The 57,671-nt window shown below is 34.6% G+C and carries 53 protein-coding genes (1 of these 53 running past the window's edge); 40 read left to right on the top strand and 13 right to left on the bottom strand.

Features of this window, described 5'->3' with window-relative positions; genetic code table 11:
* Positions 1 to 38: 38 nt before the first annotated feature.
* Together ACQWU4_RS06565 and ACQWU4_RS06560 are read right to left on the bottom strand one after the other, a co-directional pair.
* Positions 39 to 908 carry a polyphosphate kinase 2 family protein gene (locus ACQWU4_RS06565; protein WP_429934972.1) on the bottom strand — a complete coding sequence of 290 codons (870 nt, stop codon included), beginning with the start codon at positions 906 to 908 and terminating at the stop codon, positions 39 to 41.
* Between the two features lie 78 nt (positions 909 to 986).
* The gene (locus ACQWU4_RS06560; RefSeq protein WP_429934970.1) at positions 987 to 1,451 is read right to left on the bottom strand and encodes a DUF1573 domain-containing protein; all 465 of its coding nucleotides are present in this window, start codon (positions 1,449 to 1,451) and stop codon (positions 987 to 989) included.
* Positions 1,452 to 1,579: 128 nt separating this feature from the next.
* Between ACQWU4_RS06560 and ACQWU4_RS06555 the strand changes: the two genes are divergently transcribed.
* From ACQWU4_RS06555 to ACQWU4_RS06530, 6 genes are all read left to right on the top strand, one after another.
* On the top strand, positions 1,580 to 4,195 hold the full coding sequence (locus ACQWU4_RS06555; protein ID WP_429934969.1) for a valine--tRNA ligase: 2,616 nt from the start codon (positions 1,580 to 1,582) through the stop codon (positions 4,193 to 4,195).
* A 95-nt stretch (positions 4,196 to 4,290) separates the two neighbouring features.
* Complete coding sequence (locus ACQWU4_RS06550) at positions 4,291 to 4,926, top strand: DUF4241 domain-containing protein (RefSeq protein WP_429934968.1); 636 nt, start codon at positions 4,291 to 4,293, stop codon at positions 4,924 to 4,926.
* A gap of 65 nt (positions 4,927 to 4,991) precedes the next feature.
* Positions 4,992 to 5,882: a ribokinase gene (locus ACQWU4_RS06545; protein WP_429934967.1), complete on the top strand. Its 891-nt coding sequence runs from the start codon at positions 4,992 to 4,994 to the stop codon at positions 5,880 to 5,882.
* 90 nt (positions 5,883 to 5,972) lie between these two features.
* Positions 5,973 to 6,818 carry an alpha/beta hydrolase family protein gene (locus ACQWU4_RS06540; protein WP_429934966.1) on the top strand — a complete coding sequence of 282 codons (846 nt, stop codon included), beginning with the start codon at positions 5,973 to 5,975 and terminating at the stop codon, positions 6,816 to 6,818.
* Entirely contained in the window at positions 6,815 to 7,459 is a 645-nt protein-coding gene (locus tag ACQWU4_RS06535; protein ID WP_429934965.1) for an HD domain-containing protein, read from the top strand. Before ACQWU4_RS06540 ends, ACQWU4_RS06535 begins: the two co-directional genes overlap by 4 nt.
* A gap of 38 nt (positions 7,460 to 7,497) precedes the next feature.
* Positions 7,498 to 8,088: a hypothetical protein gene (locus ACQWU4_RS06530; protein WP_429934964.1), complete on the top strand. Its 591-nt coding sequence runs from the start codon at positions 7,498 to 7,500 to the stop codon at positions 8,086 to 8,088.
* Between the two features lie 58 nt (positions 8,089 to 8,146).
* Here the strand turns inward: ACQWU4_RS06530 and ACQWU4_RS06525 are convergent, their stop codons facing one another.
* The 8 genes from ACQWU4_RS06525 to ACQWU4_RS06490 form a co-directional block, all read right to left on the bottom strand.
* A complete protein-coding gene (locus tag ACQWU4_RS06525) occupies positions 8,147 to 8,377 on the bottom strand; it encodes a hypothetical protein (RefSeq protein WP_429934963.1) in 231 nt (76 codons plus the stop codon).
* A gap of 114 nt (positions 8,378 to 8,491) precedes the next feature.
* The gene (locus tag ACQWU4_RS06520) at positions 8,492 to 9,382 is read right to left on the bottom strand and encodes a DUF72 domain-containing protein (RefSeq protein ID WP_429934962.1); all 891 of its coding nucleotides are present in this window, start codon (positions 9,380 to 9,382) and stop codon (positions 8,492 to 8,494) included.
* A 90-nt stretch (positions 9,383 to 9,472) separates the two neighbouring features.
* A complete protein-coding gene (locus ACQWU4_RS06515; protein ID WP_429934961.1) occupies positions 9,473 to 11,437 on the bottom strand; it encodes a T9SS type A sorting domain-containing protein in 1,965 nt (654 codons plus the stop codon).
* 207 nt (positions 11,438 to 11,644) lie between these two features.
* Entirely contained in the window at positions 11,645 to 13,213 is a 1,569-nt protein-coding gene (locus ACQWU4_RS06510) for a hypothetical protein (protein ID WP_429934960.1), read from the bottom strand.
* Between the two features lie 6 nt (positions 13,214 to 13,219).
* A complete protein-coding gene (locus ACQWU4_RS06505; RefSeq protein WP_429934959.1) occupies positions 13,220 to 13,792 on the bottom strand; it encodes a hypothetical protein in 573 nt (190 codons plus the stop codon).
* 702 nt (positions 13,793 to 14,494) lie between these two features.
* Entirely contained in the window at positions 14,495 to 16,162 is a 1,668-nt protein-coding gene (locus ACQWU4_RS06500; protein ID WP_429935082.1) for a ribonucleoside-diphosphate reductase subunit alpha, read from the bottom strand.
* Between the two features lie 48 nt (positions 16,163 to 16,210).
* Positions 16,211 to 16,498, bottom strand: a complete 288-nt coding sequence (locus ACQWU4_RS06495; RefSeq protein WP_429934958.1) for a hypothetical protein — start codon at positions 16,496 to 16,498, stop codon at positions 16,211 to 16,213.
* Positions 16,499 to 16,701: 203 nt separating this feature from the next.
* Entirely contained in the window at positions 16,702 to 17,676 is a 975-nt protein-coding gene (locus tag ACQWU4_RS06490) for a ribonucleotide-diphosphate reductase subunit beta (protein ID WP_111956534.1), read from the bottom strand.
* Positions 17,677 to 18,101: 425 nt separating this feature from the next.
* On the opposite strand from ACQWU4_RS06490, the gene ACQWU4_RS06485 reads away from it, so the two are divergent.
* From ACQWU4_RS06485 to ACQWU4_RS06320, 34 genes are all read left to right on the top strand, one after another.
* Complete coding sequence (locus ACQWU4_RS06485) at positions 18,102 to 18,791, top strand: ABC transporter ATP-binding protein (RefSeq protein WP_048502390.1); 690 nt, start codon at positions 18,102 to 18,104, stop codon at positions 18,789 to 18,791.
* A gap of 91 nt (positions 18,792 to 18,882) precedes the next feature.
* Positions 18,883 to 20,112: an ABC transporter permease gene (locus ACQWU4_RS06480; protein WP_429934957.1), complete on the top strand. Its 1,230-nt coding sequence runs from the start codon at positions 18,883 to 18,885 to the stop codon at positions 20,110 to 20,112.
* 121 nt (positions 20,113 to 20,233) lie between these two features.
* Entirely contained in the window at positions 20,234 to 21,505 is a 1,272-nt protein-coding gene (locus ACQWU4_RS06475; RefSeq protein ID WP_429934956.1) for an ABC transporter permease, read from the top strand.
* A 90-nt stretch (positions 21,506 to 21,595) separates the two neighbouring features.
* Positions 21,596 to 22,789, top strand: coding sequence for an efflux RND transporter periplasmic adaptor subunit (locus ACQWU4_RS06470; RefSeq protein WP_429934955.1), 1,194 nt, complete (start codon positions 21,596 to 21,598; stop codon positions 22,787 to 22,789).
* 132 nt (positions 22,790 to 22,921) lie between these two features.
* Positions 22,922 to 24,445 carry a glycosyltransferase family 39 protein gene (locus ACQWU4_RS06465; protein WP_429934954.1) on the top strand — a complete coding sequence of 508 codons (1,524 nt, stop codon included), beginning with the start codon at positions 22,922 to 22,924 and terminating at the stop codon, positions 24,443 to 24,445.
* Between the two features lie 59 nt (positions 24,446 to 24,504).
* On the top strand, positions 24,505 to 25,257 hold the full coding sequence (gene bla, locus ACQWU4_RS06460; RefSeq protein ID WP_429934953.1) for a subclass B1 metallo-beta-lactamase: 753 nt from the start codon (positions 24,505 to 24,507) through the stop codon (positions 25,255 to 25,257).
* A 202-nt stretch (positions 25,258 to 25,459) separates the two neighbouring features.
* A complete protein-coding gene (locus ACQWU4_RS06455) occupies positions 25,460 to 26,356 on the top strand; it encodes an NAD(P)/FAD-dependent oxidoreductase (protein WP_429934952.1) in 897 nt (298 codons plus the stop codon).
* 112 nt (positions 26,357 to 26,468) lie between these two features.
* A complete protein-coding gene (locus tag ACQWU4_RS06450) occupies positions 26,469 to 26,795 on the top strand; it encodes an ArsR/SmtB family transcription factor (RefSeq protein ID WP_429934951.1) in 327 nt (108 codons plus the stop codon).
* 57 nt (positions 26,796 to 26,852) lie between these two features.
* A complete protein-coding gene (locus ACQWU4_RS06445; RefSeq protein ID WP_429934950.1) occupies positions 26,853 to 27,308 on the top strand; it encodes a DUF6428 family protein in 456 nt (151 codons plus the stop codon).
* A gap of 9 nt (positions 27,309 to 27,317) precedes the next feature.
* Positions 27,318 to 27,740 carry an arsenate reductase ArsC gene (locus ACQWU4_RS06440; RefSeq protein ID WP_429934949.1) on the top strand — a complete coding sequence of 141 codons (423 nt, stop codon included), beginning with the start codon at positions 27,318 to 27,320 and terminating at the stop codon, positions 27,738 to 27,740.
* Between the two features lie 119 nt (positions 27,741 to 27,859).
* Entirely contained in the window at positions 27,860 to 29,125 is a 1,266-nt protein-coding gene (gene glyA / locus ACQWU4_RS06435; RefSeq protein WP_429934948.1) for a serine hydroxymethyltransferase, read from the top strand.
* Positions 29,126 to 29,188: 63 nt separating this feature from the next.
* Positions 29,189 to 29,653 (top strand): regulatory protein RecX, encoded by a 465-nt coding sequence (locus ACQWU4_RS06430; RefSeq protein WP_429934947.1) that lies wholly within the window; start codon positions 29,189 to 29,191, stop codon positions 29,651 to 29,653.
* A 44-nt stretch (positions 29,654 to 29,697) separates the two neighbouring features.
* On the top strand, positions 29,698 to 30,789 hold the full coding sequence (locus ACQWU4_RS06425) for an aminotransferase class I/II-fold pyridoxal phosphate-dependent enzyme (protein WP_429935081.1): 1,092 nt from the start codon (positions 29,698 to 29,700) through the stop codon (positions 30,787 to 30,789).
* A gap of 111 nt (positions 30,790 to 30,900) precedes the next feature.
* Positions 30,901 to 32,829 (top strand): polysaccharide biosynthesis protein, encoded by a 1,929-nt coding sequence (locus ACQWU4_RS06420; protein ID WP_429934946.1) that lies wholly within the window; start codon positions 30,901 to 30,903, stop codon positions 32,827 to 32,829.
* Positions 32,830 to 32,865: 36 nt separating this feature from the next.
* Positions 32,866 to 33,684 carry a polysaccharide biosynthesis/export family protein gene (locus ACQWU4_RS06415; RefSeq protein WP_429934945.1) on the top strand — a complete coding sequence of 273 codons (819 nt, stop codon included), beginning with the start codon at positions 32,866 to 32,868 and terminating at the stop codon, positions 33,682 to 33,684.
* A gap of 71 nt (positions 33,685 to 33,755) precedes the next feature.
* The gene (locus ACQWU4_RS06410; RefSeq protein WP_429934944.1) at positions 33,756 to 35,057 is read left to right on the top strand and encodes a nucleotide sugar dehydrogenase; all 1,302 of its coding nucleotides are present in this window, start codon (positions 33,756 to 33,758) and stop codon (positions 35,055 to 35,057) included.
* 73 nt (positions 35,058 to 35,130) lie between these two features.
* Complete coding sequence (locus ACQWU4_RS06405) at positions 35,131 to 37,491, top strand: GumC family protein (RefSeq protein WP_429934943.1); 2,361 nt, start codon at positions 35,131 to 35,133, stop codon at positions 37,489 to 37,491.
* Positions 37,491 to 38,489: a mannose-1-phosphate guanylyltransferase gene (locus ACQWU4_RS06400; protein WP_429934942.1), complete on the top strand. Its 999-nt coding sequence runs from the start codon at positions 37,491 to 37,493 to the stop codon at positions 38,487 to 38,489. Before ACQWU4_RS06405 ends, ACQWU4_RS06400 begins: the two co-directional genes overlap by 1 nt.
* A gap of 15 nt (positions 38,490 to 38,504) precedes the next feature.
* A complete protein-coding gene (locus ACQWU4_RS06395; RefSeq protein WP_429934941.1) occupies positions 38,505 to 39,953 on the top strand; it encodes a flippase in 1,449 nt (482 codons plus the stop codon).
* Positions 39,940 to 40,992, top strand: coding sequence for a glycosyltransferase family 2 protein (locus ACQWU4_RS06390; protein WP_429934940.1), 1,053 nt, complete (start codon positions 39,940 to 39,942; stop codon positions 40,990 to 40,992). Before ACQWU4_RS06395 ends, ACQWU4_RS06390 begins: the two co-directional genes overlap by 14 nt.
* A complete protein-coding gene (locus ACQWU4_RS06385) occupies positions 40,971 to 41,843 on the top strand; it encodes a glycosyltransferase family 2 protein (protein WP_429934939.1) in 873 nt (290 codons plus the stop codon). Before ACQWU4_RS06390 ends, ACQWU4_RS06385 begins: the two co-directional genes overlap by 22 nt.
* The gene (locus ACQWU4_RS06380) at positions 41,840 to 43,168 is read left to right on the top strand and encodes an O-antigen polymerase (RefSeq protein ID WP_429934938.1); all 1,329 of its coding nucleotides are present in this window, start codon (positions 41,840 to 41,842) and stop codon (positions 43,166 to 43,168) included. The genes ACQWU4_RS06385 and ACQWU4_RS06380 overlap by 4 nt, the downstream gene beginning before the upstream one ends.
* Positions 43,165 to 44,256, top strand: coding sequence for a glycosyltransferase family 4 protein (locus tag ACQWU4_RS06375; RefSeq protein WP_429934937.1), 1,092 nt, complete (start codon positions 43,165 to 43,167; stop codon positions 44,254 to 44,256). The genes ACQWU4_RS06380 and ACQWU4_RS06375 overlap by 4 nt, the downstream gene beginning before the upstream one ends.
* Complete coding sequence (locus ACQWU4_RS06370; protein WP_429934936.1) at positions 44,243 to 44,848, top strand: acetyltransferase; 606 nt, start codon at positions 44,243 to 44,245, stop codon at positions 44,846 to 44,848. Before ACQWU4_RS06375 ends, ACQWU4_RS06370 begins: the two co-directional genes overlap by 14 nt.
* 12 nt (positions 44,849 to 44,860) lie before the next feature.
* A complete protein-coding gene (locus ACQWU4_RS06365) occupies positions 44,861 to 45,994 on the top strand; it encodes an NAD-dependent epimerase/dehydratase family protein (RefSeq protein WP_429934935.1) in 1,134 nt (377 codons plus the stop codon).
* A gap of 6 nt (positions 45,995 to 46,000) precedes the next feature.
* Entirely contained in the window at positions 46,001 to 47,287 is a 1,287-nt protein-coding gene (locus ACQWU4_RS06360; protein WP_429934934.1) for a glycosyl hydrolase family 28-related protein, read from the top strand.
* On the top strand, positions 47,288 to 48,316 hold the full coding sequence (locus tag ACQWU4_RS06355) for a hypothetical protein (protein WP_429934933.1): 1,029 nt from the start codon (positions 47,288 to 47,290) through the stop codon (positions 48,314 to 48,316).
* A gap of 2 nt (positions 48,317 to 48,318) precedes the next feature.
* Positions 48,319 to 49,218: an NAD-dependent epimerase/dehydratase family protein gene (locus tag ACQWU4_RS06350; RefSeq protein WP_429934932.1), complete on the top strand. Its 900-nt coding sequence runs from the start codon at positions 48,319 to 48,321 to the stop codon at positions 49,216 to 49,218.
* Positions 49,219 to 49,222: 4 nt separating this feature from the next.
* Positions 49,223 to 50,185 carry an MraY family glycosyltransferase gene (locus tag ACQWU4_RS06345; protein ID WP_429934931.1) on the top strand — a complete coding sequence of 321 codons (963 nt, stop codon included), beginning with the start codon at positions 49,223 to 49,225 and terminating at the stop codon, positions 50,183 to 50,185.
* A gap of 14 nt (positions 50,186 to 50,199) precedes the next feature.
* Entirely contained in the window at positions 50,200 to 50,745 is a 546-nt protein-coding gene (gene rfbC / locus ACQWU4_RS06340; RefSeq protein ID WP_429934930.1) for a dTDP-4-dehydrorhamnose 3,5-epimerase, read from the top strand.
* A 95-nt stretch (positions 50,746 to 50,840) separates the two neighbouring features.
* The gene (gene rimO / locus ACQWU4_RS06335; RefSeq protein WP_429934929.1) at positions 50,841 to 52,142 is read left to right on the top strand and encodes a 30S ribosomal protein S12 methylthiotransferase RimO; all 1,302 of its coding nucleotides are present in this window, start codon (positions 50,841 to 50,843) and stop codon (positions 52,140 to 52,142) included.
* 386 nt (positions 52,143 to 52,528) lie between these two features.
* Entirely contained in the window at positions 52,529 to 53,152 is a 624-nt protein-coding gene (locus ACQWU4_RS06330) for a hypothetical protein (RefSeq protein WP_429934928.1), read from the top strand.
* A gap of 42 nt (positions 53,153 to 53,194) precedes the next feature.
* Entirely contained in the window at positions 53,195 to 53,941 is a 747-nt protein-coding gene (locus ACQWU4_RS06325; protein ID WP_429934927.1) for a hypothetical protein, read from the top strand.
* A 593-nt stretch (positions 53,942 to 54,534) separates the two neighbouring features.
* Positions 54,535 to 54,906: a septal ring lytic transglycosylase RlpA family protein gene (locus tag ACQWU4_RS06320; RefSeq protein WP_429934926.1), complete on the top strand. Its 372-nt coding sequence runs from the start codon at positions 54,535 to 54,537 to the stop codon at positions 54,904 to 54,906.
* 51 nt (positions 54,907 to 54,957) lie between these two features.
* Here ACQWU4_RS06320 and ACQWU4_RS06315 read toward each other — a convergent pair whose 3' ends face one another.
* From ACQWU4_RS06315 to ACQWU4_RS06305, 3 genes are all read right to left on the bottom strand, one after another.
* Complete coding sequence (locus ACQWU4_RS06315; RefSeq protein ID WP_429934925.1) at positions 54,958 to 55,722, bottom strand: exodeoxyribonuclease III; 765 nt, start codon at positions 55,720 to 55,722, stop codon at positions 54,958 to 54,960.
* Positions 55,719 to 56,012, bottom strand: coding sequence for a YciI family protein (locus ACQWU4_RS06310; protein WP_429934924.1), 294 nt, complete (start codon positions 56,010 to 56,012; stop codon positions 55,719 to 55,721). Before ACQWU4_RS06310 ends, ACQWU4_RS06315 begins: the two co-directional genes overlap by 4 nt.
* Before the next feature lie 123 nt (positions 56,013 to 56,135).
* Positions 56,136 to 57,671 carry the 3' portion of a PglZ domain-containing protein gene (locus ACQWU4_RS06305; RefSeq protein ID WP_429934923.1) on the bottom strand. It continues 9 nt past the right edge of the window, so only the last 1,536 of its 1,545 coding nucleotides appear in the window; its start codon lies off the right edge, out of view; its stop codon occupies positions 56,136 to 56,138.

Raw genomic sequence — 57,671 nt, 5'->3', positions numbered from 1 at the left:
TTATTGTACTCCGCTTTTGTTATTTAAAAATTTCTTGATTATTCATTTTCAAGTGTTTTCTTTGCTTCAGCAAGTTCTGATCTTTCTTTATCCCCAAGTTGAGGATATTTCAGGTTCATCTTTTCCAGGGTATCGATAATGATCTGTATGGCAGCTACTCTTGCAAACCATTTGTCGTCTGCAGGAAGTATATACCACGGAGCATAGTCTTTTGACGTTTCGTTGATCGCCGTTTCATAAGCTTCCATGTATTTGGGGAAAAGGGCTCTTTCAGGAAGATCCCCTACAGAAAATTTCCAGTTCTTTTCCTGCTCATTGATTCTGTCCAGAAGTCTTTTTTTCTGCTCGTCCTTGGAAACATTTAAAAATATTTTAACAACCGTAGTTCCGTTTCGTGAAAGATGCTGCTCAAAATTTCGGATACTTTCATACCTGTTTTCCCAGAATTTATCATCAAAATCCTTTACAGAAGACCACGTTTTCTCACTGAGGTTATACTCAGGGTGAACTTTACAAACCAGAACACTTTCATAATGGGAGCGGTTGAAAATTCCGATCATTCCTTTCTGTGGAAGAGCCAGATAATGTCTCCACAGGAAATCATGGGAATATTCCTTCGAACTTGGAGCTTTAAAACTGGTAACACTGCAGCCCTGCGGATTTACACCTCCGAAAACATGCTCTATCAGACTGTCTTTTCCTGCTGCATCCATTGCCTGAAGTACAACAAGCAAAGATTGACTGCCATCGGCATAAAGTTTCTCCTGTAATTCACGAAGCTTCTCCTTTTCAGCTGTTAACAATTGCTCTCCTTCTTCTTTCGTAAGTTTTCCCTTATATTCCGTTGAAATTTTTTTTATCGAAACTTTTCCTTTGATCAGGAAATCATCTGAAAAATTGGTATCCATAGATTGATTGTATTTTAGCCTAAATGTAATAAAAAAACCGTCTTCACTGAAGACGGTTTTTTTATTTTTTAGTAGAGATTACTTTGCTGCTGCTTTTTTAGCAAGTTTAGCTGCTTTCTTTTCTGCTTTAGCTGCTGCTTTTTGTTCCGCAGCTGTTAAAGGCTTTGGCTCAGGAGCGTTAGCGTCTACGTTACCTTTAATGTAGATTACGCTTCTGCTGTTAGCAGGGTCGTTAGAGAAAACCTCGATCATTTTGTTGAAAGGTCCGTTAATAGCAGTATTGTAACCTACTTTAATCTTAGCAGATTTTCCTGGCATAATCGGGTCCTGGCTGAACTCAGGAGTAGTACATCCGCAAGAAGGCTTTACGTTAGAAAGGATCAAAGGCTTGTCACCGGTATTCGTTACTGTAAAGAATCTTGTACCATCAGCACTTGGTTTAATAGTACCATAGTCAAAAGTCGTTTTGTCAAACGTAATTGTCTGTGCAGATGCCAGTGCAAATGTTCCAAATAATGCAATTCCTGCAATTAATTTTTTCATATTCTTGAATGTTAATATGTTTGTTAGATAAATTTTGAGAAACAAAGTTAAAAATTATTTTAATTCATACTTAAAATTTTTTTTCTTTAGACTATTTTTGCAAATTGTAAGCAAAAGAAATAGAATTTATGCAGATTTCAGAAAAGTACAATCCACAGGAAACTGAACAGAAATGGTACAACTTCTGGATGGAAAACAAATATTTCCATTCAGAACCTAATGAGAAACCACCATATACTGTGGTAATTCCTCCGCCAAACGTAACGGGGATATTACACATGGGACATATGCTGAACAATACCATTCAAGATGTTCTCGTCCGCCGTGCAAGAATGCAGGGCTTTAATGCCTGCTGGATTCCGGGCACAGATCACGCTTCAATTGCCACTGAAGCCAAAGTTGTTGCTAAACTGAAGTCTGAAGGGGTCAGTAAATCAGATATTACCCGTGAAGAATTCTTAAAACATGCTTGGGAATGGACTGATAAATATGGCGGAACAATCCTTGAGCAGCTGAAAAAGCTGGGTTGCTCATGCGACTGGGACAGAACCCGTTTTACGATGGAAGAAAAGCTTTCCCAGCAAGTAATCAAAAGCTTTGTAGATCTATATAATAAAGGATTGATCTATAGAGGTTACAGAATGGTTAACTGGGATCCGGAAGCAAAGACCAATATTTCTGATGAAGAGGTAATATTTAAAGAACAGAGCGGAAAATTATATTTCCTTAAATATAAAATTGAGGGCACAGAAGAATTTCTTTCTGTAGCAACAACACGTCCTGAGACTATTTTCGGGGATACCGCGGTATGTATTAATCCTAATGATGAAAGATATGCTCATCTTAAAGGTAAAAATGTAATTGTACCTATCGTCAACAGAGTAATTCCGATTATTGAAGATGAATATGTTGATATCGAATTTGGAACCGGAGCATTGAAAATTACCCCTGCTCACGACGTAAATGACTATGAGATCGGACAGAAACATAATCTGCAAATGATTGATGCTCTTGATGATGACGGAAACCTTAATGATTACGGTTTACATTACGCAGGGAAAAACAGATTTGAGGTAAGAAAACTGATTGCAAAAGAATTAGAGGAAAAAGATCTTTTGTTGAAAGCAGAAGATTATGTAAATAAAGTAGGAACTTCAGAAAGAACAGGTGCAGTTATTGAGCCTAAAGTTTCTGTTCAGTGGTTCTTAAAAATGTCTGAAATTGCCAAGCCTGCTTTGGATGTGGTAATGGATGATGAAGTGAAATTCTATCCGGAAAAGTTCAAAAACACCTACAAATACTGGATGGAAAACATCCGTGACTGGAATATTTCCCGCCAGCTTTGGTGGGGACAGCAAATTCCTGCCTACTATTATGGAGATGGTGAAAATGATTTTGTAGTTGCAGAAAACATTGAAAAAGCTTTGGAACTTGCGAAGCAAAAAACAAGCAACCAGCAGCTGACAACCGGAAATTTACGCCAGGACGAAGATGCTCTTGATACATGGTTCTCTTCATGGTTATGGCCAATGTCTGTATTTGACGGTTTGCTTGATCCTGAAAATAAAGATATCAATTATTACTACCCAACTTCTGATTTGGTAACAGGTCCGGATATTATTTTCTTCTGGGTAGCCAGAATGATCATGGCCGGATTGGAGTACAGAAAAGAAGTTCCGTTCAAAAATGTTTATTTTACAGGGATTGTAAGGGATAAACAGAGAAGAAAGATGTCAAAATCTTTAGGAAATTCACCAGATCCGCTTGAACTGATAGATAAATATGGCGCAGATGGAGTACGTGTGGGTATTCTGTTAAGTTCTGCCGCAGGAAATGACCTCCTTTTTGATGAAGATCTGATGCTTCAGGGAAGAAATTTCATGACCAAGATCTGGAATGCCTTCCGTTTGATCAATATGTGGAATCATGAAGACAAGTCTGCTAATTCAACAGAAATTCAGACTATAGAATGGTTTGAGAATAAACTGAACAAAACAGTTGCTGAAATCAACGATCAGTTTGAAAAATTCAGGATTTCTGATGCTTTACATCTGATCTATAAATTGATCTGGGATGATTTCTGTGGATGGTATCTGGAAGCGATCAAACCAAATTACGGAGAAGGGATTTCCAAAGAAGTTTATACAAAGACGATCTATTTCTTTGAGGAATTAATGAAATTACTTCATCCGTTCATGCCTTTCTTAACAGAGGAATTATGGCAGACTATTTCTGAAAGGAATATTGAGGATGCATTAATTATTGCCCAGCAGAAAAAAGCAGAAACATTTAATGAAAATATCATTAAAAACTTTGAAACTGCTGCAGAATTGATTTCAGGAGTTAGAAATTACCGTCAGACAAAAGGAATCTCCCCAAGAGAAGCAGCTGAAATTTATACCAATGCTTCAGAATTTGCAAACGAAGCTGTTATCAGAAAATTAGCTAATGTTTCTGAAATTCATTTCGGAGCAAAAACAGATAAACCAAGCTTTACATTCCTGGTGGGGGCAACGGAAATTTCTATTCCGTTAAGTGAAAACTTAGATTTGGGAGAAGAAAAAATAAAGACAGAAGAAGAATTGAAATATTTAAAAGGATTCTTAATTTCTGTTGATAAAAAACTTTCCAATGAAAAGTTTGTAGCCAATGCTAAGCCTGAGATTGTAGAAGTAGAAAGACAGAAGCAGAAAGACGCTCAGGATAAAATTGCAATTTTGGAAGAGAAACTGAAAAGTTTGTAGATTTAAAAGATAGACAGTAAGTTTGTCGGAATGTCAGGCTGAGCGTAAATTGAAAGATTTATGCTCAGCCTGACAGTTTAAACAATAAAAATTAAATGACACACATAGAAAACATAAAAAAACTATTCTCAAAAAACTTTGTGGAAAGCCCCTTATTAGAGAGCTTTGAAGTTGGGAAAATATACCTTTCAAGTGGAAAGCTGGTAGCCTGTGATCCTCTGATCACCAATGATATGTTGCCGTTCACTACAGAATTTCCAAAAGGTAATTTTTCCGTCTTGCTCCATAAAGAAAGAGAAAGTAACTGTGTAGCATATGCTGAAGTTATTTTCAGCAATGCTGTAATTTCTGAATGGAAAATGGCGGTCACTGAAGGCCAGGATATTAAAGACCTTGCTGAAGAGGAAATCTTTGGATATCCTGTGGAAAGTGGAATGGGATGCCTGATGGATGTTGATACCCAGAACAGCCTTAATGAACTTGAAAAAAAATTATTTCACAGCAAAGGAGCAGATTTCATGGGAATCTATGAAGAATTTTTCCATGAGTATTTCTTTGATGAAAAAGGAGCCATCGATCAGTATGCGTTTCTGAAACCTTCTGATGAACATCCTGGAACTATTTTTGCCTTTGAAACAGGATACGGCGAAGGGTTTTATGCCAGCTACATTGCATATGACAAAGATCACAAGCCCGTGAAGATAATAACTGAATTTATTGAAATAAGTTAATTAAATTAGTTACTTTTGAAACCTAGTTTTGAAATGCATTATATTAAACTAACATAAAAACACCAATGAACTTCTCATCAGAACAACCCAAAATTATTGTTGTAGGCAGCTCTTCAATTGATCTGGTCTTAGAAACTGAAAAAATTCCCCAACTCAACGAAACCGTTTTAGCTGTCAATTCAGATAGTTATTTTGGCGGAAAAGGAGCCAACCAGGCAGTAGGAACTGCAAGACTGGGGGCCAATGTATATTTTATAGGATGTGTAGGAATGGATCCTCTGGGACAGCAGATTATGAGGAATCTGGTAAGCGAAAACGTGAATGTAGGCTTTGTTCATGAAACAGATATGGAATCTACCGGAACAGCATATGTAACCACCAGCCACGGAAATGCAGCAATTGTTGTGGTTCCGGCTGCCAATAAATGCCTGAGTATACAGCATGTAGAAGAAGCAGACCGTTACTTTCATACTACGGACCTTGTTCTTGTTCAGCTGGAAGTAGCAATGGAAGTGGTAGAATATACTATAAGAAAAGCTAAAAAATACGGTAAAAAAGTCGGACTTTATGCTTCTCCGGCTATGAAAGTCAGTGAAGGAATTATTGAAAACGTAGATTTTATTGTAGCTAAAAGTAGTGAACTTCATACCGTTTTCGGAGAAGAAAAGAGAGAAGAAATCCTTAAAAAATATTTCAACAAGGTTTTTGTAAGAGACGATACCAATTCTACAATCTATTTTGACGGAACGGAAATGAAGTACTACAGAAATGACAAAGACGAAACCGTTTACAAAATGGGAATGGGTGATGCCTTTACTTCAGGTTTTGCCGTAGCACTATGCCATGGAAATTCTGTTGAGGATTGTGTAAAATTCGGAAATGAGGTCTCTTCAAGAGTTTCAGGAGGGAAAGGTTCACAGACAGGACTTCCGAGAATGTCGGATTTCTTTTCCTAAAGCTATTTGCCACATATCGAAAGTTATAAACTTAACATAAAAATATAAGTAAAATCTCCACTTTTATAGTGGATTTTTTCTTTTTACACTATGGAAAACCTGAAACTTATTACAAAAGACCATATATCTCTTGCAGTCCATCTTTTCAGGCCTGAAAAAAGCAATGGTAAACTGCTTTTGATCAATTCTGCAACAGGGGTTAAACAGCAGGTTTATTTCTCGTTTGCCCGTTTCTTTTCAGAACATGGATTCACAGTTATTTCTTATGATTACAGAGGAATCGGGCTTTCAAAACCGGAAAATATGAAAGGTTTTAAAGCTTCCATGAGAATCTGGGGTTCTGAAGACTATAAAACGCTGACTCAATATATTAAAACAGAATTTCCGGAGTATAAAAAATATTGTCTGGGACATTCGGTCGGGGCATTGATTCTTGGGATGAATGAAGATTCCGTGATGTTTGATGAATTTATTTTTGTGGGAACCCAGAATGCATTTGTAGGAAATCTGAAACTCAGAACCAAAGTCGAAGCCTATCTCGGGTTTGGAATTGCCCAACCGCTAACCACCGGATTATTAGGGTATTTCCCGGCAAATTGGTTTGGTCTTGGAGAAAGTCTTCCAAAAAATTGTGCATATGACTGGAGAACCTTAATTTTAAACAAGAAATCAACCAACAGGCTGTTGGAGAAAATTGATGACTATTCTAAAAATTTGACCCAAAAAGTGTTTGTGATCCGGGCGGAAGATGATGTATGGCTGACTGAAAAAGGAGTATTGAGCCTTTTGAATAATACATATCCCAATCTTAAGCCTTCCTACAGGCTGGTAAAAGTATCTGAATCTGACAAAAAAGAAATAGGACACGTCAATTTTTTTAGAAGTTATAATAAAAAACTCTGGAACATTATTTTAAACGAATTGACAGATCAATGAAAAGTAAGATTGAAAACACCGTAGAATTTGTAAAAGAAAAATTAGAAGGCGCTGAAGCGGGGCATGACTGGTACCATGTCGAAAGAGTGTGGAAGCTGTCGAAAAAAATAGCTGCAGCAGAAGACTGTAACCATGATGTAGTGGAATTGTCTGCATTACTGCATGATATTGCAGATCCGAAATTTCATAACGGGGACGAGACCATAGCTCCAAAAATAGCAAGAGAATTTCTGGAAGGGCAGGAGGTGCCTGAAGATGTGATAGAAAAGGTTTTATTTATCATTAAAAATATTTCGTTTAAGAACAGGGCCGAAGTTCCTGCTGAACTGCCTATAGAGCTTAAAATCGTACAGGATGCTGACCGTATAGATGCTATCGGAGCCATCGGAATCGGGAGGACCTTCAACTTCGGAGGTTTTAAAAACAACCCTATGTATGATCCGGAAATCCAGCCAAGTCTGAATATGTCTAAAGACGAGTATAAAAAATCCAACGGAACGACGATTAACCATTTCTATGAAAAGCTTCTGCTTTTAAAAGATCTCATGAATACCGGAAAAGGAAAAGAGCTGGCTCAGGAAAGACATGATTATATGCTGGGATTCCTTGACCAGTTTTACAAAGAATGGAATGTAGATTAAGGTTCCTCTGAAAAATCTTAAATCAGTATCTTTGCAGTATGGTATTTATCATTTTTGTTATCTTCTGGGCTTGTGTTCTTTCTCTGGTTTTGTATAAAGTAAAATCGGGAAGGATGGCAAAATGGGCAAAACTGTTCCGCATCCTTACAGTAGTTTTTTCAATCTCAACTTTTACCTATTGGTTCATTAAAAAGAGTGCAGTAAGCTTTGTAGATAATTCCGTAGGGCTTCAGGTAATTAATAAGCTTCCCCAGACACTGGATTTTTACCTGATCAAGGTGGATACAGCCAAAAATGGGAATTTAGAACCCAAACATATCGGGAAAATACGCCCGGAATACTATAGGATAGAATATCTTAAAATGGATAAATCCGATGAGTACTGGATCATAGGCTACCTGGGCAAAAAGAATATGGTTTACTTCTCCCAGCATGCCGTTCCAAACAAAAATATTGACCAGATTGTTGAAGTACAGAACTATATCAATCAAAGTGTAAAACTATCGGAAACTGCAAAAAAACAGGTAGAAACGTACAATTATGAGAATGCAAAGCTTGGAATCTGGGTGTCCTTAGACTTTCTTCTTCTCTTCCTGAATCTTGTACTGTTATTGAGGAAAAAACAATAAATAATGAGCAATAAGTATAATACGATTTAAAATTACTTATTGCTCATTACTTTTATATTTATGGATAATCCAGGATTTGCATGATCTGTTCCTTGAATTCTTCAGGACAGTTTTTTACCAGCTTATCTTTGTTTTGCTTATTGATCTGGTGGGGTTCCAGCCATTCCGTGCGGTTGACGCTCAGGCTGTGATTATCATAAACCCTTTTTATTCTGTGATCCTCATAAAATGTATATTCGTCGCCAAGCCAGTTGCTGGCAATACTGATTGTGCAAATTTCTTTTTCCATGGCATTTGTATTTTAAAGTACCATACTCTACATGAGCGGCGGTGTACCCTAAATTACTAAAATTTTTCAACAAAAACAGCTTTTTTGTAGCTTTTTATTGAAAACAGAACATGTTTAGAACAGTGTTCCGTTATTATCAGTAGCCATTTGAGGAATATGAATATCTGTTTTCCACTCTTCATTCATTTTTTTTATGAAATAGGCAGAAAGCAGCGGTGAAGCTTTTTCAATATTCTGATGTACAAAGAAATAGACATTCTGCAGACCCTCTTTTTTCCACTTTGTCAGGTGTTTCATCCAGTCGTCAAGTCTGTCATAGTCACTTTCCGCATTGGCTCCTACATATCTTATAAAAGCATTGGGCGTTGTAAGACGCATATGAAGCATATCTCTTCTTCCTGCAGTATCTACTATAATGTTCGTAATATTATGGGTTTCAAAAAGCTCACAGGTTGTATTGAAGATTTCTTCATCGGTGAACCATTCTGTATTTCGGAGCTCAATGGCAAGAGGTACCTCTTTAGGCCAGTCTTTTACAAATTTCTCAAGCCTGTCATAATCTTTGGGTTTAAAATTATCATGAAGCTGCAGAAAAGCCATTCCCAGTTTTTCATCAAAATTCATCACTGCTGATGCAAATTGGGTTACAGGTTCAGTAACATCTATCAGTCTTCTGAAATGAGAAACAGTATTGGTGATTTTTGGAAAGAATTTAAAATTTTCAGGTGTTTTTTCTTTCCATACGGCCACCTGTTCTGGAGTAGGCATTCCGTAGAAAGTAGCATTCAGCTCAATAGAATTAAACTGCTTGGCATAATATGTCAATTCGTCTTTAGTTCCTTTAGGGTAAAATCCTTTAAGATCGGTTTTGTTCCATTTGGCACACCCGATGGAAATGTTTTCAAGACCTTTTTTATTCTGACTTAGAATTTCCTCAGTTCTGGAATGATCTTTAGGAAGTGTGAAATCTATTTTTGACGGGTCTTCTACTTGTCCGAATTTCATAGCTGAAGTTTTTAAAAATTAAACTTGTAAACAAATATAAAACAAAAACCCTAGAAATTTCCAGGGTTTTGCAGTTTAAAATATTCAGAATTAATTCTTTATTATTTTCTTCGTGACTTCCTCTTTTCCGGCTGTTATTTTCATTGTGTAAACTCCGTTCGGATAAGACGATAAATTAATTTTTACCAGATTTTGATTGAAATTCTGATCAAATATTATTCTTCCCTGTCCGTCAAATAGTTTTACATTTTTAATAGTATCCGAAGATTTTACCTGGACAAAATCTTTTACAGGATTAGGAAAAATAGTTGTATTTGTATCTGTCTTTGCCGGCAGATTATCCGTACTTAGAACACCTCCGCAGCTGGAAGTGAAAGTAATATTAGAATAGGTACTTTGTAAATCGGCTAACTGTGCTGCATCCACGCACATAGACAAAGCAGTGTTGTTATTGAAAAAATAAGCATTTTCTATAGAACCGTTTTTAATATTTGCATAGGTAAGACTGGCATTACTGTCAAGGGCAATTGAAGAGAGTGCCACACAGTCTGATGCAAGCAGTTCTGTTATTTTCGTATTGTTGATAGTTAAGTCGTTAAGTGCCGCACACTGCAGTATATTTAAAGTGTTCAGAGATGAAAAAGAAAGAGTCGTAGAGCTGTCAGGAGGAAGGTTTAAAGACTGTAAACTTGAGCAGTTCTGCAGGTTTAACGTTTTCAAGTTAAAATTTCCGTTGATTTGTAAATCAGTTAATGCCGTACAGTTTTGTGCGGTTATATTCTGCAGGTTAAAATGATCAGGAGTTGAATTAGACGAAATCAATACTGCTGACTTCAAAGTATTAAGATAGTGCAGATTACTTACATTCAAAGTAGTCATATAGCCGCTTGAATTAGTAATGTCAATATTTTCTAAAGCAGTTGCTGCAGTGAAATTGACGTTATTGGTAATAGGCTGGTTGAACGCTTTTAATATTTTAAGTTTTGGCAAACCGGCAAGATTCAGAGAAGTTACATCTCCAAAATAGCTTCCTGAAGTAGTATAATAGACATATCTGTTATAAAATGAGCAATCAAGCTCTTCCAGATTGATCAGCCCGGCAGTTGAAAAATTAACAGATGGAGAATTAAGCCCTTTTATTTTTTTTAAAGCAGTACAGCCATTTAGATTGGCAGATGAAAAATAAGCTCCTGAAGTATTGTAATGATCCGTATCAGCAGTTATTTCCTGCAGATTAATACAATTATTGGCAATCAGGTCAATATTTTGGTTGGTATAGCCTGGTGCGGTCGCTCCGGGATCTCCTAAAACAGATATTTTCGTTATAGTACTGAGATTGGGAACAGATATCTTCTTTAGAAGTTTACAGGAATTGAATGTTAAAGTACTGATATTGGAGTTCTCGATATACAATTCTGTTAACTCTGCTGAATCAATAACCGCATTGCTGTTAATTTGTGCGCAGTTCTTTATTCTTAAAATATTTTGATCTGAAGACCATGGATTAAGCGTACTTTGATAAGCTATTACATCAGCAATATTCTGAATTCCGGAACAATTATCAAACGAAAGATTAATTGCAGATGCAACGTACTGCCCCTGCTGGCTCATATCGTAATAATAAGGTCTTCCCTTTACTTTCTTTATTTTGCTGTTATTAATGAAGCTTATATTGGCAGATTTTGTTGTCCGGAAATTTAGCTCCTCAACATTTGGAAAAAGTAATGCATCTGTAATTCCGTCAGGTAAATGACTGTTATAATATGCGAGATTGATATTATTCACGTCCCCTGGGTTTCCATTAGGATCAATGTACATTTGATTCGGATCCTGTATTACAGAAAGGATTTTTACCTGTTGTGCTTCCGAAGCCTGAATTTCTCCATCTCCATTTGTGTCAACAGCAATAGGGTTCCCATTGGAGTCCTTGGCAATTTCATTGTTTGGATTTGAACTTAAAATTAAAGCTTTGAATTTCGAATCGGCAAAATTAAGATTTTGAGAATAGGCTACAGAGAAAAAGCTTACACTTAGTGTAAGTAAAATTTTATTCATAATGTGTGTTTTTGTTATTAGTTTTATAAATAGGTGCAAAAACCTAATGGGGTAAAAATAGTATTTTTTTTACTAATAATAGATACTTTTTGCAGAAGCTTGTTTTATTAGAATTTTATTGGGAATATCTCATTTTTATTGGATTATGAGAATTAAAAAAGCCGTAAAAATTATTTTTCACGGCTTTTTTATAAAATGCTAATTTATTTATTTTACTCCCTGTGTTACCATTTTGTTTGAAATAACAGAGTAAATACAGCCTGTGGTTTTTAAATTGACAGTAATTGTAGCAGGGACAGACCGGTAAGCAGTATCACCATAAGGCTCAACGATTTTACCGTTTGAATCCTTTACAGTTCTTCCTTTTACCGTATAGGTCATTGTAGCCGTTCCCGTAAATCCGCTTGAAGGATTAAACGTAACTATACCTGTGGATTTATTATAAGTCCATGTCCCTTGCGGGGTTACTTTCTTACGGTATAATGTAAGATCTGAATCACTGGTTTTTGCAAAACTGAAAGTTGAATAATCTATGTTGGCACTACTTCCTGTTGGTGGGGTAGTTATACTGATAGGACCTTTGTAGGCAATATCATTATTCAAAACAGGAATATTCACCGGTTGAAGCTTACAGGTAGAAGTAACATCATCGTTCGCAACAGCAGCGTAAGGAAGGGTAAGTTTTACATTTCTGATAATATGCTGCTGGAAAGCACCCCCTGTAGCTGCTGCAAAACCTAACTTCAAAACAGCCGGAACGGTTGCATTTAAAGTTTGGGAAGTGGGAGTTCCTTCAACATCTGAAGTATTAAAATCAGTAGTCTGCGGGTTTGCATTTTCAGTATAAGGAACAGAAGTCTTGTAATGATAATAATTGATTATATTAATAGGTGTTCCGTTTTGTGCAGTCTGAATGTCCACTTTGATATCAAATCCATCTGTTGTGGTTGGAGTTGTAAAATGCGGAATCAGGTCAAGATATACCTTTCTGAACTCTCCTGCATTATTTCTAAGGTCAAATAATGTAGGTAACGTATTTGTGGTAGCAATATAGCTTCTGTCGTTTTGTAGAATTCTGCCTACTGCCCCTGTATTGCCTAAAGTAGAGCGGGTAACAAGAACCGGATATCCGGTGTATCCTAATCCTAATCCGTTGGAATTGATAGCAGCACCCATTGCTCCTCTTAAGGTAACATGGCTTGTTGCCTGGCTCCATGATACTCCTGCAATACCATTTATTCTGGATTCTCCCTGAAAACGCTTCGATTTAAAATTCCCGAACTCGTCAAGTGCAATACCCAGATAAGCTCCGGATAAACCTGGTTTTCTTTGACTTGCATAGGTGTTTTGTGTTCTGTTATAGGAATACCCAATACCTGCCCCTGGTGCTCCAATGGTAGGGCTCGTTACTGCCCCGTCATAAAGGAAAAAGGATAAACCGTCCCCATAGGCTCCACCCAGAGGTGTTCCGTTTTTCATGTCATATTCAAATTCAACATGAAGTCCGTTTACCGAAGTAAAAGTTCTTCCGTTGATAAACAATCCTCCGAACTGTCCCGAGCTTGCAGGTGTAAGCTGTACTCCTGTAGAAGTATGGGAGGCACTTCCCTGTATCGAAAGTTCTGATGCTGAAGAAGCATTCATCAATGAACTTGAATAGGAATAAAATCCATAAATACTTGCTACCTCAGTACTGTCCGTCTGTGCATACACGAAATTGGTAAGCAGAATAAAAACCAGGCTCATCAAAGACAGCCCTTTAAAATTCTTTTTCATGGCTGCTTATTTTACAACAAATACAATGTTGATGAAAGATGCTGAAGTAGCATTTGATAAAACATCGTAATTTAATACACCCGTGTTGCTGATACTGTTTATTTTGAAAACAGAAGAGTCATATCCGGTTACGTAATAGTGCAGATCTGTTGCATTTGGAAAAAACGGAATTGTTGCCGGAGCGGATGCACTTCTGGCATTGGCCGGTACATTCGAGAACTGGTTTTTATACAAAGTGTAAAGATCTTTCGTTTGTCCTGTTGCTGGTGTGGTAGTGTCAAAAACTACGCTTGGCATGTAGAAAAATTTAGCTACATACGGAGAAAGACATACCCAATCCGGAGTGGCAGGAGTTCCTACATTTTGACTGATACATTTTTTGTTGGTATCAAAAATAACAAGTCCTGTAGCAGGATTGGTAACTGAAGAAAGATTGCTGATTCTTGGTAGAAGAACACCTTTAGAAGTACTTGTGATGTCTAAAACAGAACTTTGGTCAGGTGTTGAAGTATTAATACCCACCTGTGCGGTAATGGTGCAAAAAGCCATTACCAAAATTAGAGTGATAATTTTGTGCATTTTCGAAATAATTTTTTTTGTGTTTGTACTATTAACAAATTTCCTGCCAATAGAAAATTAATTGTTCAATTTGTGTGTTTTGTTTATTTTTTGTTATAAATTAAATTTATTTTGATTTAAAATTAAATCAAAACTTTTTGTTTGGTTTAGATTCATCATTTAGTGATTTGTGAGAGGCTGTTTTGTGTGTTTTTATTTTATTTATGCATTTGGGTATTCCTTTGTCTTCTTATTGTGTTTTTATGAATACCTTATTTTTATATATACTTAAAAAATATACTATTTTAATTAATTTTCTGTTTTTGATGATAAATATTTAATATCTGAATTGGATTAATATTTATTTAAAATATATTTACTTTAATTTAATGAAATCTTATAAATATATTTTTATATTAATTCTAATTATACCAATTCATATATTTTTATTATTATTTTAATTAAAAATTGCTTTAATTAGTAAATTTTGAACAAAGGTATATAAAATTATTTTATAATAGTGGCTAAAAACCTCTGATAGAAGGACTTGATTCACTCTTTAGGGAACGGTGATTAAATATTTTCAGTATTAATGGAGGATTAACGGGAAATTAAATTTCATTTATTTAAATGTTAAAATTTGTTAAAATTTAAAATTGAATAAAAAAAACACGCTGAAAAGCGTGCTTTGTATTATGTTGGGTCGTTTATTATTTATGAATACTATGCTTCACAAGCAGAGCAGGTTACAAAATTAACCATCATTTCTTTAGAGACGGAAGAGCTTCTCTGATAATAAAGAGTTTTTACTCCTTTTTTCCATGCCTCAATGTAAAGATAGTTTACATCTTTTACAGGCATTGTAGATGGGATCTGTAAGTTCAGAGACTGTGCCTGGTCAATATACTGCTGTCTTTGTGCAGCCTGAGAGATGATTTCCATTGGAGAAATCTCTTTGAATGTTTTAAATACAGCTTTTTCTTCGTCTGTTAACTCTTTCAAATGTTGTACAGAACCATGGTTCAGCATGATTGTTCTCCAAGTTTCTTCATTGTCAAGACCTTTTTCTTCCAATAATTTTGCTAAATATTTGTTCTTACGCATAAAGTTTCCTTTGGCAAGACCAGCTTTGTAATAGTTGGATGCGAATGGCTCGATTCCCGGAGAAGTCTGTCCCAGGATCGCAGAACTTGAAGTGGTAGGAGCAATAGCCATAGTGGTGGTATTTCTCAATCCGTAACCTTTTAATAATTCCGGTTCACCATAGATATTGGCAAGTTCTCTGGACGCTGTTTCCGCCTGTTCTTTGATATGTCTGAAAGCTCTTGCGTTGAACTGAGTTGCCTCAAAGCTTTCAAACGGAATCATATTTTTCTGCAGATAAGAATGATATCCTAAAACTCCTAATCCAAGAGCTCTGTGACGCATTGCGAAGTTTCTGGCTCCCTGCAGGTAATAGTTGCCTTCTGTTTTTTCAATAAATTCAGTTAGAACAGCATCAAGGAAGTAAACGGCTAATTTTACAGCATCAGTATCTTTCCACTCATCATATAACTCTAAGTTCATGGAAGATAAACAGCAGATGAAGGATTCTTCTCTGGTAGAGGGAAGCATGATCTCAGAACAAAGGTTACTTGCATTGACAGACATTCCCAGATCTTTATAGACCTGAGGTTTGTTTCTGTTAACATTATCGGTAAAGAAAATGTATGGAAGGCCTTTCTGCTGACGGCTTTCAAGAACTCTGGCCCAGATTTTACGTTTATCCATATCACCGTCAATCATATCCTGCATCCAGTAATCCGGTACACAGATTCCCGTAAACAGGTTCTGAATGGGACTTCCAATATCTTTAATTGATAAGAATTCTTCAATATCACCATGGTCGATATCCAAATAAGCAGCAAAAGCACCTCTTCTTACACCTCCCTGTGAAACTACATCCATTGCAGTATCGAATAATTTCATGAACGAAACCGCTCCTGAAGATTTTCCGTTATCCGTTACAGCAGTTCCTCTGTTTCTAAGCTCTCCAAAATATCCTGAAGTTCCGCCTCCAATCTTCGTCTGCATGATTACTTCACCCATTTTGTGGGTAATTCCTTCAATACTGTCCGGAATGTGAACATTAAAACAGGAAATAGGAAGACCTCGCTGTGTTCCCATGTTCGCCCAGACAGGAGAGGAGAAGCTGATCCATCCTTTGGTGATCATTTCTTTGAAAGCAGGCTGCAATTCCGGCTTGTATAATTTTTTGGCTGCTGCAGTAGTAATCCTGTCAATGGCTCCGTCCACAGTTTCCCCTTTTAACAGATATCCTCTGTTCAGCATCTGCTCAGACTCTTCGTTGAGCCACCATATATTTGAATTTTGTTCTTCCATAGATGTTATATTTTCGAATTCCGGGGCAGTGTTTATACTCCGGAATTTTGTTGCTTTTTATATTGATTGTAATATTTCCACTTTGTGCGTACCGTTCAGCCCGCTTTCATCTCTTAATCTTTGAAATTCTTTAAAAGAAGGTGTGTTTAAAACCTTATGCTGAATTTCTTCATTGATATAATTTGAGTAATGTAAGAAAGTAACGCCGTCTTCTTTTAAGTACACCTTATACTCAAATGTTTCCTGATCCAGATTTTTGAAATCATCAAGAAATGTTTGAATGTGGGTTTTGTTTTCTGACACGTATTCAGGTTTTACGGTGTAGGTTACAATTACATTGATCATTTTTTGTGCTTTGATATTCTGATTACCCGGAGAAAATTTCTTAATTCTAAAATCTTTCTTAATGTTTTAAATTTAAACACTAAGGCTTTTTTTAGTTGTTTAGAGTATTAAGTTTATGTTTTGTTTTAAGATGCTTCGACTCTGCTCAGCATGACATTGCTAATACTATCTGCTTTGACGCTCGCTTCGCTCGCGCCTTTATTTTAAAACAAATCGTTTGCTGTAATACTCTTATCGTGTTTTGTATAATCCACTGGTCTTTTTGCAAAGAAATCATCCATAGAATTAGCAAAAACCTCTTCTTCAAACCATTTCATCGGACGGTATTGTTCGGGAGAAACGTTGTAACGGGTTTCCATATTGATCTTTTTTAAACTGTCATCTACACGGTACTTCATAAAGTTCAGAAGGTCTTCTTTTGAGAAAACACTTAATTCTCCCAATTCAAAGATCCAGTCAAGGATTTCACCTTCCAGCTCAATGGATTGGTCTACCAGGGTGTAGATATCTTCAATGTCTGAATCTGTCAACAGGTCTGGTTGTTCTTCACGGATTTTGTTGATCAGATAAATTCCTGCATTGGCGTGGATCTGCTCATCAACGGAAGTCCATGCGATGATATTGGAAACGTTTTTCATATATCCTTTGAATCTTGTGAAAGAAAGGATGATTGCAAATTGTGAGAAAAGCGAAACGTTTTCAATCAGGATGCTGAATAATAAAAGGGAAGAAACATATTCTTTAGGTGTTGTAGAATTGGCGTGTTTCAGAACGTTTGACAGGAAGTCAATTCTCTTTTTCACGGCAGGAATTTCTATAACATTGGAAAATTCTTCGTTATATCCTAATACTTCTACCAATCGGGAATATGCTTCAGAATGACGGAATTCACATTCTGCAAAAGTAGCTCCAAGGCCATTGAATTCAGGTTTTGGTAAGTGGTTGTATAGGTTCCCCCAGAATGTCTTTACGGACACCTCGATCTGTGCAATGGCTAAAAGCGCATTTTTTACAGCATGTTTTTCGTGCGGCTCTAACTGCGAATGAAAATCCTGAACATCTGCAGTAAAATCCACTTCCGAATGCACCCAGAACGATTTGTTGATCGCCTCTACAAACTGAAGAACCTCAGGGTATTCAAATGGCTTGTAACTTACTCTTTTATCGAAAATTCCCATATTAAAATATCTTTAAAATTAAATAATCTGCATCACTGTGGATAACTTTGAAGTAATGCTTAACTTCTTGTATTTTTGGTATTTACATTTGAAACATATTCACATTCATTTGTGTTGGTTTCTTGTAAAGAACTAATGACAAAGTTCGAAAAAAAGAACTGATTTTAAAAGGGGTAAATACTAATTGGCTGAGTTTTAACTGTAAAAGTTTTCCACATTTACATGAAACCGCCACGAATAATGGCTTAGACAGGGTTATACATAAAAAATAAATGAAAAATTAAAGTTACGGTTAAACACTTTTTTGTAATGTGCTATAAATAAAGGGTTATTTTATTAAACAATAAAATATTTGAATAAATTATTCTTCTTGTAACAAATTGAAATTATCATCTACTTATTGGTTATAAAACAAGCACCACTTAATGTTAGTAATTCAGGATTTACATAAATCATACGATACAGGGAAAAGCAAGCTGCACGTTCTTAAAGGAATTAATCTTAATATTTCCGAAGGCGAGTTTGTATCTATTATGGGAAGTTCCGGTTCCGGAAAATCTACGCTTCTTAATATCATCGGTATTCTGGATGAAAAAGATTCAGGAACTTATGAGCTGGATGGAGTTCCGATTGAGCATTTGTCCGAGGTAAAAGCAGCAGAGTACAGAAGTAAGTTTCTTGGCTTTATTTTTCAGTCTTTCAACCTGATCAGCTATAAAACGGCTCTGGAAAATGTGGCTCTTCCTTTATATTATCAGAATGTTCCGAGAAAAGAACGTAATCAGAAAGCACTGGAATATCTTGAAAAAGTAGGTCTTGGACAGTGGGCTGGTCATCTTCCCAACGAGCTTTCCGGAGGACAGAAACAGAGGGTTGCCATTGCAAGAGCGCTGATCACGGATCCTAAAGTTGTTCTGGCAGATGAGCCGACAGGAGCACTGGATTCAAAAACAACGCATGATATTATGAAGCTTCTTCAGGATATCAATAATGAGGGAAGAACGATCATTGTTGTAACCCACGAACCTGATGTGGCTGCACAGACGAAAAGAAATGTAATTCTGAAAGATGGAATTATAGAAAGTGATGAATTTATCAAGCAGATTGTTTTGTAATTGAAAATAAGATTGACACCAGGGTTAATTGACTTCGAAGAAAATTTGTAACGCAGTTAATTGACTTTTACAAAGTAAAAAAATAAAAACTATGTTTGACCTAGATCGTTGGCAGGAAATATTCAGTTCTATTCGCAGTAATGTATTGCGGACAGTGCTTTCGGGATTTACTGTGGCTTTGGGGCTGTTTATTTTTGTTGTTCTTTTCGGGATAGGAAAGGGGCTGCAAAATGCTTTTACCGAAGGTTTTGCAAGAGATGCACAGAACCTGATTACGATCTATACAGGCAAAACCACTATAGCGTATAAAGGTCTCCAGTCTGACAGAACAGTTACCATGGATAATGATGACTACGATTTTCTGATCAATACAGACAAAGAAAAAGTAGGCGATGCCAGTCCAAGATATAGCACAAGCTTAATGGTAAAATATGGTAAAGAAAGTGGTACCTATCAGATCAACGGAGCAGAACCTGGAGAAAAAGTCATTGAGAACAGAAAAATGCTTGACGGACGTTATCTTACCCCTATGGACCTTGAGAGAAAGCTGAATGTAGCTGTGATCGGGAGAATGGTTCAGCGTGACTTAATCAAGAACGGAAGTCCGGTGGGAAAAGATCTGAATATCAACGGGACCATGTTCAAAGTAGTAGGAGTATTTTCGGATGATGGAGGAGACTGGGATGAAAGACATATTACAGTTCCAATCACAACCCTTCAGCAGATGAAAAAAGGTTCAGATACAGTATCTACCGCCTATATTGCCTATAATGAAAAACTGACTCCGCAGGAAGCCATTAAATATGGTGACGAGCTTAAAGACAGATTAAAAGCAAGAAAGAATGTTGCTCCTGACGATGAAAACGGAGTCCGTGTCTGGAATAACGCCCAGAATATGAACGAAACCTTCCAGTTTATGGCAGTTCTTACCCTTATTGTAGGTTTTATCGGATTGGGAACATTGCTGGCAGGAATTATCGGGATCAGTAACATTATGGTATATATCGTAAAAGAAAGAACCAAAGAGATTGGTGTCCGAAAAGCGATTGGAGCTAAACCGAGAAGTATTGTTGCCCTTATTGTACAGGAAAGTGTTGTGATAACAGTATTTTCAGGAATTATTGGAGTGGCGATAGGAGTATTGGCTCTCAGTTTAATAGGAGACAGTCTTGAAGAATATTTCATTAAGAGTCCCAGTGTAGGATGGGGAACAATCTTTATGGCCTTTATAGCATTGGTATGTTCAGGGCTTATTGCAGGGTTTGTTCCGGCATACAGGGCATCCAAAATCAAGCCGATAGAAGCATTGAGAACGGAATAAGGACGCGTAATTGAAAAGAAATAATCCGGAAATTTGATACTGTGATGAGGAAATGATCTGCAACTATTATCAATCATCATTTATCAGCTATCATTTATATATAAACTTATAACTCAAAGAAGTGAACATTTTATTTAAAAAAGATACTTGGCAGGAAATTTATTATTCACTGAGGAATAATAAGCTTCGGACGTTCCTTACTATGATTGGTGTAGGCTGGGGAATGTTTTTGTATGTGAGTCTTCTTGGGGCTGCAAAAGGGATGGAAAATGGTTTTGATAAATTGTTTTCAGGATTTGCGACCAACTCCATTTTTCTTTGGGCTCAGAAAACCTCCATTCCATATGATGGATTTCCAAAAGGAAGAGAAGTACATCTCAAGTTATCCGATATGGAGATGCTCAAAAGAAAAGTCAATGCCATAGATTATATCTCCCCGCAGAATGCCAGAGGAAGCTTTACCGGAACACCCGGTGAATCCATGTCAAGAAACGGTAAAAACGGAACTTATTCGCTTACGGGAGACTACTCCGTGGGAAATAAAATTTCTGAAAAGAAACTTATTTTCGGACGTTACATCAATGATGCCGATGTTCTTGGAAATAAAAATGTGGCGGTAATTGGAGAAGAGATTTATAAAAACTTCTTTGATGCCAAGAAAAAAGAAGATCCAGTTGGAAAACAGGTCAATATAAAAGGTATATTCTTCAATGTGATTGGTGTTTTCAGAGTGAAAAAAGGAGGAGGTTTTGAAAATGACAGAACGGCTTTCATCCCACTTTCAACCTATACAAAAATGTATAATGCCGGAGAACAGATTGATATGTTTGCTATTGTAAGCAAGCCCAACGCCAATGTAAATGGAGTAGAGGAAGATGTAAAACAGGTATTGAAGACCAAAAATAAAGTATCTCCCGAAGATACCAATGCCTTTGGAAGTTTCAATTTGGGAAAAGAATTTAAAAAACTGACAGGTTTCCTTACAGGGATGCAGCTTTTAACAATTATTGTAGGAACACTCACTATTCTTGCAGGAGTTATTGCTATCTCAAATATCCTTCTGATCACTGTAACGGAAAGAACTAAAGAAATTGGAATACGCAGGGCTTTAGGAGCAAAACCTGCCGAAGTAAGAAACCAGATCCTTCTGGAAAGTGTTGTCATTACACTCTCCTCAGGAATTCTCGGGTTCATGTTTGGAATATTTGTCCTCATCATTTTAAATCTGGTGACTCAAAATCAGGATGAATTTCCGTTCTACAATCCGACTGTCAATTATGGGAATGTATTCGGAGCCATGGCGGTAATGGTTATTCTTGGTCTGATTATCGGGATGATCCCCGCACAGCGTGCAGTAAAGATCCGGCCGATTGAAGCATTGAGATCGGAATAATATGCTAATTTGAAAAATGATTTTTTAATTTTTAAATCATTGAATATTTTAAATCTTTAACCTTTTAATAGTAAAAAATAAACTAGATATATGAAAAAGAAATTCACTTGGAAAAAAGCCATTTATATTGTACTCGGGCTTTTATTTGCAGTGGCATTGTTCTCCGGGATCGGGTATCTCGTGAAATCCAATTCTAAACAGAGTGAAGCTTTCCTGACCAGAAAACCAAAGTACCAGGACATGGAAGACAAGGTAATGGCAACCGGGAAGATCATTCCTAAAGAAGAGATCGAGATCAAGCCCAATATTGCAGGAATCATAGATAAGATCCTTGTAGATGAAGGAGATAAGGTGGAAGCAGGGCAGTTGATCGCTACCGTGAGAATCATTCCTAATATTGCTGATGTAAACAATGCTCAGCAGGAAGTGGTAAACTCCCAGCTGCAAATCAGCAATGCCAAAATGAACGTGGATAATATGCAGAAGCAATTTGCCATGCAGGAAAAACTGTATAAGCAGGGGGTTATTTCCAAGCAGGAGTATTTAAACTCTCAGCAGCAGCTGTTTTCTCAGCAGCAGTCTCTTAAAAACGCTAATCAGCAGTTGGCAACAGCTCAAAAAAGATTGCAGATTGTAAAAACGGGAGCTACTCCGGAGCTTCAGGGATTGGCAACAACACAAATCCGTTCCAAAGCAGCAGGTACTGTTCTTGAAGTTCCTGTAAAAGTAGGAAGTCAGGTAATTGAAGCTAACTCATTCAACGCAGGTACAACAATCTGTTCCATTGCAGACCTTAATTCATTGATCTTTCAAGGAGAAATAGATGAAGCCCAAGCCGGAAAGCTTAAGCAGGGAATGGATATGAAAATCGTAATCGGTGCCCTTCAGAACAAAACGTTCCCGGGAAAACTGACGATGATCGCTCCAAAAGGGAAAGATAACTTAGGAACCATAAAATTCCCGGTTGAAGGTGATGTAAATAATCCTAACAATGAATATATCAGAGCCGGATTTTCTGCCAACGGAGAAATCGTCCTGAAATCTGAAAAACATGCATTGCTTTTGGATGAATCACTTATCCAGTATGAAAAGAAAAACGGTAAAGACACTCCATTTGTAGAAGTGAAGCAGACTGACGGGAAGTTCAAAAAAGTATATGTGAAGCTGGGAGCAAGTGACGGTATCAATGTACAGATCCTTTCCGGCCTTAAAGCAGACTCTGAAGTGAAAGTATGGAACCCTTCCGATAAAGACAAAGAAGAGCTTAAAGAAAAGAAAAAATAGTAAACAATCACTATATATTTAAACTGTAAAATCCTGAGAAAATTTTTCTCAGGATTTTTATTTTTAATTGATTGAATTGATGTAATGGATATTTTTAATAAATTGTCTTAAAAGAAATAACGGACATAAGCCATGAAGAAAAACTATTTGCTTCTTTTTTTCTTTGTAATCGTAAAGTTCATCCTTCAGTATTCCCTGATCAGCCCCGAATACGAACTCCACAGAGATGAATACCTGCATCTCGATCAGGCCAACCATCTCGCCTGGGGATATCTTTCTGTGCCTCCTGTGAATTCCTGGCTGGCTTGGTTTATTAAAATGCTGGGAGGATCTATATTCTGGGTGAAATTTTTCCCTGCACTCTTCGGAGCACTGACGATTGTTGCTGTATGGAAAATGATCGACGAACTTCAGGGCAGTTTATATGCTAAAATTCTTGCTTCAACAGGTATTCTGCTTTCAGTACTTCTTCGTGTCAATATGCTTTTTCAGCCGACTTCTTTGGAAATCCTCTTATGGACACTTATTTATTATACATTAATACTTTATTTAAATTCCGGAAAAGTGAAATGGCTCTACATTGCTGCAGTAATATTTGGAACAGGCTTTTTAAATAAGTACAATATCGTCTTTTCTGTATTGGGAATTATTCCGGCAATTCTGCTGACCAAAGAAAGGAAAATTTTTACTCAGCCCCATCTTTACAGTGCCGGATTGCTGGCTTTGATTATTATGTCTCCTAATCTGTTGTGGCAGTATCATAATGATTTTCCTGTCGTGTATCACATGAAAGAACTTTCCGAAAGACAGTTGGTTCATGTTGACAGGTTTGATTTCTTTAAATCCCAGCTCCTCTTCTTTATAGGCTCGCTGCCGGTAATCATTGCCGGATTGTATGCCCTGCTTTTTTATAAACCGTTTGAAAAATTCAGATCCTTCTTTTGGATATATACTATTACTATTGTTCTGTTTGTATTTTTCAGGGCCAAAGATTATTATGCAATTGGGCTTTATCCTGTTTTCATTACATTTGGAGCCGTTTTTCTGTCCCATGTCTTCGAAAAAGGCTGGCGTAAATTCCTGAAACCTGTCTTTATCCTGATTCCCATATTGCTGTTTTTACCCTTATATAACCTTGCTTTTCCTAACAAAAGCCCCGAATATATCGTGAGCCATCCCGAAAAATATAAAAAGATGGGACTGCTTCGATGGGAAGACGGAGAAGACCATTCGTTGCCTCAGGATTTTGCAGATATGCAGGGCTGGAAAGAGCTTTCCCAAAAAGTAGATAAAGAATACTCACTACTTTCCGGGACTGGCAGGACATTAGTTCTTTGTGATAATTATGGTCAGGCAGGAGCAATTAATTATTATTCCAGAAAAGGAGTGAAAGCAGTTTCCTTTAATGCAGATTATATCAATTGGTTTGATCTCAGTAAAAAATATGATAACCTGATCAGAGTAAAAGAACCCTCCAAAGAAGATGATGAGTTAAAAGAGACAGGTCCATATTTTGAAAGTTCCAAAGCAGCAGATTCCATTGTCAATAAATTTGCCCGCGAAAGAGGAGCAACTGTTTTTAGTTTCAAAGGGGCAAAAATTGATATCCGTACAAGGATCAGGGATGAAATTATTGAAGTGAAATCCAGATATTAACACTTAATTAATGATGATGTACCATCTCAAGATGTAAAATGTTTTCTAATTTAGTTGCTATGAAATCACTACCCGGAATTTTATTCTTATCCTCAACGCTGTTTGTATTAAGCTGCAGCCCTCAGAAAAAAGAGGAAAAAGCTAAAATCGTCTACAAAACGGTTAATCTGTCTGTTATGCAGCTGTCTGATGATATTTACCAGCATATTTCATATAAAGATACCGAATCCTTTGGAAAAGTTCCATGCAACGGAATGATTGTAAAAGGCGGAAACGAAACTGTGATTCTCGATACACCAGCCAATGATAAAAGTTCCGGGGAATTAATTTCCTGGATTCAAAATAGTTTACATGCAAAAGTAAATGCCGTGGTAGCAACCCATTTTCATGATGACAGTCTGGGAGGGCTGAAAGAATTCGATAAAAACAACATTCCGTCCTATGGCGAAACTAAAACGGTGGAACTTGCTAAAAAACAAACAGGTTTCGGAGTTCCCAATCATGCATTTAATGATACGATAACTTTGAACGCAGGAAAACATAAAATTCTGGTGAAATACTTTGGAGAAGGCCATACGAAAGACAATGTCGTGGCCTATGTTCCTGATCAAAAAGCGATGTTTGGAGGCTGCCTGATCAAAGAGATAGATGCCACAAAAGGATATCTCGGAGATGCTAATATTCACATCTGGTCCCAAACAGTAGAAAAAGTAAAAGCCCAATATCCGGATGTGAAGCTTGTAATTCCCGGACATGGAGAAACAGGAGGTCAAGAGCTGTTGGACTATACTATTAAGCTGTTCAGGCAATAAAAATGACTCATTAAACTGAATATTCCGGCAAAGTATAAAAATTTTACAGCTGTTTCAGGTTAAAATACTTCTACTTTTAAATAATTACGAAATATTAATGCAACATTGTTTCATTAATGAGATTTTGTTATACCTTTGTATAGCAAAAGCACTATAGTGGATTTGCAGAAAATATTTAGCCACAAACAAAACCATCAATTAAATGAAAAACTTCGATGTAATCATCATAGGAGGAAGCTATGCCGGGTTATCAGCAGGAATGTCTTTGGGAAGATCATTAAGAAATACCCTGATTATAGACAGCGGAAAACCATGCAACAGACAGACTCCGCATTCCCATAACTTCATTACGCACGACGGAAAAACACCAAAAGAAATTTCTGACCTTGCCAGAAAACAGGTTGAAGCATATGAAACCGTGAAATTTCATGAAGGTTCTGTTGTAAAATTGAGAAACACAAATGAGGGATTTGAAGCCGAAACCTCTGATGGTGAAAAGTTTTATGCTAAAAAACTGGTCCTTGCATCAGGCGTGAAAGATATTATGCCGGCTATCCCTGGATTTGCAGAGTGCTGGGGAATTTCCGTGCTGCATTGCCCTTACTGCCATGGGTATGAAGTGAAGAATGAAGTGACCGGAATACTTTCAGACGGCGATATGGGTTATGATTTTTCAAAATTAGTATACAATTTGACGAAAGATCTTTTCTTATTGAGTAACGGGCCATCAGTTCTTTCGAAAGATCAGAAAGATAAGCTGGCTCAGAATAATATCAGTCTGGTAGAAGATGAAGTTGAAAAAATAGAACATGAAAACGGAAATATCAAAAAAATCGTTTTTAAAAGCGGAAAGGAAATTTCTTTAAAAGCACTTTATGCCAAAATACCTTTCGGGCAGAATATTAACGTTTCGGATATTGGTTGTGAGCTTACCGAGCAAGGATTTATCAAGGTTGATTTTATGCAGAAAACAAATATCCCCGGAGTTTTTGCATGCGGGGATAATACAACCATGATGAGGTCTGTTGCAAGTGCGACTGCTCAGGGAAATTTCACAGGAGCAGTAGTTAATAAGGAACTTTCAGAAGAAAAGTTTTAATTATTATATTATCAATTGGTGAAGTCCCTGCAGAAATTTCTGCGGGGATTTTCTTTTTAAAACTTTGCTGTTAAAAATTATTATCGTAATATTGCGATATTAAATAAATGCTATGGGAGCTACGAAAACTGACTTCTTCACGAATGAACAAAATAGAATCGCAGTCATTGCAAAAGCTTTGGGGCATCCTGCAAGAGTTGCAATCATTGAGTATCTCTTAAAAGTTAATGAGTGTATCTGTGGGGATATTGTCAGTGAGCTTCCCCTTGCCCAGCCAACGGTATCACAGCACCTGAAAGAATTAAAGAATGCAGGACTTATCAAAGGAAATATTGAGGGCAATTCTGTATGTTATTGTATTGACGAGAGCGCTTTTGAAATTTTGAATGTCTTCTTTGCAAATATTATTTCCACCGTTAAAAAGCAGAAGTGCTGTTAAAATTTTTTGAATCATATTATCGTAATATTGCATTATAGCAATTTAAAATATTGAACTATGAAACTATCAGACATTAAAAACATTTTACCTGCATTGGAAAATGTAGAATTTCAGTTAGAGGATGGAAGATTTGTACCGGAACATTTCCATGTTACAGAGATAGGATCGATCACCAAAAACTTTATCGACTGCGGAGGAACAATAAGAAAAGAGGAAAGAGTTAATTTTCAGCTTTGGAATGCTAATGATTATGAACACCGCCTGAAGCCCGGAAAACTGCTGCACATTATTAACCTTTCAGAGGAGAAACTAGGGATAGGAGATTTTGAAATAGAAGTAGAATATCAGGATCAGACCATTGGAAAATATGATCTGGAATTTAACGGTAAAAACTTTATCCTAAAAAACAAACTTACGGCCTGCCTAGCTGCAGATGCCTGTGGAATAGAATCTGTTCAGCAGTTGAGCGGAACAGCAAGTGCATGTTGCAGCCCGGAATCAGGATGTTGTTAATATCTGGTTATGATGATAAAGAAAAAAGTTCTTGTCCTTTGCACCGGAAACAGCTGCAGAAGCCAGATGGCGGAAGGTTATTTAAAGTATTTTACAGAAGGTAAAGCAGAGATCTACAGTGCAGGTATTGAGACCCACGGACTCAATCAGGATGCTGTTCGGGTAATGAAAAAAGACGGGATTGATATTTCCATGCAGACTTCTAACCTTATTGATGAATATAAGAATATGGAATTTGATTTTGTAATTACAGTCTGCGATCATGCCAGAGAGAATTGTCCCTATTTTCCGACTGAAGCAAAAAAAATTCATCAAAACTTCCCCGATCCTTCGAAAACTTCAGGAACAGAAGAAGAAATAAACCGGAATTTTATCAATACAAGAAATCTGATTAAAAGTTACTGCAGAAAGTTTGCAGAAGAAAACCTGTAATAAATAATAAATATAAAAGCTTTGTAAAATAGCAGGTCTAAAATCATACTTTCTGATACAAAAATCTTACAGGAAATTCCGTACATTTGGGGTGAAAAATTTCAAAAACTAAAAGTAAAATGGACATTATTTTCGACCTGATTGAAAAAGAAAGACAAAGACAATCCCATGGATTAGAGCTTATTGCATCAGAAAACTTTGTTTCTGAGAACGTAATGAAAGCAATGGGAAGTGTACTGACCAATAAATATGCTGAAGGGTATCCCGGAAAAAGATATTACGGAGGCTGTGAAGTTGTAGATGAGGTTGAAACATTGGCCATCAACAGAGCAAAAGAACTTTTCGGTGTAGATTACGTCAATGTACAGCCGCATTCAGGCTCTCAGGCTAATGCTGCCATTTATCTTGCTGTTTTGAAAGCAGGAGACAAAATCATGGGAATGGACCTTTCTATGGGAGGGCACCTTACTCATGGTTCAGCAGTGAACTTCTCAGGTATTCAATATCAGGTAGTTTCTTATGGTGTTCAGAAAGAAACAGGACTTATCGATTATGATCAGATGAGAGAGGTTGCTTTGAGAGAAAGACCTAAAATGTTAATTGCAGGTTTCTCGGCTTATTCAAGAGATCTTGATTATGCTAAATTCAGAGAAGTTGCTGATGAGATCGGAGCTACACTTTGGGCAGATATTGCTCACCCGGCCGGTTTAGTGGCAAAAGGACTGTTAAACTCACCATTCGAACATTGCCATGTAGTGACTACTACCACCCATAAGACTTTAAGAGGTCCAAGAGGAGGAATGATCATGATGGGTAAAGATTTTGAAAATACTTACGGTCATAAAACTCCGAAAGGAGAAACAAAAATGATGAGCCAGGTATTGGACGGAGCTGTTTTCCCAGGAATTCAGGGTGGTCCATTGGAACACGTTATTGCAGGAAAAGCTGTGGCTTTCGGAGAAGCACTGGATGGCCAGTTTGAAACATATGCTAAACAGGTTAAAGCTAATGCACAGGCGTTATCCAAAGCGATGATCGACAGAGGTTTCGATATTGTAAGCGGAGGTACAGACAATCATTTAATGCTGGTAGATCTTAGAAATAAGAATGTAAACGGAAAAGAAACTGAAAAAGCTTTAGTGCTTGCAGATATTACATGTAACAAAAATATGGTTCCTTTTGATGACAAGTCGCCGTTCACTACTTCCGGTATCAGACTGGGAACTGCCGCGATCACAACAAGAGGTCTTAAAGAAAATGATATGGATACAATTGCAGGATTAATCTCCGATGTGGTTGACAATATCAAAAATGAAGAAGTTATAGGCTCTGTAAGAAAGAAAGTAAATGAATTAATGGAAGGTAAAGCACTGTTCAACTATTAATTTGATTTAAAACATTATAATATAAAGAATGGGCATCTTGTCCATTCTTTTTCATATCTGATTATGGAGAAAAAATCTTTCACCTTTGATGAAATAAAACTGAAACTGGTAAACTACTGTGTTTACCAGGACCGTTGCCATGCAGAAGTTGAGCAGAAAATGAGAGAATTCCTGCTTATTGATGAAGCAAAAGATGAAATTATCCTTTATCTTCTGAAAGAAAACTATCTCAATGAAGAACGATTTACGCGCAGTTATATCAGAGGGAAGTTTTATATCAAGCACTGGGGCAGGAATAAAATCAAGATGCATCTTAAACAGAAACAGATCTCTGAAAAATTGATCAGCAGCTGTTTTGACGAAATAGATGAAGAAGATTATCAAAAAATGATCAAAAAAATCTTCGAAGATTATTATTCCAGACAGAAAGGAATGCAGGAATACCAGAAAAAATCCAAAACAATAAAATATTTGATGAGCAGAGGCTTTGAATATGAAAAAATAAATGATACTTTTGACGAAACATAAGTAGAGAATTGAAAAAAGAAAAGATTTGGCTTTCGCCCCCGCATATGGGGGGAAATGAGCTTAAATATATACATAACGCATTTGATACCAACTGGATTTCGCAATATGGCTCTAATATAGACGAATTTGAAAATAGCCTGGAAAACTATTTAGGAAACAATTCTCATGTTACAGCTTTATCTTCCGGTACTGCAGCTATTCATCTGGCACTTAGGTTATTGAATGTTGAGGAAGGAGATTTTGTGATCTGCCAATCCTTTACTTTTGTTGCTTCTGCCAATCCCATTCTTTACCTTAAAGCTGTTCCTGTATTCGTTGACAGTGAAGAACAGACCTGGAATATGTGCCCTGAAGCTTTGGAAGATGCTGTAAAATATTGTATTCAACAGGGGAAAAAGCCTAAAGCCATTATTACAGTAGCTTTATATGGGATGCCTTTTATGGCAGATGAAATACTCCAGATTTCAAAAAAATATGAAGTTCCTGTTATTGAAGACAGTGCAGAAGCGTTAGGCAGTAAGTATAAAGGCCAGTTTTGCGGAACTTTTGGAGACCTTTCCGTGATCAGTTTTAACGGAAACAAAATTATTACTACAGCAGGAGGCGGGGTTTTGATCTCAAAAAGTGCAGAGCTCAAAAGCAAAACACTCTTTCTAGCTACGCAGGGCAAAGATAACGAAGAGTTTTACAACCATTCCGAATTAGGATATAATTACAGGATGGATAATATTGCTGCCGGAATAGGAAGGGGGCAGTTGGAAACTCTGGAAGAAAAAATCATCCAACGGAGAAAAAATCATGATTTTTATCAAGAATTATTAAAGGATAGCGAAAATATTGAACTGTTTTCTGCACCGAATAGTGATTTTTTTTCTAACTATTGGCTTAATACCATTATTTTAAAAAACAAACTTTCTAAGGAAGATCTTAAAGATAAATTTTCACAGAATAATATAGAAACCAGATACCTATGGAAACCAATGCACCTTCAGCCGTTGTATAATGGCTGCAAATTTTTTGGAAATAATTTATCTGGTACACTTTTTGACACAGGACTTTGTCTGCCATCAGGAACCAATTTAACGGATGATTGCAGATTAAGAATTTCTGAAGTTTTAGAAGATGAAATTCACTAAATTTGTTTTTTAATTTAAGAATAGATATGATTTTATACCTATTTCTTAAAAATTGAGTAATTAATAAAAACAGGGGTTAAACCCAATTAAACATGAATACAAATTCAGACAATGTACAGCTCTCTTAGAAAAAAAATATTCGGAGGTGATAATGTTGTCAATCTCTCAGACGTAAGATATCTTCCCAGATGGATAATACTTGTAATAGATATTATTATTCTGGCAATGTCTTTATTTCTTTCCACATATACTATTGAAAAAATTACCCAGAAAGAGTTTATTTATCACGAAGATAAGAGCGTTATTTTTGCCTTTATTATTCTGATAAATACCATGTTCATGTATTTTTTCAAAACTTATGCAGGTATTATAAGACACTCTACTTTTATTGATCTTTTTAAACTATTGATTTCCTGTTTCTGTACCATGACTGTGGTGGGATTAGTAAATCTTATCTATTTCTGGTCTACAGGCGGTAAATTTATACTTACAGCTTTCCTTGTATTATATTTCATAATTTCCTTTATGGGATTATTCCTTTTCAGATTATATGTAAAAGAATTTTTTCATATCGTCAGAGAATACAGAAGGAGTGCTCTTAAAAAAAGAATATTAGTACTTGGTATTGATGAACAATCTATTGCTATAGCACGTGCTATTCTGGATAATCCAAGTTTACCTTATCAGGTGGTTGGTTTTCTTACCCAGAGAACAGATTCTAAAAGAGCTTCTTTATTGGGTAAGCCTATTTATGAGAAAAAAAGAATAGAAGAAGCTACAAAAGAAGATCTTATTATCGACGGGGTCATTATTGTGAAAGAAATGATGTCTAAAGATGAAATGAATTCTTGGGTTAATTTATTTTTAGAAAAAGACTTAAATATATTCAAAGCTCCATCTGTACAGAAATTAAGAGACAGTGATCTGGGCGGTGCTATCAGAAACCTTCAGATTGAAGATCTTCTTAATAGAAAGCCTATAAAAATAGAAAGCGAAGAGGTTAAAAGCAGACACTTTAACAAAAATATACTCGTAACAGGAGGTGCCGGATCTATCGGAAGTGAAATTGTAAGACAGGTAGCACAGTTTAACCCGGCATTGATTGTTGTTCTGGATCAGGCTGAAACTCCACTGTACGACATCGAACTTGAAATGAAGGAGAAATTTCCTCATATCAGATTTAAATTTGTTCTGGCTGATGTTTCCAATATACATAGAATAGAGCCGGTATTTCAGACCTATAACTTTTCGATGGTTTATCATGCAGCAGCTTATAAACATGTTCCGCTGGTAGAAGAGAATCCCAATGAAGCTATTCGTGTTAATGTTTTAGGATCAAAAAATGTTGCTATTTTATCAAGCCGTTATAAAGTGAACAGGTTTGTAATGATTTCTACAGATAAAGCTGTAAATCCTACCAATGTGATGGGAGCTTCCAAAAGAGCAGCAGAGTTATTTGTTCAGTCTTTGCATCATGTTGAAGGAAACACAACCAAATTTATTACGACCAGATTCGGAAATGTATTAGGATCAAACGGTTCAGTTATTCCGCATTTTAAAAGACAGATTGAAGCAGGAGGTCCGGTGACTATTACCCATCCTGATATCGTAAGATACTTTATGACCATACCGGAAGCCTGTGAGCTGGTTCTTCAGGCTGGAACAATGGGGCAGGGTGGTGAAATCTTTGTTTTTGATATGGGAGAACCGGTAAAGATTTTGGATCTGGCAAGAAGAATGATCAAATTATCCGGTTTTGAACCAAATATTGATATAAAGATTATATACACTGGATTGAGACCAGGTGAAAAGCTTTATGAAGAACTTTTAAGTGATAATGCTAAAACACTTCCAACTCATAATGAGAAAATCATGATTTCTAAAGATCCTGCTATGGCATTTTTAGAAATAGAAAGCTTGATCAACCTGATAACAGATGCCTCTGTTTTGAAGGATAAAGTAGAGGTGGTAAAGATCCTGAAATCGATTGTACCTGAGTTTAGAAGTAACAATTCGATCTACGAGATTTTGGATAGATAAAAAAAATATAAATGTATATTTGTACAATTTTAAAATATGAAAAGTAAGGTATTGGTTGTATTAACCGCATTTTGGCTGGTTTCATGTAAAACAAACCAGAATGCAAAAAACGATCTGAATTATATGCAGAATATAGAGAAGGTGGCTGTTGAATCATCTTCTAGAAATTCTAGCAATACAATACAAAGCGGTGACCAGTTAGTGATATTGGTAACTGCTAAAGACATGGATGTTGTAAAGCCGTTTAATCAAAACTATTCTTCATCAGAACTTGTTCAAACGAATGCGCTTGCAGGCGGAAATACACCTAATCAGGGTTCCAATACTGTATCCGGACCTACTTATATTGTAGATACAGAAGGAAATATTGATTTTCCTGTATTGGGTAAGCTTAATACATCAGATAAAACATTGGTTGAGTTTAAAGAGGAACTAAGAAATAAAATGACGCAGTATGTAATTAATCCTACTGTGAATGTAAGACTTACCAATTTTAAAGTTACAATTCTTGGAGAAGTAAACAGACAAGGAGATTATACTGTTTCAAATGGACAGGCTACTATTTTAAATGCATTAGGATTAGCTGGGGATTTAACGGTGTATGGAAAGAGAGATGATGTTTTAGTTATTAGAACTGAAAATGGTAATGTTACCCACGGAAAAGTAAATCTATTGGATGCTAATTTAATTAATTCTCCTTACTATAATTTAAAGCAAGGAGATGCAATTATAGTTCCTGCAAATAATACTAAAGATATAATATCCAAACAAAATCCAAATACAGGAATTTACCTGACAGCTGCTTCAATTGCAATAACTGCGGCTGCAGTAGTTGTAAGTTTAATTAAAAAATAGAAGTTAAACTTGAATAATCTAAAGTAAATATGCTTTATTTTTTTAAGATATCTTAGCAACTTGGAACACAAATGAATGAAATTAGACCATATAAAATAGCAGTTATTGGACAGGGATATGTTGGCTTGCCACTATCCTTGGAATTTTCAAACTATTTTCCGGTTTTAGGATTTGATATTAAGACCGAAAGAATTGATCAACTTAATAATGGTATTGATGTAACCCTTGAAGCAGATATAAAAAAACTTGATGAGAGCTTAAAAAAATATGAAGATTCAAATGGTGGGATAGGTTATAAGGGGACAAGTGAATTAAATGATATTTCTGATTGCAATATTTTTATAGTAACTGTACCAACACCCATTGATAAATATAAAGCTCCAGATTTAAGCTCGTTAATTTCCGCTTCGAAGATGCTTGGAAAAATTATAAAAAAAGGGGATATAGTAATATTTGAATCCACTGTTTTCCCAGGCTGTACAGAAGAAGAATGTGTTCCTGTACTAGAAAAATATTCTGAGTTAAAATTCAATGAAGATTTTTTTGTGGGATATTCTCCTGAAAGAATTAATCCAGGTGATAAAGTAAATACTTTAACAAGTGTAAAAAAGGTTACTTCTGGGTCCACAAAGGAAATAGCTGATGAGATAGATAATTTGTATAAAAAAATTATTATAGCAGGAACTCATAAAGCGCCAAGTATTAAGGTAGCTGAAGCTTCTAAAGCAATTGAAAATGCTCAAAGAGATGTAAATATTTCTTTTGTTAATGAGTTGGCACTAATATTTGATAGAATGGGAATTGATACTAATGATGTTCTCGAAGCTGCAGGTACAAAATATAATTTTCTTAAATACAAACCTGGATTGGTAGGCGGACATTGTATTTCCGTAGATCCATATTATTTAGCTCATAAGGCAGAGCAGTTAGGATATCATCCAGACGTTATTTTATCAGGCCGAAGAGTAAATGACTCAATTACAAAATTCATAGCTTCGAAAGTGGTTAAATTATTAATATCAAAGAGTAAGGTTATTAAAAATTCACAAGCTTTAATTTTAGGAGTAACGTTTAAAGAAAATTGTCCTGATATCAGAAATACAAAAGTAATAGATATCTATAACGAATTGGCAGAATATGGAATAGAGGTAGATATTTTTGATCCATGGGCTGATAAGCTGGAAGTTAAACACGAATATGGTGTGGATATTTTGGATCGGATTCCGGATGATAAAAAATATGATTCTATTATTATTGCAGTATCTCATAAAGAATTTCTTACATTGGACTATAAGAAAATGAAAAAAGAGGATAGTGTTATTTTTGATACTAAAGCTTGTATTAATAGAAGTTTAGTAGATGCAAGACTATAATCTAGAATAATAAACTAATCAATATCTGTTGCTAACACATAACAGAATAACTTATAAAATTTAAAACTAAATAATGGATAATCCAGTTATTGAGGAATCAGAAAAAATTAATATTGAGGAAATAATTAAACCTTATTTAAAAAATTGGTTATGGTTTGTTATTGTTCCTATAATTTCTATAATTATAGCATACTCCTATTTAAGGTTTGCTATACCTGTATACAATATTCAATCATCAGTACTTATTAAAGATGCCAAAAAAGCAGCTCCCGTAGGTGGAGATTTTGGTGTATTGTCAGATTTGTCAACATTGGGAGGAATGGGAACCAATAGTATTGATAATGAAATAGAAATTTTTAAATCTAAAAAACTGATGCAGGAGGTTGTAAAACAGCTAAGGCTGCAAACCTCTATCTATACAAAGTATGGTTTAAAAGAAAAAGAGCTTTATAAAAATACCTCTCCCATAACTATTGAGGTAGTTAATGAAAAGCCTTTCACTAAAGTGCCTACAAAGCCAATTTCAATTGAAATATCGGGAGAAAATATAACATTAACAAGTGATGAGCTGCCTGAAATTAAAGCCCATTTTAATAAAGTCATAAGTCTTCCTTATGCCAATATTATAATTTTGAAAAATGCAAAGTTCAATAAGCTAGAAGCAGGTGAAGTAGGAGATTTATATATGACCTATTCAACTATTGACGATGCCGTAAATCGTATTCAGGGAATGCTGAATGTGGCGTTACGAAATAAAGATGCAACAGTAATAGGACTATCTTTGAATTATGCAAATATTTCTAAAGCTAAAGATATTATAAATAAATTAGTAGAAGCCTATAATAATGATGCTATCTCAGATAAAAATTCTGAATCTAAAAAAACAAAAGATTTTATAGATGACAGGATCAATATTATATCAAATGAATTGGGTCAGGTAGAAAATGAAAAAGAAAAGTTCAAATCTAATAATCAGATTACAGATTTAGGAACAGAAGCAAAAATTAATCTTGAAGCTTCAGCAGAAGCTCGGGCAAAGCAAATTGACCTTGAATCCCAACTTGAATTGACAAACGCATTGATCAATTTTATGGGCAAGCAGAATAACAGCCAGGTTTTGCCTGCAAATATTGGTCTAGACAATGCTACTGCCACTGCTAATATTACTGCATATAATCAGTTGGTATTAGAAAGAAACCGATTGTTAGAAAATGCAACTCCTCAGAACCCACTGATTATAGATCTTAATAAGCAAATTTCGTCTTTAAAGGGTTCTGTAATGGAAAGTCTGATTAAAAATAAGACCGGGATCCAGTTAGCTAAAAACCAATACGAAGGAGAACAAAATAAAATTAGTTCAAAAATCACAAAGATTCCTGCTCAGGAAAAAATGTTTAGGAGCATTGAGCGTCAGCAACAGATAAAAGAAAACCTATATCTGTTATTGTTACAGAAACGAGAAGAGACAGCTATTTCCTTAGCAGTAACAGCCAATAAAGCAAGAATTGTTGATTATGCTTATGCTTCCCCTAAACCTGTTGCCCCGAAAAAGCTTCTTTTCTTGGGAATAGCATTAGTATTGGGACTTCTCTTGCCTTTTATTATTATTTATCTTAAAGAATTATTTAATAATAAAGTTAAGACTAAACATGATTTAGAAAAACTTTCCCATGAAAAATCTGTAATAGGTGAAATTCCAAGCTTAGAGAAAGGCGAAGATGAACTTATAAAAGTTAATGATCTTTCACCAATAGCAGAATCTTTCAGAATCCTTATCACCAACATGAATTTTATGTTACCGAAAAAGAAAGATGCGAAAATTGTTTTTGTTACATCTACGGTGAAAGGAGAAGGAAAGACTTTTGTATCAGTTAATTTAGCACTTACTCTGGCTACTCCAAGCAAAAAAGTAATTATCATTGGTTCTGATATCAGAAATCCACAACTTCAAAGATATAATCCTGCCAGAAAAGGCCTGCTAGGGCTTACAGAGTATTTGCATGAACCAAAAACCCAGCTTCAGGATATTGTCCATGTATCTACATTTAATCCGTATCTGGATGTTATTTATTCCGGAAGTATTCCTCCAAATCCTACTGAACTTTTAACTAATGGCAGATATGAAAGCCTGCTGGAAGAGCTGAAGGATAAATATGATTATATTATTTTGGATACGGCACCATTAATGTTGGTGACTGACACATTCCTTTTTGCAGAAGCTGCCGATGCTACTTTATATGTAACAAGATCAGGATACACAGAAAAAACACTAATAGATTTTGCTAACAGCAGTATAGACTCCGGAAAGATTAGAAACGTAGGTTTTGTTTTAAATGATGTGAATAAAGACTATTTTGCATACGGAAACAAATATGGTTATGGTTACGGAGCTCATCCAAAAAGCTGGTTTGAAAAATTGAAAGAAAAATTATAATGTCAAGAGTAGTTAATGTAATTTTATCAGGAGGCGTTGGCAGCCGTCTTTGGCCATTGTCACGAAAAAATAAGCCTAAGCAGTATTTAAATATTTTTGGCAATAAATCTTTATTTCAACTTACGGCACTTAGAAATAAGAATCTGTCTGATTCTATTTTAGTACTTGGTAATATTGATAATTATGTTCTGTCGGAAGCAGCTCTTTCAGAAATTGGCATTGATCAGTATCAGCAGATTATTGAAGCAACACCCAGAAACACTGCTGCTGCAATAGCATTGGCTGCATTTGCGGTGGATGATGAAGATATTTTATTGATTACCCCGTCAGATCATCTGATTGAAAATCAAGTGGAGTATGACAAATCAATTAATGAAGCGATACAATTAGCCCAAGAAGGGTATTTGATTACTTTCGGATTGGTCCCTACGCGGCCGGAGACCGGTTTTGGATATATTCAGGTGAAGGGGAATGATGTGGTTGGCTTTAGAGAGAAACCAAATTTAGAAACGGCACAGGAGTTTCTCGATAGTGGAAATTTTCTTTGGAATTCAGGAATGTTCTGTTTTAAAGCTAAAATATTCTTAGAAGAGCTGAAAAAATATCAACCAGTGGTTTTTGAAACCTCAAAAAAAGCATTTGAAAAATTACATGATAATAAGCTTCCTCTGGAAGAAAGTATGGAAATTCCCTCTATATCTGTAGACTATGCAGTAATGGAAAAAACGACCCGGTTAAAGGTTGTGAAATCTGATTTCAATTGGTCAGATATGGGATCTTTTGAATCTCTTTATGATTATCTGAAAGCTAATGGAAGGCCCATAGATAAACATGGTAATATGGTAATTGGTACAGATATTCACACAGAATTTTTAGGAATAAAAAAAAGTATTCTTATCATTACAAGTGATGCAATATTGGTTTTGAAAAAAGATAAATCACAAAGAGTAAAAGACGTATATGAGCAATTATTTGTTGATAAAATAGAGCTTTTATAAAATTAAAATTTCTCAATGACTGTTTTTAAAAACTATATTTTCAATTTTTTGCTTCTTATAAGCCAATTATTGTTTCCGTTAATTGTATTGCCTTATACAAATAGAATTCTGGGTCCTAAAACAGTTGGTATATTTAATCTTGTTGATAATTTTGCTCAATATTTTATCACAATTGCAGCGTTAGGAATTTCTGTTTACGGAGTTCGGGAAATCTCAAAAGCGAAATTTGTTTCAAAACAAAATCTAAATGAGACTTTCTCAGAACTTATAAGTATCAATAGTATTTTGACTGTTTTCGTTTTAATTGTATACTTTTTTTTTGTTTTTTTTAATCCAACTGTTAAAGCTAATCAGGCTTATTATTTAATAGGGAGTGTTCAGGTATTGGTTGGCGTTTTCTCATTAGAATGGTTCTTTCAAGGTACAGAAAATTTTAAATTTATAGCGGTTAGGACACTTATAGTGAAGATAATCAGTATAGTAGCTGTTTTTGTTTTTGTGAAAAATGCTTCTGATGGTCTTATTTATTACTTTATTACAGTTTTAACATTTGTCTTAACATCAATTTTAAATATTACTTTCATTAATAAGACGATTGAGTATAAATTGCCTTCAATAAAAAATCTTAAGAAACATTTATCCCCATTACTTACTTTCTTTACCACTAAATTTATGATTAGTATTTATGTTACTATGACTACTATCTTATTGGGTTTTTTAAGTACTGAACAAGATGTGGGATATTTTTCCTTAGCTTTTAGGGTTTTTAATATAGTTGTAATTTTGGTATCATCACTTACAACTGTTGTATTATCAAAAACAGCAATTATGGTAACTGAGGATATAAAGGCTTTCCAAGACCTAATTAGTAAAATTGTTATTTTTAATATTTTTATGGGTTTACCTGCTGCAGTTTTGGTTAATTTATATGCCAAAGAATTTGTATATATTTTAGGTGGGAGATCATTTGAACCTGCTATTTTTTCTTTGAAGTTTTTTTCTGTTCTTATCTTTGTAATTCCATTTAGTAATTTATTTGCATTAAACATTTTAACGCCTCTAAAAAAAGAAAATGATTTTCTGAAAGCAACTATCATAGGAACTATTATAAGTCTGATCCTCAATTTCTCTTTAATTCCTTCGAAAGGTTATTTAGGGGCGACATATACATTTTTAACTACAGAAATAGTAGTTTCACTATCATTGTTCTATTATGCTTATAGAAGACAAAAATTTAATTTACACTTATCTTTTCTATTTAAAACTTTTGTGGCTAGTAGTTTTTTTATTCCCATATATTATTTTCTCCCAGATATTAATGTATTACAACGGTTAATACTAGGTATGTTTATATCAGGTGTATTTTATTTATTACTTCAAATATTTATTATAAAGGATTCAATTATTATTTACTATGTCAAGCCATTTTTGAAAATAAAACTAAATCAAAATGAGAAGAAATAATAATACTTATATATCTGTTGTTATTCCATGTTATAATGTGGAGCATTTTCTCCATACGGCATTAGATTCAATTCTGAATCAAACTTATCCATATTTTGAGGTTATATGTATTGATGATTATTCAAGTGATAAAACATTAGAAATTTTAAAACTGTATTCAGAAAAAGATGAGAGAATAAAGGTATTTGCAAATGAAGAAAACTTAGGTGTAACGGCTACAAGAAATTTGCTTATTAATTATTCACAATATGAATACATATTATTTATGGATTCGGATGATATATCTGATATTCAGCGTATTCAAAAGTTAGTAGAAGAGAGGGACAAGTATAATGCCGACATTGTTTCTTCTAATTATACCTTTATTGATGAGTATGGTAGTCCACTTAAAACGAATGGATTAGATTTATTGAAGACTAGGTTAGGAATAAAGTTTGTAACATTTTTCAATTCCCCGATCCCTCATGCACCCTCTCTAGTTAGAAAAAAGCTGCTCACGGATAATAATTATAATGAGAATTATAAAGCTGCTGAAGACTATAAACTATTTTCAGATTTAATGTGTAATGATGGGTTAAATGTTAGAATTCTTGACGAATCATTATATCTATATAGAATAAATCAAATGGGCATGTCAATGTCAAACAATCATTCACAAATAGAAAGTCATATTAGAATTGCAACAGAATTTATTTGTAAAGAGTTTGGGAAGTGTGATAATTATGATTTTTGGAGACTCTCGAAATTTGATATATCTTTGGAAGTCTTATCTCGAAGTCATATAATATCTTCCTTGAAACAAATTAATCAAATTAGGGTATTGTATCTAAACAAATACAGCCTTTCGAAACAAGAGAGGGAAGAAGTAAATAGATATACGGCTCAGTATTATATTTTCAGCTATTATAGTTTGCTTAAACAGGCATTTAGAAATAAAAAAATTATCAAAGCTTTAAGTTGTATTTCTATAAGTTTTATAAACAATATTAATATATTAATAAATGTTAAAAATATAAAATGGATGATCAAGAAAATATGAAATTATCAATAGTAATACCCACGGTGGGTCGTACAAAAGAATTAGATAATCTATTGGAATCAATAGAAAAAGCTAAGCTGGATTTTCGATATGAGATAATCATTATTGATCAAAATGATAAGTTTTTTTTAGATAACATAATAAATAAATATAATGGGAAGCTACCAATTATTCATGAAATAGTTTCTTTTAAAGGCTTATCTAAAGCGAAAAACCAAGGAGTTAAGCTGGCCTCGGGACAATTTATAAGTTTTCCAGATGATGATAGCAAAATTTTACACGATACATACCAAAATGCTTTTGTAGAGATTGAAAATAATAATCTTGATATGGTATTTGGAAAATGTATTGATGAAAAAGGAATAGATAGTGTTTTAAATTTCAAAAAAGAACCAACTTTTCTTAATCAACAAAATATGCTAGGAGGTTTTGTTGAAGCTACTGTAATAAGTAAGACAGATATATTGAAAAAATGGAATTTTGATGAAAACATGGGAGCTGGGTGTTTCTTTGGAGCAGAAGAAGGATATGATTGGTTGTACAGAATTCTCACAGAAAGTACTTCCCTGAATATAATGTATTCGCCGAGAATTCAATTTTTTCATCCTCAGGTAATTTTATCTAAAGGTGATGAAAGTTCTTTAAATCGTGTATTTAAATATCGATGTGGGACTGCATATCTTTGTGTAAAACATGATTTTAGACTTAAATTAACAAAAAGAATTTGGCTTAGCCGTATTGCTTCTCTTATCTACTATCCATTGGATAGAAAAAAAGCAAGTTACTATAATGTGGAAAAAAACGCATTGCAACTAGGTAAAGAATTTGCTAAACTAAAACTAAATAAATGAGACTATTCAAAAAGCTACTTTCATCCTTTGGGATATTTCAGTACTTTATATTATTAATATGCTATTTGTTTTTAGTTGTATATAAAAATGATACATTATTAATTCTAGCATTTTTTTATAGTTTGTTTTTGGGATTTTTTGTCATTAAAAATAGAGTTGATTATTTATTAGCAAATGGAAATGCATTAATATTTCTTATATTTCTCTTTTTATATGGAATTTTTCAGGCTATGATAGAGAAAATACTAAATGGTGAAATATCAGATACCGTTTATATATCCACTATAGTTTATGCTTCAGCAATTCCAGCCTATATTATAGGTTGGTCTTTTAGTAAAAAAGAACAATATGATAAATTGTACGAGTCTAATATTAAGGAATATAAAAATAATAATGGATATAATCTTTTTCTTATAATTATACTACTTATTCTAATTGGTTATGTTACGTATTTTTTCTATTCTATAGGGGCTCTTTTTAATCCATCGGTATTGGAGAAGGACCGTTCAACTTTATTCGAAGAAAGAGGAATGGGCAGCATTGTGATTGGATTGCTCATCTCGGGTATATTTTTACATTTTATTTACTATTTTAAGAAAATTCCAAAAAAAATTCGATATTTTGTTACAGCAATTTTGATATATTATATTTTGTTACAACTTAGTGCGGGAAATAGAAGAGATTTTATGCCAATGATTTTAGGTATTTTTTGGGTGGTTGTCAATATTCGTAAAATAAAATTTACATTTTCTTTGTTAGTTGGTCTCTTAATAGCAATATCAGTTTTTCAGTACCTAGGTACAATTCGAAGTAATTTATCCTCGGGATTAACGAATGTTTCAAATGAACAGAATATCATTAATACTTTACAAAGTAATGAATTTGTTTATCCATTTTATACATTAAGTTTTGATCTTAAAAATTATCAAAATAATCAATTAGATTTAAAATACGGTGAATCCTATTTGTATCCCATAATTTTTTTCATTCCTAGAAATATTTATCCCGAAAAACCATATTCTCTTGCTGATCAATTTATCAAAAGAAATTTTGGAAATAGATATACAATGGGATTTGCATACACTCCTGTAACGGAAGCATTTGTAAACTTTGGATATGTAGGTCCATTTTTCTTTTATTTATTTTTAGGCTTTTTAATTAATAAGGTTGCGAATAAAAAGAATCAAGTTTTAAATTTTATCTTTTTTACTATGATTCTTGATCTAAGTAGGGGAGAATCAGGCACGTTTTTCTATCAGTTTTTTTTCGTTTCATTATTTTTGCTAATAATACCAGGTATAATAAAATTAATTCAAATGAAATGAAAGTCGTATTCGATAATATCATATATTCACTTCAAAACTCTGGAGGAGGGTCGGTTTACTGGACGGAACTTATAAAAAGATTCAGTGCGGACAAAAGATTGGATGTTGTATTTTATGAACAAGAAGAACCCAATTATAATATTTTTAGAAGAGAGTTTTCACTTCATAATGTAGAAAAAGAAACTTTTCTAAATTTAAAGATTAGGAGATATTTAAATTTCACGAAGCCAATACAGGAAAAGAGTATATTCCATTCCAGTTATTTTAGGATTTCAGGATCAAAGTATGCTATCAATGTAACAACGATACACGATTTTACAACTGAAAAATTTAGAACTGGTTTAGCCCGTTGGGTGAATTTGCAACAAAAAAGACATGCCGTTTTGAATTCAGATGGTATTATTTGTATTTCGGAAAATACCAAAAAGGATCTTTTGCATTTTGTTCCGAATTTAGATCCCCAAAAAATTAGAGTTATTTATAATGGTGTGAGTAATGACTTTTTCAAAATAAATGAGAATTTTGAAATTTCGCAGAAAAACCCAAAATTTGCGACTCTTGAAAATTATAAGTATTTACTCTACATAGGCCACAGGACAGAGTATAAAAATTTCCCTATCGCAGTTAAAACAGCTGCGAAAGTTAAAGATAAATATAAACTAGTAGTTATAGGAGAGCCATTTAATGATGATGAAAAATTGTATGTTGAATCTTTATTGGGGACACAATATATTCAGCTTTCAAGATTAAATAATGAGGATCTGAACTTTTTATATAATAAAGCGTTTGTGCTTCTATACCCGTCATCATACGAAGGATTTGGCATTCCGTTAGTGGAGGCTATGAAAACACATTGCCCGGTTATTGCGAACAAAAATTCTTCAATACCGGAAGTGGTTGGAGATGCAGCCATATTGTATGATGATATCAATGAGAATTTGATGGCTGAAGGAATTTTGAAATTAGAGGATGAATCATTTAGAAGAGAATTAATTCAAAAAGGAGTTTTACAATTCCCTAAATTTGACTGGGACAAAACTTATTTGAAATATCTGGAATTTTATAAAGAATTGTATGATGGGAAGTAAGCTGACACAATATGGCTTTTGGGGATTATGTAAAATGACTTTAAATCTGATTAGAACTAAATTTACCTTTTCAGATGCCCGTATTATTCGTTTCCCAATAGATATTCGTGGTAAAAAGTTCATTAAAGTTTCAAAAGGTTTTACAACAGGTGTAGGATGCAGAATAGAGGCATATCCGGAAAATGAGCAACCCACTTTATTCTTTGGTGAGAATTTTCAGATGAACGATTATGTTCATATTACAGCAATGGAAAAAGTGGAAATAGGGAATAATGTCTTATTTGCCAGTAAAATTTATGTGTCCGACTGTTCACATGGGAGCTATGCGGGAAATGAAAATGATTCTTCTCCAGATTCAATTCCGCATGATAGAAAATTATTTTCGAAGCCGGTTATCATTGAAGATAATGTTTGGCTGGGTGAATTTGTTTCTGTCTTGCCCGGTGTAGTTATAGGAAAGGGGACAATTGTAGGGGCCAACTCGGTGGTTTCAAAAAGTTTACCTGCAAATGTTATTGCAGTGGGAACTCCTGCAAAACCAATAAAAAAATATAATTTTGAAACCCAACGCTGGGAAAAATATAATGATTAATAAATACAAACTATGAAAAATATATTAATTACAGGTGGAGCCGGTTTTATAGGCTCTAATTTAGCATTAAAACTGATTGATAAAGGCTATAATATTACAGTTTTGGATAATCTTTCGCCACAAATACATGGTGAGAACCCTGCCGAAACTTCCCCATTGTATCTTAGCATTAAAGACAAGGTTAAATTTATTTTAGGCTCAGTAACCAGTGAGGAAGATTGGAAAAAAGCTTTAGAAGGTCAGGATGCTATTGTCCATTATGCTGCCGAAACAGGTACGGGACAATCTATGTACGAAGTAAAAAAATATATTGATGTTAATATTGGTGGAACTGCCATTCTTTTAGATTTGTTGGTCAATACAAAACATAATATTAAAAAAGTAGTGGTGGCCTCTTCCCGTTCTATTTATGGAGAAGGTAAGTACATCAGTCAAGAGTTAGGTGCAGTTTATCCGACACAACGTACTGCTGATTATATGGATAAAGGTGATTTCGAAGTGAAATACTCTGGTTCTTCTGCTCTTACTTTGGTAGGAACGGACGAAACTTCAAAAATTCATCCATCATCTGTTTATGGTATTACAAAACAAAACCAGGAACAGATGGTTCTTACAGTTTGCCCTACAATTGGTATCGCTGGTGTTGCATTCCGTTACCAAAATGTTTACGGGCCTGGCCAGTCTCTGAAAAACCCATATACAGGAATTCTTTCCATTTTTTCAACTCAAATTAAGAACGGAAATGGGATCAATATTTTCGAAGACGGAAAGGAAACCAGAGATTTTGTTTTCATTGATGATGTAGTAGATGCTACTATTTTAGGTTTGGAGAAAGAGGAAGCTGATAACCATGTTTTCAATGTTGGAACCGGTGTTGCAACTGATGTTTTAGAAGTGGCCAATGGTTTAATCAAAAATTATGGTGTTGATGTTCCGGTAACGGTTTCAGGAAATTATCGTTTAGGAGATATTCGTCATAATTATGCTGATTTAACGAAAATCGAATCTTTATTAGGATTTGAGCCAAAGGTAAGTTTTGAGCAAGGTCTACGGAAATTTACAGAATGGGTAAATACTCAGGAAGTGCAGGAAGACCAATACCAAAAGTCGATTGATGAAATGAAAGCTAAAGGTTTATATAAATAGATTATTTTGAAAACAGTTGCCTTAATTCTTATTTTATTTTTAAATTCAATAGGATTATCCGGACAAATTTTGTCGGTGAAAGAATTTAATGCGAAGGGAGATGGTGTTACTGATGATACTAAAGCTATTCAGAGTGCATTGAATAGCGGTAAGCCAATACGTTTTGAACAAGGAGTTTATTTAGTGAGAACTTTAGTTGTTCCATATAACTTTAAAGGTTTAAGTATGGAAGGTGTTGGTTTTAATCATTGGCATAATGATGTAGGAACGGTACTAAAATCAATAGGAAATGAGCCTATTTTGAAATTTGTGGACGGTTGTGATTGGGTGAAAATTTCTAATTTACGGTTCGATGGGAATAATATAGGTGGAATTGGTATTGATGGAACATTTGGTGGAGGATTAATTATTGATAATGTCGGATTCTATAATTTTCAAAGCATTGGTCTAAAATCGCGGCAAGGTTTGCTCAGGATTAGTAATTCGTTTTTTTTTAAAAATAAAGTTGGTGTAGAGTTATTTTCAGATAGCACTATTACCAATACTGAAATTACTGGAGGAGATATCTGTCTTAAGATTGTTGCCGGTGGAAACAGGCTCTCCAATATTTGGCTAAATAGTGCAAATGAATGTTTACTTCTATTAAAACCATTAGATGAAAAAACAGGACATCAAAATACATCTATTACAAATGCATATATTGGGGAACTATTTAATAATAATGGTCGGGAAGCTTACCAGATAAGAATTGAAGGTAACGCAATTAAAAGAGTTCAGCAGATTCAGATTACAAATTCTTTTTTTGTACATGCAACAGATACAAAAAGTATTAATAGTTTCTTTTATTTAAGTAATTGCGATGAAATTATTATTAGTAATTCAAATTTTCTTGGCCGCTATACCTATTATAATAAGAATTCTTATACCAAAAATTTTATTGTAGGTGAGAATAGCAATAATATTAAGGTAATTGGGAATATTGTCAAAGGAATAAATCAGGAAGCTGTAGTAATTAAAAACGGTGCTTACGACTGGAGTATATTAAACAATGATTTTATAGATTGCGCAGGTCTTAATAATGTAAATGCCGTAATAAAGGCGATCCCTAGTTCTAGGTCAATTATTACAAATAATAAATTTTTAGATTATAGGAATACGCCAAACGTAGTAGCATTGCAAGTTGATAAATCAGAAGGTCTGCTTTTTAAAGATAACTATATTTATTATCCAAATAAAAGTATTATTGTTGATTCTAAAAATGTAGAAATCTCACAAACTAATAATTATAGATAGATGAATTTAAAAGGGAAAAGTATACTTTTAATTTCGGTTAAATTTTTTAATTACGAAGTTCTCATCAAGCATGAGCTTGAAGAAATGGGAGCTTCTGTGGCTTTATTTGATGAAAGGCCTTCCAATTCATTTTTTAGCAAGGCAATTATCCGTATAAAAAAAGAAATGTATTCTGTTAAAATCAATCAGTATTTTAACGAGATCATTGAAAAAATAAAAGATAAGAAATATGATTATTTCCTGTTAATAAAAGGAGAAGCCACGCCAAAATTTTTCCTTGATTTTTTAAAAGAAAATAATCCGGGTATCAAATTTATTTTCTATACCTATGACTCATTCAAGAATAATTCGAATGGATTGGATATTTTAAATTATTTTGAGGCTAAATTTACTTTTGACAGTCAGGATGCGGTTCAATATCAAATGAGTTTCAGACCATTGTTTTTTGCGCAGGACTATGGAAATCTATATGGTAAGAACAAAGAATTTCAGAATGATCTGGCTTTTATTGGAACGGCACACTCGGATCGTTATTCAATTAGTGAAAAGGCTAAATCATGGTGTAATGGACATCAATTAAAAATGTTTACATTTTATTATTCTCCCAGCAAACTTCTTTTTAAATATAAAAAAGCAACGGATAGGAATTTTAAAAACTTTGATTACAATAAAATTTCGTTCAATAGCCTTTCCCACCATGAAATCGTTGATGTCTATAAAAATACTAAAGTGATTCTGGATATCAACCATCCCGGACAGGATGGTCTTACAATGAGAACATTTGAAACATTAGGGGCCGGCAGGAAACTAATCACTACCAATCCTAAAATAAAAAAGTATCCTTTTTATGATTCGCAGAATGTTTATATCATAGAAAGAGAAGCAATCAAATTTGACGAAAATTTTTTCCGTTCCGATTTTAAAGAAATGAATTCTGAAATTAGAGAAAGTATGTCTTTAAAGGGGTGGGTAAATGAAGTATTTGGACTTTCATCCATTAAACATTGGGAACAGGTTTTAAAACAGTAATTATGAATATAGCCGTTTTTGGAGGTTCTGGTTTTGTTGGGAAGAATCTTATACAGTCGAGGTTGATGGATGCTGAAATTCAGGCAATATCATTAAGAGATACTTCTTGGAAAGAAGCTGCTGGTTCGGCAGATATTATGATCAACCTTGTGGGCAAGGCACACGATCATAAAGGAACTGCGTCTGAAAAAGATTATTCTTTTGCCAATGTAGAATTGGTGAAAGAAATATTTGATACTTTCATTAAATCAGATGCCAGGCTTCTTATTCACATAAGCTCAATTGCTGCCGTTGAAGAATTTGAATCTGAAAAACCATTGAAAGAAGAATCTATCTGTAATCCGGTTTCCTTATATGGTACAACTAAAAGGCAGGCAGAAGAGTGGCTTTCGGCTCAGATACTTCCCGAAAATAAAAAAGTGATTATTCTGAGACCACCAATGATTCATGGGCCCGGAGACAAAGGCAATCTGGGACTGCTCTATAAAATAATTTCAAAGGGACTTCCATATCCGCTGGCATCTTTTGACAATAGCAGATCGTTTTTGTCTATTGATAATTTCAGCTTCTTCATATCGGAAATTATTAAAAACGAAAATGAAATAAAAACGGGAATTTATCACATCTGTGATGATGAGCCGGTTTCAACAAAGGATATTATTACTATTATAAAAAAAGTTACGAATAAAAGGACACTCAATCTATCCGTCCCTAAAATATTCATACAAGGAATTGCGAAAGCAGGCGATATTTTACCTCTTCCTATCAATACGAAAAGATTGAAAAAGATGACCGGTAATCTTCTGGTTTCCAATGAAAAAATAAAAAATACATTAAAAATTACAGATCTTCCTGCTTCAGCGAAGCAAGGTCTTGAAAAAACAATAAAAAGCTTTAGTTAAACTAATGGAATATATTCTTGTCATTGTTATCCTGTTTATTTCAATTTTGATATACTTCAAAATAGCAGATAAATATAATATTATAGATAAACCCAATCACCGGAGTGCCCATACACAAATCACTTTAAGAGGCGGCGGAATTATTTTTCCAATCGCATTTATTGTTTTTTGTTTGTTTAATCTTAATGAAGCAGTTCAAAATTATTGGTCTTTTGGATTGGGGCTTCTGGCGATATGTACCATCAGTTTTATTGATGATGTCAGAACTTTATCCAATAAGATCAGGCTTTCGATTCATTTTGTTTCAGTAGTTCTGCTTCTATACTTTACCGGGGCTTTTACGTTAATGCCTTTTTGGGTATGGCCAATACTTTTTGTAGTGATAATTGGGACTCTCAATGCTTACAATTTTATGGACGGTATAAATGGAATGACTGGAATTTATAGTCTTGTAGTTCTTGGCTCTTTGGCACATATTAATAAAGATATTATACAGTTTACAGACGAAAACTTTATATTATATCCGATTTTGGCATGTTTGGTTTTTCTTTTCTTCAATTTTAGAAAAAAAGCAAAATGTTTTGCAGGGGATGTAGGAAGTATGGGAATTGGTTTTTGGGTAATCGGGCTTATTACTTTACTGGTTATGAGAACCGGAGAGTATAAATACATTTTATTACTTTCAATTTATGGGATGGAAGTCGTACTTACCATTGTTGAACGTATATTATTAAAGGAAAACATATTTGAAGCTCATAGAAGACATCTGTATCAGCTGTTTGCCAATGAGAAAAAAGTTTCTCATTTAATCATAAGCTCTGTATATGCTTTCTGCCAGTTATTGATAAATATATTTTTAATTCAAACACAATTTCCGATTTGGGTTATTATTTTGATTATATTTATTCCAGCAGGCGGAATTTATTTAGGATTGAAATGGAGCTTAAAAAAAGAATATAATTTATAGATATAAATACAAAAATGAAAATAAAAGAGACACCTTTAAAAGATTGTTATATCATTGAACCTACAATTTTTGAAGACGAAAGAGGATACTTCTTTGAAAAATTCAATGAAAAGAAATTTGAAGAACTTACAGGAATGAATGGGCACTTTGTTCAGGATAATATTTCAAAATCTTCATATGGGGTACTCAGAGGCCTTCATTTACAGAAAGGAGAACATGCCCAGGCCAAACTGGTATCTTGTCTGGAGGGAAAAGTTTTTGATGTAGCAGTTGACTTAAGAGAAGACTCACCCACATTTGGTAAGTGGTTTGGTGTAGAGCTTACACCTGAGAATAAACTTCAGCTTTATGTACCGCGAGGTTTCGGACATGGTTTTTCCGTTTTAAGTGAAACTGCAATCTTTTCGTATAAATGTGATAATTTTTATGATAAAGAATCTGAAGGAAGCGTCATCTGGAATGATCCGGAATTAAATATTGACTGGAAATTACCACTTGAATCAGTTATTCTTTCTGAAAAAGATAAGGCTTTACCGAAATTCTCCGAACGCAATTTCTAAAATAAAATATTGAAAACCACTTTCCTAAAGTGGTTTTTATTTTTTGAGCCTTACTCTTTATTATTTTGTATCTTTGCACACTCAAAATCAAAACGATGCGTACTAAATCTGTAGGGAAGAAGAAAATCAATGTAGTTACTCTTGGATGCTCCAAGAATGTATATGATTCTGAAGTATTAATGAGCCAGCTGAAAGCAAATGGAAAAGAAGTGATTCATGAAGACCGCGGAGATATTGTTGTAATCAATACTTGCGGATTTATTGATAATGCGAAGGAAGAATCCATTAATACAATCCTTGATTATGTAGATGCAAAAAACAGAGGCGAGGTTGAAAAAGTTTTTGTTACAGGTTGTCTTTCTGAAAGATACAAACCAGATCTTATTAAAGAAATTCCGGATGTAGACCAATATTTTGGAACAAGGGACCTGCCTGTTCTTCTAAAGCACCTTGGTGCAGATTACAAGCATGAACTGGTAGGTGAGAGATTGACTACTACCCCTAAGCATTACGCATATCTTAAGATTTCAGAAGGTTGTGACCGACCATGTTCTTTCTGTGCTATTCCTTTAATGAGAGGCGGACATGTGTCAACGCCGATCGAAAAACTGGTTTTAGAAGCTCAAAAACTGGCAAAAAAAGGAACAAAAGAGATCATCCTTATTGCACAGGATCTTACTTATTATGGTCTTGATATTTATAAAAAACGTGCGCTTGGTGAACTTTTAAAAGAGTTGGTAAAAGTTGAAGGTATCGAATGGATACGTCTTCATTATGCTTTCCCAAGTGGCTTTCCCGAGGATGTTCTGGATATCATCCGTGAAGAACCTAAAGTATGTAATTATATAGATATCCCTCTTCAGCATATTAATTCTGATCTGTTGAAATCTATGAAACGTGGGACAACTCATGAAAAAACGAATGCATTATTAGCTAAGTTTAGAGAGAAGGTTCCTGATATGGCTGTAAGAACAACCTTAATCGTTGGATATCCGGGAGAAACTGAAGAAAGATTTCAGGAGTTGAAAGACTGGGTAAGAGAGCAAAAATTTGACAGATTAGGTTGCTTCACTTATTCTCATGAAGAAAATACCGGTGCTTACGTACTAGAAGATGATATTCCACAAGAAGTAAAAGAAGCAAGAGTGGAAGAGATCATGGAATTGCAGTCACAGATTTCCTGGGAGAAAAATCAGGAGAAGATTGGGAAAACATTCAAATGTATATTTGATAGAAAAGAAGGTAACTATTTTATTGGAAGAACAGAATTTGATTCCCCCGACGTAGACAATACAGTTCTGGTTTCCGCTGATGAAACTTATATTTCAATAGGTGAATTTGCAGAAGTGAAAATAACTTCAGCAGAAGAATTTGACTTATATGGTGAACTGATCTGAGAACCTGCCTTTTAGCAGGATTATATTTACACATGATTTTCAGGAATAATTGAAAATATTAATAAAATTTAACGCAGCAAATCAAATTGTAATATTATTGATTATATTGATTTTCAGTAAGTTGCTATTTTGCTAAATAAAAGTCTTTTATTTTTTTTATATAAAATGAATAAATTTCAAAATTATGTCTTAAATTTGCGCAATAAGCAATGTTTTAAAATCAAATGCTTCAATGAGTTGCCTATCCAAATAAAGCTGGAAAATATGGATGGCTTAGAAGATAAAGCACAAGTTGGGACGCATTTTCCGTTTTGGAAATATTGATGAAAAATAATGTAATTTAAAATCTTTAAAAACTTATGAAAAAATTTTTATTAACAGCGACAATGCTCGTTGGCCTTTCGGCAGTTTCCAAGGCTCAGACAACGGGACGTGTGGGTATTAACACGACTGCACCGGCCGCAACATTAGACGTGGTAGCTACTACTACTGACAATACTAGACCTGATGCCTTACTAGTCCCTCGTATGACAGAAGATCAGTTAGCAGCTAAAAATACTGCGTATGCAACTGCTCAAAATGGTGCTCTTGCATTTGTTACAGCTGTAGATGGTACAACGACAGCTAAAACTGTAAATGTTACAGCTCCTGGTTTCTATTACTATGATGACCCAACATCTACTTGGAAAGCAGTAGGAGGTGGTGGTGCTGTTACCCCTCAAAAGTATGAAGCGATTAGAGGAACAGTAACTACAACTAGTGCGGGAGCTTACACCGTTGCTGCAAACGACTACTTAATAGTAACAAATATTGCGGCAGGAGGTGTTACTATTACTTTCCCTCCGTTGACAGCTGCAGATGCAGGACGTACAGTGCTTGTATTTAACAATAACCCTTCAACTCAAGCAAACACTATTCTTGGTATAGTAGGACAGGCTGGTAATAACAACCTTAGAGGTAGAACATCAGTAGTTTGGACTGGAACAATTTGGGTGAGTGTTGGATTATAATATAATGCTCTGTGATAATTAATTTTTAAATTTTATACAACGATGAAAAATATATTTAATCTTTTATTATTGGTTGGACTTGGAACAGTTAGCTATGCTCAGGTTCTTACTAACCAGCCAACAAATGCTACCATTACAAATTCTAACGTGTTATTAGATGGAAGTACAAACTTCAGTACTGAATCTGGTGCTCAGCCATATGTAGGTAAAGGGGTTATTATTCCAAGTGTAGACTTGGTTAACTTCCAGTTTGATCTTACTTTAGCAGATAGTGTTACTTTCCCAACTTACTTCGATGGTATGCTAGTATATAACAATGCTACAGGAAATACTCTTACAACTGGTAACAGATCCTCAACAGCAACAGCTGTTACTCCTGGATACTACTATTTCTATAACCCAAATGGAGCATCAAACGGAAACGTTACTGCCGGGGTGTGGAGACCAGTAGGTGGAGGTAGTGCTAAATATGATGTAACTACTACTTCTGAAGTAGCAACAAATACATTGGTTGGAAGTAAGCAGGTTTTTGCTAAAAAAGGGACGTTCACTGCTAGTGGAAGCTCTACTTCACCTACAGCATACATTCCAGGACCTATAACTATTCCGGCAAGTGCTACAGCTTCTGTATACAGAGTAACTATTTATAAAGCAGGAACAGGTACTGTTTATGATAACAATGTATATTCTTATGATATTGCAACAGGAAATCTTATTACAGGATCTCCTAGTATTTCTGTAGTTTATCCATCAGGAAACTATGATTATACAGTAGAATATATCAAATAAATAGATTCTAATTTATATTTATAAAAAAAGCCAATGAGATTCTCATTGGTTTTTTTATATGGATGGTGTTAATTCCTTTTAAAAGCTAACAGTTGCTCATAGTATACATTTGGTATTTAATTTGAATATGAATAGCATAAGAAGGATAGAAGTAGATGATAATTTAAAGTATATAAAATTTATAGAGCAATTAGTTTAGGGTAAAAATTATTGTTAAATAATTTATGAGTGATTTACTTTACAACCTTAATAAGCCTATTAAAACAGTTCTGTATGGTTTAATATCTTAAAGTTTTTATTTTTTGTATAACTCCTTTGCATTACTATTGAATTTCTTAAAATAAATAATTATCTGATTTTCAATTATTTATAAAATTGTTAATTTCAATTTTTTTATTAAAAAGTTAATTATGTTAACTTTTATGCTAATTTTTTAACATTTTTTAACAGTGCTACCTAAAACCCCTGTTAATAGTAACTTACAGGCTTTGTTAACATATAATTTTGTTTTCATTAACAGTTTTTAACATATAGAGTAGGGACTTTACAACATTCCTTATACTTTTGCTCCGTCAAAACCAATAAAATTCAAGATGATGAAAAGATTCATTCTCGTAATCATAATGATGATTTCAACCCTGGGTGTTTATTCTTTTACAGGTAACACTTTAGATGCGAAGAAAACAAGTTATGCATCGTACTACCACGATAAGTTTAATGGTAGAAAAACAGCAAGCGGAGAAATTTTTAGTAATTCAAAGTTCACTGCTGCAAACAGAACGCTTCCGTTTGGGACTAATATTAGAGTTACCAATCTGAACAATGGAAAACAGGTAATAGTAAGGATTAATGATAGAGGACCTTTCCATTCATCAAGAGCATTAGATATTTCTAAAGCTGCGTTCGATGAAATCGGAAATATCAGTCATGGTACCATTCCGGTTGAATATGAAATTGTCGACTAAATTTATGATTTAAATTAAAAAGCCAGCTGTATCAGCTGGCTTTTGTTTGTTCTAAACATTTACTTCCAATAGGGCAGGGCAATGATCGGAATGTACAGCTTCCTTTAAAATTACAGCCCGTGAGAGCTTATCTTTTAAGGTATAGGTTGCAAAATTATAATCCAGCCTCCAACCTTTATTTTTGGCTCTGGAATTCTGTCTGTAGCTCCACCATGTATAATTGTCAGGTTCATTATTGAAAAAGCGGAAACTGTCAATCAGCTCACATTCTTCAATGAAGCTGGTCATCCATTCTCTTTCCATCGGAAGAAACCCGGAAACATTCTTTAAACGGACCGGATCATGAATATCAATAGCCTGATGGCAAATATTAAAATCACCGGAAATAATAAGGTTAGGAATCGTTTTCCTTAATTCCTTTATGTAAGTAAGGAAATCATGGCAAAACTGCATTTTAAACTCCAGTCTTTCAATATTGCTGGCAGATGGAACATATACTGAAATTACAGAGTACCCATCGAAATCTGCGCGGATAATTCTGCCCTCATTATCATAGCTCTCGATACCACATCCGTATTCCACATGATTAGGCTTGATTTTCGACGCAATTCCGACACCGCTGTAGCCTTTTCTGACTGCGGAATGCCAATAACTGTAATAACCGATTTTTTCAAGACTTTCAATATCTATCTGATCGTTTCCGGCTTTACTTTCCTGAATACAGATTGTGTCCGGATCAGCAATTTTTAGCCAGCCCAGAAAATCTTTAGTAAAGGCTGCCCTGATTCCGTTAACGTTATATGTGATTAACTTCATGAATTTTTGATGAAAAATTTAAAATGTTCGTTATATTTTGAAGGAATAAATTCAGTGATATCATAATCTGCTATCTGATGAATATAAAAAGGGTCTTTCGTAATGATTTCTTCAACTTCCTCTTTAGAGCCTGCATCTGCAATTATAATCCCTCCGGTTCTTGGTTCCTTTCTGCCCGAAGCGATAAAATTTCCGGAAGTATAGTTTTTTTCAAGAAAATCATTGTGCTCCGGAATGAAATGTTCTACATTTTCCAGAGAAGTTTTGTAAGTCAGCGAGATAATAAACATCGTTTTTTTGCTAAGATATGAACTCTTTCAGACTATTAAAAGTATATGTAAAAAAAGAAGCGGCAAAAATCATCCGATTTTTGCCGCCTTAAACCCAAAATTTAAATTAAACTATGAAAAAAATTATTTGGGTTCTAAAATGCTGATAGGAATAATACATTCTTCCAATGAAATTCCCCCATGCTGGTAAGTTTCTTTATAGTAATTCACAAAGTGATTGTAATTTTTCGGATAAGCCAGGAAAATATTATTTTTTGCAAAAATATATTTTGAGCTTAAATTTCCTTTTGGAAGAAACAGCTTTTCAGGATTGGTAACAGCCCATACATCACTGTCATCATAAGTTAAGCTTTTTCCTGTTTTATAACGGATATTGGTGGATGTTTCACGGTCACCGACTACTTTGCTTGGTTTTTTAACGTATACCGTTCCGTGGTCTGTAGTAATTACAAGTTTATATCCGTTTTCTGCAGCAGCTTTAATAATCTTTAGTAATGACGAGTTTTCAAACCAGTTAAAAGTAAGAGATCTGAAGGTTTTGTCATCACGGATCAGCTGGTCTACAATATGATTATCTGTTTTGGCGTGAGAAAGTATATCAATAAAGTTGTAAACAATAACCAGAAGGTCATTATTTTTATGCTGGTTAAAATCATCATAAATCTTTCGCTCAAAATCCGCATTCAGAACTTTAAGATATTTCATCGATTTAGATCCTAAACCGATTCTTTTCATCTGATCTTCCAGAAAATCACGTTCATATTCATTTTTATTCCCCTCTTCATTATCGTTGAACCATTTATCAGGAAAACGTTTCTCGATTTCAGACGGCATCAACCCTGCAAAGAAAGAGTTTCTTGCATACTGTGTGGCTGTAGGAAGAATACTGTAATAATAATCTTCTGAAATTTTATTGTAATATTTAGTAAATAATGGTTCAATAACTTTCCACTGGTCAAAACGCAGATTGTCTACCATAAGAAGAAGAACTTTTTCTTTCTCTACCTCAGGCTTTACTTTTTCCTTAAAAAGAGTATGGCTCATTAAAGGTTTATCAGGATCTGTAAGCCAGCTTTCGTAATTTTTCTCAATGAATTTGGCAAACTGGATATTGGCTTCCTCTTTCTGGGATTGAAGAAGGTCAGAAAATTCATTATCTGCCACTTTATCGAATTTTATCTCCCAGCTTAATATTTTCTTATAATATTCCGCCCATTCCTGATAAGTTCTGATATAGGAAAGTTCCATAGACAGGTTTCTGAACTCCTGCTGATACTGAAGAATTGTTTTCTGCTCCACAAGATTATCCTCCTGCAGATTCTTTTTTAATGATAATAAGATCTGGTTGGGATTTACAGGCTTTAAAATGTAATCTGCAATCTGAGATCCGATGGCTTCTTCCATAATATGCTCCTCCTCACTTTTCGTTACCATCACGATCTTTAAAGAATTATCTTTGTCTTTGATCATTGGAATAGCCTCCAGTCCTGAAATACCGGGCATATTTTCATCAATAAGTGTCAACGCAAATTTCTCTGAATCCATAAGCTCCAGAGCTTCGTTTACATTGTTAACAGGAGTTACCTGATAACCTTTTTTTTCTAAGAATACGATATGGGGTTTGAGTAAATCTATTTCATCATCTATCCATAATATCTT

The organism is Chryseobacterium sp. MIQD13 (assembly GCF_050496705.1).
Classification (GTDB): Bacteria; Bacteroidota; Bacteroidia; order Flavobacteriales; family Weeksellaceae; genus Chryseobacterium.
The sequence above is the reverse complement of the archived record's forward strand: the minus strand, read 5'-3'. Positions and strand labels throughout refer to the sequence as shown.

Coding starts and splice junctions, on each gene's coding strand:
- glyA (WP_429934948.1), top strand. CDS start 27,860: ATGGACATTATTTTCGACCTGATTGAAAAAGAAAGACAAAGACAATCC.
- ACQWU4_RS06320 (WP_429934926.1), top strand. CDS start 54,535: ATGATGAAAAGATTCATTCTCGTAATCATAATGATGATTTCAACCCTG.
- ACQWU4_RS06365 (WP_429934935.1), top strand. CDS start 44,861: ATGAAAAATATATTAATTACAGGTGGAGCCGGTTTTATAGGCTCTAAT.
- ACQWU4_RS06445 (WP_429934950.1), top strand. CDS start 26,853: ATGAAACTATCAGACATTAAAAACATTTTACCTGCATTGGAAAATGTA.
- ACQWU4_RS06555 (WP_429934969.1), top strand. CDS start 1,580: ATGCAGATTTCAGAAAAGTACAATCCACAGGAAACTGAACAGAAATGG.
- ACQWU4_RS06520 (WP_429934962.1), bottom strand. CDS start 9,382: ATGAAATTCGGACAAGTAGAAGACCCGTCAAAAATAGATTTCACACTT.
- ACQWU4_RS06330 (WP_429934928.1), top strand. CDS start 52,529: ATGCTCGTTGGCCTTTCGGCAGTTTCCAAGGCTCAGACAACGGGACGT.
- rimO (WP_429934929.1), top strand. CDS start 50,841: ATGCGTACTAAATCTGTAGGGAAGAAGAAAATCAATGTAGTTACTCTT.
- ACQWU4_RS06310 (WP_429934924.1), bottom strand. CDS start 56,012: ATGTTTATTATCTCGCTGACTTACAAAACTTCTCTGGAAAATGTAGAA.
- ACQWU4_RS06480 (WP_429934957.1), top strand. CDS start 18,883: ATGTTTGACCTAGATCGTTGGCAGGAAATATTCAGTTCTATTCGCAGT.
- ACQWU4_RS06530 (WP_429934964.1), top strand. CDS start 7,498: ATGGTATTTATCATTTTTGTTATCTTCTGGGCTTGTGTTCTTTCTCTG.
- ACQWU4_RS06415 (WP_429934945.1), top strand. CDS start 32,866: ATGAAAAGTAAGGTATTGGTTGTATTAACCGCATTTTGGCTGGTTTCA.
- ACQWU4_RS06510 (WP_429934960.1), bottom strand. CDS start 13,213: ATGAAAAAGAATTTTAAAGGGCTGTCTTTGATGAGCCTGGTTTTTATT.
- ACQWU4_RS06490 (WP_111956534.1), bottom strand. CDS start 17,676: ATGGGAATTTTCGATAAAAGAGTAAGTTACAAGCCATTTGAATACCCT.
- ACQWU4_RS06495 (WP_429934958.1), bottom strand. CDS start 16,498: ATGATCAATGTAATTGTAACCTACACCGTAAAACCTGAATACGTGTCA.
- ACQWU4_RS06455 (WP_429934952.1), top strand. CDS start 25,460: ATGAAAAACTTCGATGTAATCATCATAGGAGGAAGCTATGCCGGGTTA.
- ACQWU4_RS06410 (WP_429934944.1), top strand. CDS start 33,756: ATGAATGAAATTAGACCATATAAAATAGCAGTTATTGGACAGGGATAT.
- ACQWU4_RS06380 (WP_429934938.1), top strand. CDS start 41,840: ATGAGACTATTCAAAAAGCTACTTTCATCCTTTGGGATATTTCAGTAC.
- ACQWU4_RS06400 (WP_429934942.1), top strand. CDS start 37,491: ATGTCAAGAGTAGTTAATGTAATTTTATCAGGAGGCGTTGGCAGCCGT.
- ACQWU4_RS06535 (WP_429934965.1), top strand. CDS start 6,815: ATGAAAAGTAAGATTGAAAACACCGTAGAATTTGTAAAAGAAAAATTA.
- ACQWU4_RS06450 (WP_429934951.1), top strand. CDS start 26,469: ATGGGAGCTACGAAAACTGACTTCTTCACGAATGAACAAAATAGAATC.
- ACQWU4_RS06325 (WP_429934927.1), top strand. CDS start 53,195: ATGAAAAATATATTTAATCTTTTATTATTGGTTGGACTTGGAACAGTT.
- ACQWU4_RS06430 (WP_429934947.1), top strand. CDS start 29,189: ATGGAGAAAAAATCTTTCACCTTTGATGAAATAAAACTGAAACTGGTA.
- ACQWU4_RS06545 (WP_429934967.1), top strand. CDS start 4,992: ATGAACTTCTCATCAGAACAACCCAAAATTATTGTTGTAGGCAGCTCT.
- ACQWU4_RS06375 (WP_429934937.1), top strand. CDS start 43,165: ATGAAAGTCGTATTCGATAATATCATATATTCACTTCAAAACTCTGGA.
- ACQWU4_RS06470 (WP_429934955.1), top strand. CDS start 21,596: ATGAAAAAGAAATTCACTTGGAAAAAAGCCATTTATATTGTACTCGGG.
- ACQWU4_RS06425 (WP_429935081.1), top strand. CDS start 29,698: ATGGGGGGAAATGAGCTTAAATATATACATAACGCATTTGATACCAAC.
- ACQWU4_RS06525 (WP_429934963.1), bottom strand. CDS start 8,377: ATGGAAAAAGAAATTTGCACAATCAGTATTGCCAGCAACTGGCTTGGC.
- ACQWU4_RS06565 (WP_429934972.1), bottom strand. CDS start 908: ATGGATACCAATTTTTCAGATGATTTCCTGATCAAAGGAAAAGTTTCG.
- ACQWU4_RS06505 (WP_429934959.1), bottom strand. CDS start 13,792: ATGCACAAAATTATCACTCTAATTTTGGTAATGGCTTTTTGCACCATT.
- ACQWU4_RS06550 (WP_429934968.1), top strand. CDS start 4,291: ATGACACACATAGAAAACATAAAAAAACTATTCTCAAAAAACTTTGTG.
- ACQWU4_RS06560 (WP_429934970.1), bottom strand. CDS start 1,451: ATGAAAAAATTAATTGCAGGAATTGCATTATTTGGAACATTTGCACTG.
- ACQWU4_RS06515 (WP_429934961.1), bottom strand. CDS start 11,437: ATGAATAAAATTTTACTTACACTAAGTGTAAGCTTTTTCTCTGTAGCC.
- ACQWU4_RS06350 (WP_429934932.1), top strand. CDS start 48,319: ATGAATATAGCCGTTTTTGGAGGTTCTGGTTTTGTTGGGAAGAATCTT.
- ACQWU4_RS06420 (WP_429934946.1), top strand. CDS start 30,901: ATGTACAGCTCTCTTAGAAAAAAAATATTCGGAGGTGATAATGTTGTC.
- ACQWU4_RS06370 (WP_429934936.1), top strand. CDS start 44,243: ATGATGGGAAGTAAGCTGACACAATATGGCTTTTGGGGATTATGTAAA.
- ACQWU4_RS06355 (WP_429934933.1), top strand. CDS start 47,288: ATGAATTTAAAAGGGAAAAGTATACTTTTAATTTCGGTTAAATTTTTT.
- ACQWU4_RS06465 (WP_429934954.1), top strand. CDS start 22,922: ATGAAGAAAAACTATTTGCTTCTTTTTTTCTTTGTAATCGTAAAGTTC.
- ACQWU4_RS06540 (WP_429934966.1), top strand. CDS start 5,973: ATGGAAAACCTGAAACTTATTACAAAAGACCATATATCTCTTGCAGTC.
- ACQWU4_RS06405 (WP_429934943.1), top strand. CDS start 35,131: ATGGATAATCCAGTTATTGAGGAATCAGAAAAAATTAATATTGAGGAA.
- ACQWU4_RS06485 (WP_048502390.1), top strand. CDS start 18,102: ATGTTAGTAATTCAGGATTTACATAAATCATACGATACAGGGAAAAGC.
- ACQWU4_RS06315 (WP_429934925.1), bottom strand. CDS start 55,722: ATGAAGTTAATCACATATAACGTTAACGGAATCAGGGCAGCCTTTACT.
- ACQWU4_RS06390 (WP_429934940.1), top strand. CDS start 39,940: ATGAGAAGAAATAATAATACTTATATATCTGTTGTTATTCCATGTTAT.
- ACQWU4_RS06440 (WP_429934949.1), top strand. CDS start 27,318: ATGATGATAAAGAAAAAAGTTCTTGTCCTTTGCACCGGAAACAGCTGC.
- ACQWU4_RS06395 (WP_429934941.1), top strand. CDS start 38,505: ATGACTGTTTTTAAAAACTATATTTTCAATTTTTTGCTTCTTATAAGC.
- rfbC (WP_429934930.1), top strand. CDS start 50,200: ATGAAAATAAAAGAGACACCTTTAAAAGATTGTTATATCATTGAACCT.
- bla (WP_429934953.1), top strand. CDS start 24,505: ATGAAATCACTACCCGGAATTTTATTCTTATCCTCAACGCTGTTTGTA.
- ACQWU4_RS06385 (WP_429934939.1), top strand. CDS start 40,971: ATGGATGATCAAGAAAATATGAAATTATCAATAGTAATACCCACGGTG.
- ACQWU4_RS06345 (WP_429934931.1), top strand. CDS start 49,223: ATGGAATATATTCTTGTCATTGTTATCCTGTTTATTTCAATTTTGATA.